The sequence below is a fragment of the Deltaproteobacteria bacterium genome (genome assembly GCA_019309545.1).
Lineage (GTDB): Bacteria > Desulfobacterota > Desulfobaccia > Desulfobaccales > Desulfobaccaceae > Desulfobacca_B.
In genome coordinates this window covers 1-57,671 of record JAFDGA010000013.1, presented here as the reverse complement: position 1 = coordinate 57,671, position 57,671 = coordinate 1, and the positions used below count along the sequence as shown (strand labels likewise).

Sequence of the window (57,671 nt, the reverse complement as noted above, 5' to 3'; positions counted from 1 at the left end):
GCAACTGCCGTCAGTTCGGTCGGTCAGACAAAGGTAAAATCACCCGGATAGAAGCACACCACTACCCATTTACCTCGATAATCTGAAAGCTTGATGTTTTTAAAGCCGCCATCCACATACGCCGGGGCTTCGAAGTCCGGTGCCGGTTTACCTACTCGGGCTATCATCCTGGTCACCTCCTCCTTGGGTTTAGTCTGGGTAATTGGGCATTCCTGAGCTTCCGGAACCCCGATCGGGCCGCGGGCTGGAGTCACACATTGATCTTGTGCTTCCGCCATCATCTCCTCCTTTGCGTCGGATTTTTGCTTTAGCGGGACTTAAACAGCCCGGATTTCAGCGCCCACGTTCTTAACTACCAAAATTTAATCTATCAGATTTTATTTAGTTGTAAATATCAAATAGTATTTTTTACCACTAAACCTTAAACTAAATAGGCGTTAGTCAGGGCTAGACGAAATTGTGCTCCCGGTGTTTGGCAGCGATAGTCGCGGCAAGCTTATCCAGCGCCTGATAATCTACCTCTTTAGGCAATCCTTTACAGATCACTGGCTCCAGGATATCGACCTTGAGATTGGGCATCAGACCGGTGAGAGTCTCCACCGCCTTACTGCCCCAGCCGAAGGAACCAATAATGGACGCGAACTTTACTTTGGGACGCAAGGCATTGGCCAGCACCGTGGCATAAACCGCCAGCGGGTGGGGACCCACTAACACGGTTGGGGTGCCGATGACCACGGTGGCGGCATCCACCAGGGCCATGGCCAATTCCCCCAGATCGGCGACTACCAAATTAAAAGGCTCTACTCGGACCCCTAGTTCAATCAGAGCACCGATTAGGTGCTCCACCATCCTGGCAGTACTACCGTGCATACTGACATGGGGCAGCACCACCAGGTTATGGGGATCAGAGGCAACCCAGTCCCGGTAGGCGTCGACGATAAACTCCGGTCGTTGATAAAGCGGCCCATGACTGGGAGCTATCAAGGCAATATCATAATTTTTCAGTTTTTCCAGGTTATTGTTGATCACCGTCCGGAAGGGCATCATGATTTCTGCAAAATATCGCTTGGCGGAGCGGTAAATGCGTCCCTCATCTGCATATAAGTCACTGGTAGCCAGATGCGAGCCAAAAAAGTCACAAGAAAACAGAATGTTATCCTCTTCCAGGTAGGTAACCAGAGTTTCCGGCCAGTGCACCCAGGGAGTATAGATAAACCTGAGGGTCTTATCTCCCAGGTTCAGGGTTTCGCCGTCCTGAATAGTGATAAACCGGTCTTCGGCGATCTGCAACAGATCTACAAGCATCCCTTTACACTTAGGATTGGTAACGACTTTGGCGTTCGGAAATATTTCTAGAACCAGGGGGATAGAACCAGAGTGGTCCTGTTCGGCATGATGGGCGATCACATAATCAATTTTGTCAATCCCGGCCAATTGCTCCCGCAACACTTCCGCCATGCTGGGATCAACAGTATCTAGCAACGCCGTCTTTTCGGTTCCTTGGATTAAAAAAGCATTATAACTGGTACCATCCGGCAAAGAAATGAGGGCGTCAAATAAACGTCGGTCCCAATCAATGGCTCCCATCCAGTAAACCCTATCATAAATTTTTCTGGGTTTCACAGAATAACCTCCTATGCAACGTTTTTCAGTTTGATGATTCCAAAAAATTAATTAATAATCAAATTTTTATCATTATAGTGGCCAGAGTCAATGGAAGATCTTTGCCAATCAGCAATTTTTTATCGCTATGCGAGCCCCTGGTGATAAGCATATTGCATAACTGTCTATAGCGGTTCTCCGAAGAGGCGCACTTCCTTCAGCATCCGCACCCCCACCAGGCGTCGGATACTTCCTGAAAGGCTTGCTGAATGGACTGTTTATAGGCGAGAATGAGAGGAGGGCCTTTCAGTTTATTATCTTCATCGGGGTCATCAGTCTCTTCAGCGACCTGACCTACGAAGGGGCGCGCAGCATCAGCGGTCCCTTTCTGGGCACCCTCCAGGCCGGTGCCATCGTGGTTGGAGTGGTGGCCGGGCTGGGGGAATTCATCGGCTACGCCCTGCGCCTGGCCTCGGGCTATCTGGCCGACCGCACCGGCAAATATTGGTCCCTGACTATTCTTGGCTATGGGGTGAACCTGTTGGCCGTGCCGCTCCTGGCCCTGGCCTGGCGTTGGGAAGCGGCGGCCGTACTTTTGCTTTTGGAACGCCTGGGCAAGGCTATCCGCACCCCGCCCCGAGATGCTATGCTGTCCCACGCCGCCACCCATGTAGGTCGAGGCTTCGGGTTCGGCTTTCACGAAGCCATGGACCAGATTGGCGCGGTCGCTGGCCCCCTTCTGGTAGCCGGGGTGTTTTACCTGTCCAGTGATTACCGTCCTGCCTTTGCCGCCCTCCTGGGGCCAGCGGTTCTGGCCCTGTTGGTGTTGGCCCTCGCGGCCCGGCGTTATCCCCAGCCCCGCCAACTGGAGATAAGCGCCCCGCAACTGGAAACCACGGGTTGGGGACGGCCTTTCTGGCTTTATGTTACCGCGGTGGCCTTGATCGGCGCCGGCTATGCTGATTTCCCGCTCATCGCCTACCATTTCCACCACACCAGCACCATCCCGGCCGCATGGATTCCCCTGTTTTACGCCATAGCCATGGGTGTGGATGCGGTGGCGGCCCTCCTCCTGGGAAGGCTTTTTGACCGCCTGGGAATGTTGGTATTAGTGGCCTCCCCGGTGGTGTCCGCCCTTTTTGCTCCCCTGGTGTTTCTCGGAGGTTTTTGGGTGGCCTTGGGGGGAATGGTTCTCTGGGGCATCGGCATGGGAGCACTGGAGTCCATCCTGAAAGCGGCCCTGGCTGATTTGGCCCCGGCCTCCCGCCGAGCCACCGCCTTCGGCATCTTCCATACCGGCTTCGGTCTTTTCTGGTTTTTGGGCAGCGCCTTGATGGGGGTTCTCTATGAAGTCTCCCTGACCATGCTTATCGCCTTTTCCATAATCACCCAACTACTGTCCATCCCCCTGTTTCTACTCATGGCCCGGGAAGTTTGTCTGTCTCCTCGTTAACCATGATTCTGCCGCGGCTTCTCCAGGCAAATGTCAACCAATGTCACGGAGGTCTATACGTTAAAGAAAATCCTGTTGGCTTATGACGGCTCCGAAGGGGCAAAACGGGCCTTGGCATTGGGGATTGATCTGGCCCGGTGACACCAGGCGAAACTTTGCGCCCCGGCGGTATGGGAGTGACTCCTCCGCTTCAGTGGCACCATCAAAGGTTAAGGAAAAGAAATTCGCCGTCCGCCAATATGGCGAGATTCTTAGTAACGCCCAGGTTCAGGCTCAGGAGGCGGGGCTGGAACTGGAGAGCATCCTTCGTCTTGGCCATCCTGCCCAAACGATCGTGCAGGTAGCTACCGAAGGTCAGTAAGACCTTATCCTGGGGGGGACACAGCGGGCTTTCCGGCGTCTGGGCCAAGTTCCTGGGCACTTCCCCCGAGAAAGTGAGCCGTCATGCCCCTTGCAGCGTGCTCATAGTGCGATAGCTCCTAAAATCAGCCTTGATAGCCTGGGTGGCGGCAGGGGGCGGGAATCCCATTCCCTTATTACCCGTCATATCAATTTTAGTCCACCTATTCCATCCAAATCAGCTCAATGCGTCCTGAAATGCATGACGCAGACGCAACCCTTTAACATCAGCGCTTGGGACTACATTGGGTTCCCAAAGTCTATTCCTTCCAGTTAAAGGCTCCAGCCATATAATGTTTTATAACGATTAGCTTTCAAATGAGTAATTTTATCCTTTATCCCCTCTCCCCCGCCGGCGGGGGAGAGGGCGAGGGTGACAGAAAACCTTCTTTTACTCCGCTTTGACCTTATCATTAGGCTTAAACGGGCCGCCGCTGACAATAGTGGCCGCGGCGGCATTATTGCCAATAATCTCCGCCACCCTCAATTCCCCCAGAGGGGTATCGGCAGTGAAACCCAGGCTGGCATGGGTAACCGGGTTGGTGATCTCCTTGCCAGGCTCGACTACCTTGAGGCGATCACCCACCTTGAGCCCGGTATTCAGGCCCAGATTCAGGTAGACCTTGTCATCCTGGATAAATTCCACCCGTCCGAACCAATCCTGGGTCCGCAGTTCCCCCGCCATCAGATAGGCATCCCGCTGGGCAAAGCGGGTAACGGTATCCATATTCAAACCCGCGTCGCCGGCCGGTTCGACGATGGATTTGACCTTGTTGCCCAAAAAGGTGTCATACAGTTCCAGCACCATAAACCCGGAGGTGCCTTTTTCGGGCGGAACAATCCGGGTGATGACAATCCCCTGGACCCCCAGGGCATCCCCCAGGGCCCGGATGTTTCGGCGAGTGGCTAACTTGCCCACCGGAGTGACTTTGCCTATGGCCTCTTTGACCTGGCTGTCCTCCACCACCAGCAGTTCTTGCTGTTTTTTTAGGGAGGTCGCCAGACTCACTGCCAGGGTGCGATTCAGCCCGGCGTAGCCGCTGGGAGTCTCAGAGAGAGCCGGGATCACCGCCACCGCCCGGCCCGGATAGGCGCTGGTGACGCCAGCCACCCGGGAGGCATAGACCATGCCCCCCAGACCCTGTTCACGTAATACCCGTTCGACTTCCTGGCGGACCAGCTCCTGGAGCTTATCGGGCGGCACCGCCGCCCCCGCCTTTTTCTTTTCCTTGGCCACCTCTTTGGCCAGGGCCTTGACCAGGTAATCCTGCATGCCATAGAATTCGGTGCCTTTTTCGGCATAGATATATTCAGGCTGATCCGGGTAGGTCAGATAATAGGGGTTGCGACTCTTGACATAGGTCTTGCCGTCGATTACCACCTCTTCCTCGATCGATTCCGGGGGGACGTCTTCTTCGGGAAAACCGGCCCATTTTTTCACCTTGGCACAACCAGCCAAACATAAGGTCAGCCCCAATATGATCAACAGGCTCAAAAGTCTGATATAGCCTTGATTCATATATAAACTCCCATTAACGTGATCCGGGCATAAAAAAGCCCACAGGCATATTATCCTGTGGGCTTAAGTAAGTCAACTGCTTTATGTTTTAGAAGAAGAAGAACCCGCCGAACATCAACCGGTGGTTGTCACCCCAGTCACTTCTCTCACTTTGCACCGTGGTAATTTGATAATAGTCGGTGCGCACATAGGTGTATTCCAGCCCGAACTTGAGGGCCTGAACCGGTCGATAGTACAGGGCCAGATAGTAATGCTGGTTTGTCTTGACCGGGTCAGCATTCCCCACCACCGTAGCGAACTTGTAACCGCCCGGAGCATTGGGATCCGTTTCGTTCGAGATGCCATAGGCCCGGTTGATGCCGTACACCGCATTGACAAACCACTGGTTGGTGAAATAGTAAGTCAACTGGGCGAAGCCACCCCAGCGGCGCTGCGCCTCACGGTCATAATCAAAAGTGCCGGTGGCTGGGTTGAATCCCTGGAAGACCATATAGGTGGAAGTACGGTTACTATCTTCCAGCCACATATCCATTCCAGCGCCCCACCACCACTGGGTCAGCAGGGAGAGGGTGCCAGCCAGGTTTTTGGTATAGGTCGGAATAATGGGGATGAACAGACTGCCTTCCACCAACCATTTATCCAGGTATTGCTGATCCCGCTGGCGGCCAGCCACAGCAGCATAATTGTTCTGACCCCAGGTTCGTCCAGCAAAGGCCCAGTTTCCATTATACCGGTTGCGCTGCCAGCTGAAGGCCACGCGGGCTGAGAAAGGCCGTGGCTTACCCCAGTACGCGGCTTTACCCCAGAGGTCCTTGGAGTATTTGATTTTGGCATTAACCTGCGGGGTTTCGGAAGATTCACCGGTATTACCATTCCTTGCGGGCTCATCACCATTCCAGCGGCCATCCACTGGTTCAGCGATGGCTACGGCTGCAGTCCAGTCACCCAGGAATTTCTGAGTTAAGCGGATCTGCGGGGTCCGCAAGAAGGGAGCGCCGGCGGAGGTGCAGGCTCCGAAGTTCAAGGTTTCGGGGATTTCCTCGGTGAGCATGGACCAGTATTTCCCCAGCATCAATTCGGTCTCCGGCCAGTTGAGGCGGAACATGGCATGCCGGATGCGCAGCATTTCGTTGTGGCGGTTATCACCGTTGGCCTCAAAGTCCCACTCGATGAAACCGGTAGTCTTGGCGCCGAATACTTCCGGCCCCTTCATCAGGAAATTCATCCGGGTATTTTGAGCGGTGAATTTCAGCCGACCATGGTGATTGACAAGGGTGTTATTGCGGTTAATATTTGGAAATCTTAACAGGTTCTTATCGACGTCGGTGGAGTCCCAGACCATCTCCATCTTGACGTAACCGCCGAGCTTAAATAATTCCACGGCCTGGGCCGCCAGGGGCACCAGCACCAGGGACAGCAAGGCTAAGGTGATAATCAGTTTTTTCTTCATCATTCCCCCCTTAAGTTAAATGAGATGTTTACCCTTTTCCCCTTGTAAGGATCTCCTTAAAGACAAAATGTCGGCAACTTCTTTTAAATACTAGCCTTTTTATACACCTCCTTTCCCCCTATGTCCCTAATTTGTCTTAGCAATTTACAGACTGTAATCCACTATAGGGCAAAGCCCAATTTTTGTCAACAAAAATTTATAAAAAGTTTTGGATTTTTAGCCTGGGGCCTAACCGGTTATCAATGTTACCTAATCGGCTCCTGAGCGAATAAACATGAACGCCGGATGGGCTTTTTCAGAAAGGTAATGGGTAATGGGCATCCGCCCCCTTCATTGCCAACCAAAAACCCGAAACCGGAAACTTAAAACGGCCCGTAATACGGATCCCACAAAAAGGCAATCAACCCGGCCAGGACCATATTGCCCTCCACCAGGCTTTCCAGAAGCAACGTATTCTCCCCATAGCCCTGGCGGTACAGGGTGAGATAGGCCAGAGCGTAAAACACACAGATGAGCAGGGCATAACCCAGGGAGGGGAGAAGCTTGGCGGCGGTGGCGAAATATAGCGTTAACAGCAGGCCCAGGGCCAGGATATAGAGCAACCCCAATGTCTTCTCCTTGCCCAGGGCAATGGCCAGGGTCTCCTTGCCCACCACCCGATCGCCTTCCAGGGCCAGGATTTCAAACAGGCCGGAGCGGATAAAGATCAGCCCGGCCACCAACAGAAAGGCAAAAACGGTGGCCAGAGTAAAGCCCCGCCCCGAGCTGACCACCGGAATCAGGGCGGCCAGGACCCCCCAGGCGACGGCGGTGAAGATGGTCTTGGAGCCGGGGATTTCCTTGAGCCGGGCCATGCGGAACACTGCAGCGCGGCCCACCGGGAAGATTTTCAGATTGTAGATTATCCCCAGGATGGTCATGAGGGAAATGAACAAAAAGGCCACCACTCCTAAAAGCAGACCGATAATCAGGGCAATGACCGCCGAGGCCGCGCCGGTGGTCAACAGAAACTGGCGGTGGCGGCCATAGAACATGGTCTGTACCGGGTCATTGAGTTTGCTGGCTTCGTCGGTGAAGTGATTCAGGATATGCATGGCGTAAATATAGAAGAAGGCCACAAAAAAATATTTAAACAGGGGCTCCACATCCTGAAGCAAGGAAGAGGTATAACTAAGTGATCCAGCCCCCAGGGCGACATAGAGGTTGGATTTGAGCAGAAACCGCCAGCCCCGGAACAGCAGTTGGCCCACCGATCCTTGTCGGAAGGCCCAGGCATGTTTCAGGGTGGTGACCACATTGCTGATCAGCCAGTGGGGGGTGGAGGCCCCCGCCGTCACTCCCACGGTCTGGTAGCGGCTCATCTCCTTCAGGTCCAATTCACTCTCGGTTTCGATGTGATAAGTAGGGACCCCGGTAGCCTGGGAAACTTCTACCAATCGTTGGGTATTGCCACTGGCCCGGCCACCCACCACCACGATGGCCTCCACTTCTTGAGCCAGCTTTTGCGCTTCGGCCTGACGGTTGGCGGTCGCGTCACAGATGGTATTATAGATCTGGGCCTGAGGGAAACGGGCCTTGATTTCCTCTACCCGTTGATCAAAAAGGGCATGACTCTGAGTGGTCTGGGCGACCACGATGACTTGGTCCAGCTCCGGTAGTTGGGCCACATCTGCGGCGGTAGAGACTATATAACCGCGGCCCTGGGTGTGGCCTTTGAGGCCCAAGACCTCGGGATGATCCTGATCTCCGACAATAATGGTGGCATAGCCCTTTTTGGCCCATCGCCGGATAATGGCCTGCACCCTGGCCACCCTTGGACAGGTGGCATCAATAATCTGACAGCCGGCCTTTTGCAGTTCTTCCCGCTCCTGGGGGGGGATACCGTGAGCCCGAATCACTACCAGCCCCTGAGATACGGTCTGGTGTGGTTTCAGGATAGAAATGCCCCGCTCCTCCAGCAGTTCCAATACCTGGGGATTATGGATCAGCGGCCCATAGGTGTAAATCTTGCATGGTTTGCGATCGATGGCATTGAGGACCATCTCCATGGCCCGCTTCACCCCCATGCAGAAGCCCGCGGTCTGGGCCAGAATAACTCTCAAGCCTTGCCTCCATTTACCTAGAGGTGTATTGCTTCTTAAGCTTGACAATTTTTATGCACCCTGTCAACAGGGGCATGATAGTGATTTTTTTGCCAAAGGGTAATCTGGCAGCCCAGCCCTCCATTGACGTTGGGGACTGATTCTGCTATGGGATTGATCTCAGGAGGTCATCGGTGATGGCGGGTTTTTGGGGACTGCTGTGGGGGACCCTGGCTTTACGGCCATATGTGTTTATTTTCCTGGCCGTCTACCTCCTGTTAGCCACCTGGCATCTGGGATTGGGACGGGCCTTGATCTATCTGCTAGTGGGCTATCTGCTGGCCTGGAGTTCAGAACTTTCTTCCATCCACACCGGCTTGCCTTATGGCCGTTATATCTATATTGAAGCCACCCGGGGGCAGGAACTCTGGGTGCTGGGAGTACCGTTCATGGACTCCCTGTCCTATGTGTTTCTGTCTTATGCCAGCTACACTCTGGCACTCCTGGCTCTGAACCCGGGGCGTTCCCGCCCTGGCGGCTTTTACCTGGGGGGAGATAAGGCGCGGAGCGGCTCCGGCCGGACTTTGGTTCTGGCCAGCGTGTTATTCATGACCCTGGATATAGTTATTGATCCGTTGGCACTGCGGGGGTATCGGTGGTTTTTGGGGCAAATCTACGGTTATCCTGAGCCTGGCCTCTATTTCGGCATTACTCTGAGCAATTTCCTCGGTTGGCTGGTCATGGGATTTGTCCTGATCGGAGTTTTGCAGCGGGTAACCCGCCTGCCGGATGGGATGCCCCTGATGAATTGGGGCAAAATCGACTTCCCTGGTCGGGAATGGCTGGGACCGGGCCTGTACTTTGCCATCTTAGCCTTTAATCTGGTTATCACCTTTTATATCGGGGAAACTTTATTGGGCCTGGTGGGCTGCTTTATTTACCTACCGTTTGTTACCTTATTGGCCGTAAATCTGCTTAACCGCCATTAATATCCTAAAACTGGCAATGATCCGACCGCGTTGGTTAAACCGCCGGACCCAGATCAGGCAGGAGCGTAGTCAGGGCCAGGGCCAGATGATGGCTGGCCCACCGGGAGCGATGCCACATCCTGGTCAGGTAAGGCCAATGCGTCGGTTTGCTCAAGACCAAGCGCCAGACCAGCCGCCAATATGGTACGCCCACTGTCAAAGTCCAGGCCATGATAAAATCGGGAATCTCCTCTCCCCCGGTATCGGTAATGGTTCGCAGCCCCAAAAACGGAATTTCGGAGGCCTGGGCCAGGGCCGCCACCGCGGCCGTCTCCAGGTCGAGGACGGGGTTAGACAGAAACAGCAGCGGCGCCCCTTCCCGGTGTTTGACAATGACCCGGGGAGTGGTAACCAGGACTGCGGCCGCGGCCGGGAGGCCAGCCGCCTGCAGATGGGTTACCAACTCCTGGATGGACGGACCGGCCCAGAGCGGGCACAACGGGGTCAGGGTCGGTCCGCCAGGATCATAATGCCGATATTCCTGCCCCAGTACTACGGTCCCCGGGGCCAAGTCAGGTTTCACCGCCCCCCCGTATCCCAGGGAAATTAACAGACGGGGGGAATAAATCTCGATCAGGCGACGAGCGGTGGCGCGGGCCTTGTCAGCCCCCATACCTGATACCGCCGCGATTCCAGACCATTCTCCCAATTGAAAGCGCCAGGCGGCCGGAAGTCCAGTTAGCCGCCGGACACTTGCCGCCCGCCGCAAAAAAGGCCGGACTTCACACTTCAGGGCGGCAACCAGACCAAAGCTAATGGGAGATGAGGCCGGAGGGCACATAATTGCATAAAAAAACCCCGTAGCGGGTGTGACAGACAAGGGACCGGGTAGTTCAGGGCTTGGGAACCGGGAGACGCTCGTCCGCCCCGCCTTGGGGCTGGACCAGGTTCAGGTCGGAGGGCAGTTTGCCGACCTGACGGGCTCGCCGCCATTTCCGACCCAGAATCAGCAGTTTGCCATCCTTGTGGATGACGGTGCGATCATCCAGGATAATCAATCCAAATTTATCCGAGATTTCGGAATAATACTGATATTCCATATGCTTTTTATTGAGTTTGTACTTGAAGATCATAAAGAAGATCATGTAGAGCGCCGCCAAACCTCCGAGGCCGGCCAGTACATAGGTCAGAAATATAAAGGTTTTTTCTCCCAGCGAGGCAATCCACACCATGATGTGATTCATATTGTAGAGGGCCAGGATGGTCACCAAAAGCAGGAACAACAGACCCAGGTAAGGTAAGCGGCGCATCTGCCCAATCAGGTTGGACAGACGGTCATCACCTTCGACTTCGGCTGACACTGCCGTGGTAGGTTCTGGTTCCGCGCCCATAAAATAATTGAATCCGGTGATAATGACCCCCATCAGAAAGGTGATAATCACCGGGAAGGCAAAGGCGACAAAGAGATACTCCCGCCAGGGGAAAGGGGTATAAACCCGGTGATACTTATCATCAGTGGCCCATAAGGCCACCACGATAAAGATCACGATCTCCAAAATCCCTAACAACTTAAGGTAGTCAAAAAATAACTTCTTGCGGTCGCTTTGAGTGAAATAATCTGCGATCTTAGCCATCACAGACTCCGGCTCCTTAATGTTTCAGGTTAATTTAACAGGAAAAGACTTTAGGGTCAACCTTTTTACGATCAAGGCCTGGATTGCCCCACCATCGAGGGACAAGCGAATTAAGGATGGCCTGATGCCGGAGAAGCCTGAGTAAGGCTTTGCCTGATCCGGTCTGGCAGCTCAATCGCCTGCCACTGCCGGTTGATGGCAACCAGATTAGCCGTTCCCCGGGCCAGCAGTTCCTCTCCGGAGGCCGGGAAGAACTCAAAACCGAAGATAATTGCCCGGGGTCGCAGTTCCTGGATACGAGTGGCGACAATGAGCAGATCGCCGTAACGGGCCGGACGCAGGAATCGACATTGGGCCTCGACAATGGGCAGGCCAAAGCCCTCCGGGACATTGCGGAAGGTCTCTTCCGGTTTAAGTCCCAGGGCCCTCAGGTATTCTTCGATGGCGCGGTGGCAGTAGCGAAAATAACTGACAAAGTAAACGATGCCGTAAGGATCGGTATCCCCGAAACGGACTCGCACCTCGGTGCGATGGACAAAATCCTGGTTTTCCATCTGGTCCCCCAACCTTTGATTGGCTTGCTCGGAAACCGGGCCCGGCTATTTAATCCAATAACCATTTGCCGGGCATTGTACCACTCCTTAGGACAGATTTTCAATCTAGACCTGGCGGCAGCTAAAATATTTCTTTCCAGAGATGATTTTCTGAGTTTAAATTAATTTGACAATCTAGTATAAAATCTGAATTAATTAAAATTCTTTGCGATTGGCTAAGAACAGGTGCGCAGCCTGGATTGTTAATAACCCGATCATAGCACTAAACAACTCTATCCAGCATTGGTTTAGAGTTGATCTAGATTAAGAGAAAGGCGCGGGGCCGATGGGGTGTTTCCTCTCTGCCTTAGACCGCCTAACCGGAAAGGAGTTTTAATTATGAAAGCCGTGGCTGAGCGGATCGCCGAACTCCAGGCTAAAGAGGCCGAGATCAAGGCCATGGGGGGGCCCAAGGCGGTAGAGAAGCAGCACCAGACCGGTAAGCTGACCGCCCGGGAACGCCTCGATCTATTCTTTGATCCCGGTACTTTTCGAGAGCTGGATATGATGGTGGAACACCGCTGTATCCATTTTGGAATGGATAAAATGAAAATCCCGGCCGATGGGGTGATCACCGGTTTCGGTCAGGTCAACGGCCGTCCGGTCTTTGTCTTTGCTCAGGATTTTACTTCTCGGGCCGGGACCCTGGGCGAGATGCATTCCCGCAAGATTTGCAAGGTCATGGACCTGGCCCTCAAAGCCGGGGTTCCCTTTGTCGGGTTCAACGACTCCGGCGGGGCGCGCATCCAGGAAGGGGTGGACTCCCTGGCCGCCTACGGGCAGATTTTCTATCGCAATGCTGTCGCCTCCGGAGTCATCCCGCAGATTTCCGGAATTATGGGCCCCTGCGCCGGAGGGGCGGTCTATTCGCCGGCCATGACCGATTTTGTCTTCATGGTCAAAAATACCAGCTACATGTTCATCACCGGGCCGGATGTCATCAAAAGTGTGACCGGGGAAGAGATCAGCTTCGAGGAGCTGGGCGGGGCGATGTCCCATAACGTTAAAAGTGGGGTGGCCCATTTTGCCGCCGATTCTGATGAGGACGCCATCAATCAGATCAAGCGACTACTCAGCTTCTTGCCCAACAACAATATGGAGGATCCTCCGGTCCAACCCTGCAGTGACCCGGTAAGCCGCCAGGACCCGGCCCTGGATTCGATTATCCCGGACAACCCTCGGGCCAGCTATGACATGAAAGACGTTATCCGCTCCATAGTGGATGATGGCGATTTTTTTGAGCCTCACGAGCTGTATGCGCAGAATATGGTAGTGGGTTTTGCCCGCCTTAATGGCCGGCCCATCGGCATCATCGCCAATCAACCGCTGGTGCTGGCCGGTTGCCTGGATGTCAACGCCTCCGACAAGGCGACCCGTTTCATCCGCTTCTGTGATGCCTTCAATATCCCGCTGCTGACCATCGCCGATGTGCCCGGCTATCTGCCCGGCAGCGACCAGGAATGGAGCGGCATCATCCGCCACGGGGCCAAGCTGCTCTGGTGTTATTCGGAAGCTACCGTCCCCAAGATTACTCTGATAACCCGGAAGGACTATGGCGGCTCCTATCTGGCCATGTGCTCCCGCGACCTGGGCGCGGACATGGCCATTGCCTGGCCCACCGCCGAAATCGCCGTCATGGGCGCCGAGGGTGCGGCCAATATTATTTTCCGCCGCGAAATTCAGGGGGCTGAAGATCCTGAAGCCAAACGCCAGGAAAAGATTGAGCTGTACCGGGAATTGCTCTACAATCCCTATATCGCTGCCTCGCGCGGCTATATTGATCAGGTTATCCTGCCTCGGGAAACCCGGCCCCGGCTGATCGAGACTCTGGAAATCCTGTGTACTAAAAAAGAGAATTTGCCGCCAAAAAAACACGGCAATATTCCCATGTAGCAAAAGAGGTTAACATGGCTCGCCAAGACAAGGTACTGGCCGCGATTACCGCTGCCGTTCAGGCCTATATTCAGGATGATGAAGTTGTCTTAATGGCCCAGGCCGCGGCTCCCCCGGAGCCCGAGGTAAGGGTCCCCGCCGTCATCCACAATCTCTGGGGCCTGGCCGGCCGTCAGATGGCCATGCAATTGCGGGTGCTGATCCAGCGTCGCAGTCTGAAATAGGCCATGAGCCCAGCAGGGCCCAAAATTTTTGACATAATTTTAGGAGACTAGACATGGCAGGTAAAAATCCCATAAAATTTACCGATACCACCTTTCGGGATGGTCATCAATCCTCCCTAGCCACCCGCATGCGGACCGAAGACATGCTGGACATGGCGGAACGCATGGATAACATGGGCTTCTGGTCCATGGAGGTCTGGGGAGGCGCCACCTTTGATGTCACCCACCGGTTCCTGGCAGAAGATCCCTGGGAACGTATCCGCACTCTAAAAAAATATATCAAGAAGACCCCCTTCATGATGCTGTTGCGGGGCCAGAATCTGGTGGGCTACCGGCATTACCCTGACGATGTCGTGGAGCCCTTTGTGAAATACGCCGCCGAGTGCGGCATCAACATCTTCCGGGTCTTCGACGCCTTGAACGACATGCGCAATTTTGAGACCTCCTTCAAGGCCATCCAGGATTGTAAAAAAGCCGGTATGGATGTCCATATTCAGGCCGCGGTCTGCTACTCGCTGACCCAGCGCCGCATGGGCGGGGAAGTCTACACCAAGGAATATTATGTTGATTTTGCCAAACGCGCCGTCGACATGGGGGCAGATTCCTTCTGTGTCAAGGATATGGCCGGGATGATTTCCCCTTATGATGCCTACGATCTGATCAAGACCCTGAAGGAAACTATCAACATTCCCATCGAACTGCATACCCACTATACCAGCGGCCAGGCCTCCATGGCTTATCTCAAGGCGATTGAAGCTGGAGTGGATATCATCGATACCTGTCTTTCGCCCTTTGGCCTGCGGACCTCCCAGCCAGCTATCGAGCCGATTCTGGTATCAGTTGAAAAAACTGACCGGGAATCGCCGCTGGATTTGGCCACTCTGATCGAGTTGGTCCAGGATTTGGAGAAGGTTGCCCCCAAATATCGGGATTTCCTGGACACCAGCAAGATGGCGGTGATTGACACCGGGGTGCTCTTGCACCAGATTCCGGGGGGCATGTATTCCAATTTAGTCTCGCAGCTCAAGCAGGCCGATGCCCTTGACCGGATTCTGGAGGTGATGCATGATTTGCCCCAGACCCGGAAGGAATTGGGGTATCCGCCCCTGGTCACCCCCACCAGCCAGATCGTTGGCATCCAGGCCGTGCAGAACGTGCTCTTCGGGCGCTACAAAATGATTTCCGGCCAGGTCAAGGATATGGCTTATGGTCTTTATGGCAAGACCCCGGCCCCCATGGACCCGGAAGTCCAAAGGCTGATCCTTAAGGGCTACGAGCGGGGCGAGGAGCCGATTACCTGCCGGGCTGCCGATGTCCTGGAACCAGAGTTGGAAAAGGCGCGGGAGGCCACCAAGGGTCTGGCCAAAAATATCGGTGACGTCCTGATTTATGCCCTCTACCCGACCACCGGATTACGATTCTTGAAGTGGAAGTATGGTCTGGAAGAAATCCCCGAGGACGTCAAGCCCATTACCATGGAACATATTAAACTGGAAGATGAAGTTATCAATAAAATCAAGCAGAAAAACCTCTTCCAGAAAGTTAAAGACTACCTCGAACGCCTGGACCGCCCGGCCCCGGAAAAAGGCGAGAGTCTGCGGACCTTCAATGTTTTTGTCGATGGCGAATATTTTGAGGTGGAGGTGGAGTGTACTTCGGGAGCGCCGGTGATTACTGCGGCTACCCCCATGGCCGCTGCACGCCCCGCCGCGGCTGCGCCCCAGCCGACGGCCGCGCCCCTGAAACCAGCCCCGGCCGCGGCTCCGGCTAAACCAGCCCCGGCAGCGGAAGTGGCTCCAGGGGAGGTGCCCCTGCGCTCCCCGATGCCCGGCATGGTGATCAGTTATAGTGTCAACGTCGGCGACCAGGTCAAGGTAGGCGACCCTATCTGTATCCTGGAAGCCATGAAAATGCAGAATAATCTGCCTTCCCCAGCCAGCGGCACGGTCAAGGCCATCAATTATGAACCCGGCGCTTCGGTTGGCAAGGACGCCATTTTATTGGTGATCGCCACTTAAAGATTAACCCCTGGCCGTCAGGCCTGGGATTTCCACCCAGACTCTTATGGCCGCCGGGAACAGCCTTGGGCTGCAGGCGGCCAAGCCCAACCCTGTATATCAGTGTCCTCCTGTTCAACCTGTTTATACCGATTAGCTTTCAAACCTTATCCCCTCTCCCCTGCCAGCGGGGGAGAGGGCGAGGGTGAGGGGGCATTTTAGCTCTTTGATCGCAACTTGGTATTAGACGCAGTTGTGTTCAAAAGTTAACTTATTAATATAACTATAATATACAGCATTCCACCCTTAGCCGGCTAGATTTTTTGACCCTACGCCGGACCAGGCTTGCCACCATGGTTAAGGGGTATTTGGACCTTTACCCCATTCCCCAAAACTTGTCTGCCTTTGGTTTCTCAAAATATATCCTGCAACCTCTGGCATTGAAGTCTCTTTATCAATCTGAGAAGATTTTCCCGGACCTGTGGATGGGGTGAAATATAACTATTTGAGATATTAGGAAAAGATAGCTATGATCGGTTTGGCATTCCGGTTGCTTGATTATCTTGATCATGTTAGCCAAAAAATAAAAAATTCATCAAGCAGCCGCCGGATTTCTTCCGGGAAGAAGTTAATAGAAGTAAAAGGTAACCGAAAATTCAATGGTGGTCTAGGGAGCTTTATTAATGGAGGTAAGCTAACCATGAGCTGGATAAAAAGAGTGGCCTTAGTTGTATTATTAGGTGTATTCCTGGCCGGCTGTGCCGGACAAAACCCCTATACTTATCAGGGGGCGGCAGTCGGGGGAGCACTGGGTGCAGGCACCGGGGCCCTGATTGACAGCAACAATCGCTGGCGCGGGGCTATGATCGGCGGTTTAGGCGGGGCGGCCCTGGGTGGAGCGGTCACCGAGATCAGCCGCCGGGCCGCGGAAGATTCAATGCTACGGCAGAGCGGGCAAGCTCACCAGCCCTACTATACTAACCAGTATCAGGGCCAGTGATAATGGTTAACAAGTTGAGAAATACCAGGGCTTCGAGTCCTTAGCATGGCTGACTTTCCCACCCTGGCGCCCGTGCCTCGGGTAGTGAAGCTGGCCGGTGTCGATCTCGCTGATCACACCTTTGTAGTCAGCTACGGGTTTGAGCTAAACCCCCTGGTGGACTCCATCCGCCAGGTGGGGGTTACTCTCCCCTCCACTACTGCGTCGGCGGGCCGATGGCCGCTGGCAGGTGGTCTGTGGTTACAAGCGCCTGCTGGCTCTAGATTGCCTGGGCTGTAAGCAGTTCTCGGCCTGGGTCTGGCCGGAGACCGCTTCTACCGCTGCGGTTTTGCTGGCAGCGCTGCACGACCACGCCTGGGGGCGGGGATTCAATATGGTGGAGCGGGCCGAAATGATCCGCCGATTGCTCCTTTACTGGGATCAGAACTCCGAAATCCGGGAATTCTTTCCACTGTTAAATGTGCCCCCTTCCCCCAAGTACCTGGAACGTTATCGGCAACTGGCCGCCCTGGGGGAGCCCTTCCGAGAATTGGCCGCCCAGGACCGGTTGGGGCTGGAGGTGGCCGCCAGCCTGAGTCAGTGGCCCGCCTCAGACCGCCTGGCCCTGTTACCTTTTCTGTCCCTCTCACCCTTAAGTTACAGCAAACAGGTGGAAATCGTTGAGAACCTCACCACCCTTAGCCGCCGGGAGGGGATCAGTCCCCAGACCATCCTCTCCCGGCCCCTGATCAGGGGCATCATGGCTGATCCCAGTCTCCGACCTCCTCAAAAGATCAGTTGCGTGCGGCAGCAGTTGCGGCAGTGGTGTTTCCCCCGATTCAGCATTACCCAGCAAAATTTTGATGCTTACCTCAAGTCCTTGGGGCTATACCAGCAATCCGACCTGCGGCTCCTGCCCCCCCGGCGTTTGAGGGCAACACCTTCAGGTTGGAATTGCAGTTTGACCATCCCCAGCAGCTGGCTTCCCGTCTGCGTCAAATACTGGCGCTCACCGATCGCGCCGAATTCCAGGCTTTGACCCGCCTTTAAGACCCAGAAATAAAAATATAAAGAATCCCAATGGATTACAATCTGCTCCCCAACTGATCTCATCGGGAGAGGAGTTATGGGGCGGCAACTCAGCAAGGCGTTGGTTTGACTATCTTCCCCTTACCCAGCGGTTGACTTTTTCTCCGCCATTACTATTTTTATGATATAAAAAATATTCATGCTGGTTTGGTTATAAAGACGGTGATTATAACGCCCTGGACGCTGGGTTTAAACGGCAGCAAGGTAGAAAGTGGCTAGGTGATTAACTCTGGGGCATTTTTGCGTGCCTTTTTGCTCTCAATGGGTTAATCTATTTGTACATGTGAGCTTCACCAGGATTTTTCAAGCTAAACTTGCCGCGGGGAAAACCACATGGATCAAGACAGGGCACCCAATCGGCTAATCCATGAAAGTAGTCCATATCTCAAGCAGCATGCCTATAACCCGGTAGATTGGTATCCCTGGGGACCCGAAGCGCTGGAACGGGCCCGGCAGGAGGACCGCCCCATTCTACTCAGTATCGGCTACTCCACCTGCCACTGGTGCCATGTCATGGCCCACGAGTGTTTCGAAAACCCCCAAATTGCCCAGATCATGAACGAGCACTTCGTGAACATTAAGGTAGATCGGGAAGAACGCCCAGACCTGGATGAAGTTTACATGAACGCCGTCCATCTCCTAACCGGGCGCGGCGGTTGGCCCCTAACGGTGTTTTTAACCCCAGATCTCAAACCTTTTTACGGCGGCACCTATTTCCCTCCCGAGGACCGAGCCGGCTTGCCCGGGTTTCCCTGGCTGCTCAAGGCCCTGAGCGAAGCCTATCACCGCAAAAAGCCAGATATTAATATTGCGGCTCAGAGTTTGAGTCAGAAGATCAATATCCTGGGAGAGATTCCCGAAGCCACCCAGGAACCGAAGATTGAAGTCTTGGATCTCGCCTATCAGAAAATGATCCAGGATTTTGACATGCAAAACGGCGGGTTCGGTTCGGCCCCCAAATTCCCTCCCTCTCTGGATTTGGACTTTATGGCGCGCTATTATTATCGCACCGCCGACCACGAGGTTCGGGATAAACTGACCCTCACCCTGACCCGGATGGCCCGCGGCGGCATTTATGATCAGCTCCGGGGAGGATTTCATCGTTACACCGTTGACGGGGTATGGCTGATCCCCCATTTTGAAAAAATGTTGTATGACAATGCCCTGCTGGCCCGGCGTTATCTCGAGGCCTTCCAGATCACCAGCGACCCCTGGTTCGCCCAGATTGCCCGGGAGACCCTGGATTATGTGCTGGCCGAAATGACTGCTCCCGAGGGTGGATTTTATGCCGCCCAAGATGCCGACAGCGAAGGCGTAGAGGGCAAGTTTTTTGTCTGGACTCCGGAGCAGATAAAGGAGGCGGTCGGCCCTGACTATGCCGAGTTGGTGACCGCAGCCTACGGGGTAACCACGGCCGGAAACTTTGAGCATGGCGCCAGCGTCTTGCACCAGCCCTTATCCAGCAGCGACCTCGCCCGGCGCTTCTCAATGTCAGAAGAAGAACTCATGGATGTTTTGGGGCAATGTCGGAAAAAACTGTTGGCCGTCCGGGAGAACCGGGTCCGACCCCACCGGGATGAGCAGATCATCACTGCCTGGAATGGGTTGATGATTGCGGCCCTGGCCTACGGCAGCCAGGTCCTGGGAGAGGACCGTTATTACCGGGCGGCAAGTAAAAGTGCCCGTTTCATCCTGGATAATCTCTTACAGGAAGGCCACTTGAAGCGTATCTGGGCCCAAGGGCAGGCCAGCCCTTTGGGCTTTTTGGATGACTATGCCTGCCTGGTGGCCGGACTGCTGGATCTATTTGAAACCGACTTCGAGCCGGGCTGGTTATTACCGGCAATCTTATTAACCGGTCTGATGGAAGAACGTTTTTATGATGCCCGGCAGAAATTATACCTGTATACCGCCCACGAGCATGAACAATTGATTGCCCGTCCCAAAAACTTTTTTGACCAGGCCTTGCCTTCTGGAAACTCGGTAGCGGTGCACAATCTCATTCGCCTGTTTTGGCTTACCGAAAATTGTCTCTATCAGGAACGGGCCCGAGAAACCCTTTCCCGGTTTCAGGGGCTGATCACTAACAATCCCCGGGCCCTGGCATACCTTCTGTCAGCCCAGGAGGCCTATTTGGCCCCGACTCTGGCTCTGACCTTGGTAGGCGACCCGGCAGATACCGCTCTGACCGAGATGCTGGCCGCGCTCTACCGCCGCTATCTTCCCTATCGCCGCCTGGTGGTCAAAAGTCCGCACAATTGTGAAGCCCTGGCCGGCCTGGTAGCCGCGGTGCGAGAATATGAAACCATTGACGATAAACCCACGGCCTTTGTCTGCCACGGGTTCAGCTGCCTGGAACCGGTGCATACGGCTACCGAACTCGAGGCCCACCTGGATAAATTGCCCCGACCATAAGATAAGGGAAATCCCCTGGATTCTCCTCTCCCAAACCCTTAAAAGGGGGGAGCTGGAGGTCAGGGCGGGGGGCGGCGGTCCCCCGGCCCGCCCCTCAAATCAACCTGTTAAATACTACGATTAATAAAAATACCAGATTTTTTATAAACTTACTGGAGCCTTATACCGATTGGCTTTCAAATGAGTAATTTTATCCTTTATCCCCTCTCCCCCGCTGGCGGGGGGAAGGGCGAGGGTGAGGGGCATTTTAGCTCTTTGATCGCAACTTGGTATTAGCCCCTTAGAGCGGTGACAATCGCCCGGCAAAAGGCAGGCAGATCCTCGGGTTTGCGGGAGGTGATGAGTTTGCCGTCCACGGCCACTTCGGCGTCAATGAAATTGGCCCCGGCATGCACCAGATCGTCTTTGATGGCAAAAAAGGCGGTTACGGTTTTCCCCTGGACGACTTCGGCGCTGGCCAACATCCACCCCCCATGGCAGATAGCCGCCACTACTTTACCCTGCTTAGCCATGTCCTTGACCAGCCCGACCATGGCCGGATAACGGCGCATAATATCCGGGGCATAGCCGCCCGGAATGATGATGGCGTCAAAATCAGCGGCCTTGACCTCATCGGCGATCTTATCAACGGTCACCGGATAGCCGAATTTGCTGGTATGTTCTTTGGCGCTGCCGGAACCGACCACCACTACCGCGGCCCCTTCCTCCTTAAAGCGCAGCAAAGGATACCAGACCTCTAATTCCTGATAGAGATTTTCCACCAAGATGGCGATTTTCTTACCTGACAAACTCATAGCTCCTCCTGCTGAGGGGTTCGAGTTTCGAAAATAAAACCATCAACTCTTAAAAATTAAACACCTTGCGAATGGCCCGGCTGATCCGAAAGGCATCCGGGAGGTAATGTTCTTCCAATTTTAAGAGCGGAAATACCGTGTCAAAGCCAGTAACCCGCTCAATCGGGGCCGCCATTGACAGGAAGGCCTTCTCCATGAGGCGAGCTATGATCTCGGCCCCCAGGCCGCCGGTACGGCAGGCTTCATGGACCACCACCCCGCGGCCGGTTTTTTGGATGGATTCCACCAGGGTGGCATCGTCCAAGGGGGAAATGGTCATGAGGTCAATAACTTCCACGCTGATCCCTTCTTCCCCTACCTCTTCCGCGGCCCGCAGGGTCTCCCGAACCATCGCGCCCCAGGCGATGGCGGTAACCTGGTCCCCGGCCCGGACAATTTTGGCCTGCCCCAGGGGCACGGTGAATTCTCCCTCCGGCACTTCTTCCCGGATGGCCCGATAGATGCGCTTCGGTTCCAGAAAGATCACCGGATCGGGATCCCGCAAGGCCGAAATCAACAGGCCCTTGGCATCATAAGGACTGGCCGGGATTACCACCTTGATCCCCGGGATATGGGCTAAAATTGCCTCGGTACTTTCCGAGTGGTGTTCCGGAGCGTGGATGCCGCCGCCATAGGGCATGCGGATCACCAGAGGTAAGGAGTAACGTCCTCGGGTGCGGTTGCGGTAGCGGGAGATATGGGAAATGATCTGGTCCAGGGCGGGGTACAGGAAGCCCATGAATTGAAGCTCGGCCACCGGCTTAAAGCCTCCCACCGCCAACCCCAAAGAGGTGCCGACAATCCCCGATTCTGCCAGGGGCGTATCGATTACCCGGTCGGGCCCAAAACGGGCCTGCAGGCCGTCGGTAACCCGAAAAACGCCGCCCAGTTGCCCGACGTCCTCTCCCAGCAAAATAATCTGGTTATCCCGGGCCATTTCCTCCGCTAAGGCTAGGTTCAGCGCCTCCACCATATTAAGCTTAGGCATGGCCTGACTCTCTCTTGGCAGCCACGATCCGCTGGCAGTAGGCTTTCTGCTCGACCAGGTAAGGAGGCAGATGGGCAAAATGGTAATCAAAAATCTCATCCGGATTATATGAGATTGCCGCCTCGGCTTCCCGGGCCTGCTCTTGGGCCCATTGCTGATGTTGAGCCTGTCGCGCCGCCTCGGTCTCGGCGGTCACCAACCCCCGGTTTTCCAGATAAATCCTGACTCTCCGCAGGGGATCAAATCGCTTTTGCTCTTCGAGTTCCTCCGCCGAGCGGTACCGGGTGGGATCATCGGCGGTGGTGTGCGGCCCCAGGCGATAGGTTACCGCTTCGATCAGACTGGGACCCTGGCCGGAACGGGCCCGAGTGACGGCGGCACCAGTGGCCAGATAGACCGCCAGCAGGTCATTGCCATCGATCTGCATGCCGGGAAAGCCATAGGCGATGGCCTTCTGGGCCAGAGTCGGGGCCGCGGTTTGCCGGGTCCGAGGCACAGAAATGGCATACTGATTATTCTGAATGAAAAAAATCGCCGGGGTTTTAAAGGTCCCGGCAAAATTCATGGCTTCGTGGAAATCGCCTTTGGAAGTGCCGCCATCCCCCAGATAGATCAGGGTCACGGAATTCTCGGCTTTAAGCTTGGCGGCCCAGCTGAGCCCGATGCCATGCAGAGTCTGAGAACTGACCGGCGCACAGACCGGCAGCACCCGCACCTCCAGGGGGAAGTGACTGCCCCATTCACAGCCCATCCAATAGAGATAGATCAGCTTCAGCGGCACGCCCTTGAGCAGCATGGCCCCGGTTTCCCGGAAAGAGGGCACCAGCCAATCCTGGGGTTCCAGGACCGCAGCGCTGCCGATATTTGCTGCTTCCTGCCCCAAGGTGGGGGGGTAGGTGCCCATGCGACCGGCCCGCTGTAAGATAAGGGCCTGTTGATCAGCCTGGCGCAAAGCCACCAGGCGATCGTAAAGTTCAAGCAAAGCCACATCATCCAGTTCCGGGGGGCGCAACTCCTCATCAATCTCGCCTTCCGGGGAGAGGATGGATAACCGCCGACCAGCTAGGGGATCATAGTCCTCAAAGAGCATTTTAACTCCTATCGGGTAATCCTAACCCTGGGCCCATTTTTTCAACGCCTCATAGGATACATTGCCACAGAGCCACTCATTGGTGCGGGTATTATAGAAAAAAGGGACGCCGCCACAGCGTCCCTGATCATACTGCCGGTAGAGGGTGGCATTGGCCTGATTATGCCAGATCTCCAGGTCTTCGATATTGACCCCCAGCTCATCCTGCAGACGAGCCAGCAAAGGTTCCATCTGCCGGCAATGGACACATTCCCGGCCATAAAAGTGCAGCAGATGCGACCTTTTCGTAGCCATGGGTGGATATCCCCCTTGGTCATAAATGTCAGTTATAGTAAGGTCTGGTATGGCTTTTGTCAAGCCAGATGGCAAAGATAGGGGTTTTGCTAAAGCTTGCCCAAAATCACAATTTATTTTACAAGGTCTGGGGCTTTTCGACGCTGGGAGTGAACCGGCCAGCAGCCTGGTTCGTTGGATAGGGCTAATGGCTTGCCCCTGGCAAGGGGTAATCCCGCAAAATCTGTAACAATTGATCCTCGCAGCCGCCAAAGAAGTGATCAGTGCCAGAGATCACGACCACCTCCGGCGCGTTGCGGTGGCCAGCCAGCAGTGCCTGTAAGTCGCTCACTGGACAGAGCTCATCCCGATCGCCCACCACAATCAGCGCCAGACCCGGCACCTGGGGCAAGATGGCCAAGTCCAGGAAGGCAATGGGGGGCGAGACCAGCAAGGCCCCGTTCGCCTCCAGCCCTTGGGCCAGCGCTAGAGCTGTCACATAAGCCCCAAAAGAGTATCCTACCAGGTAACAGGGCTTCAGGTTCTGGGCAATTAGCCATCCCAGGGCGGCGGCCAGATCATCCACCTCCCCCGGGCCGCCGCTATAGGTGCCGGAACTGCGGCCAACGCCGCGAAAATTAAACCGCAGGGTTGCCCAGCGCCGGGCCTGGAAAGCCTGTCTGGCGGTCCAGACCACATTATTGTCCATGCTCCCCCCAAATAACGGATGTGGGTGAGCGATGACTACGCCGCCGTCAGGTCCCGGCGTGAAACGCCCTTCCAGGCTGACCTCTGGCCCCGGAATTATGACTTTTTCTTCCATATTTCTCTCTAATTATGCTATCTTTGATTAAACTCCAATAATTATAGCATAGCTTGGGTTAATCAGGCTATGGGCAAGACTAAGGAGCGTTACTCCAGCGCCCCAGAGGTAGCAGTATCTAAAATGGCGGTAAAAAATAAGGTTGGCTTTAAACTCATCGGCGTCAATTTATTATCCCTGCTGCTCGCCCTGGTGGGACTGTTGTTGGTGATGCGGTTTTTAGCCACTCGACAGATCCTGGAGTGGCACCAGCAGCGGGTAGGCCTGGTGGCCCGACTGGTATTGGCGGATTACCTGGAGAAGAACCAAAAGGTGGTCCAGGCGGCGGATTTGTTGTCCAATACTCCCAGTTATGCAGAACTGTTGTTCCTCAATGATTTTGAATCTCTCAGGTTTCTGGCCACTCCCCAGATGAAAGAGGCCGGTCTGCATATCCTGACCATCACCGACCGCCGGGGAGTGATCGTGGTTCGGGTTCATGCCCCCGGGGCCATCGGGGTAGATATTTCCGGGAACCCCCTGGTGCGGGCCGCCTTAAAAGGTAAGCGGGCCAGCCGTATCACCCAGTGGCAAGATAGCATTGCTCTGAGCGCCACTGCCCCCATTTTTTATGGAAAAGAGGTGGTGGGCGTAGTCCTTACCGGTTTATTGATCGACCGGGGCTTTGTTGAATCCATCTCCCGCGGCCCCGGAGCAGAGGTGGCGATTTTTTATGCCGACCGGGTGATTGTCAATTCGTTTAAGGATATCCCCGAGTCTGCTCTCCAGGAACTCAAATTGGGTAAAAACCGAGCCGCCACCTCCGGCCAAGAATCGGCGCGGGTACAAAGCATTGTTTTGGGTGACCAGACTTATACCATTACCTATTTACCTCTGGAACAGGAAGAGAAACCTTGGGAAAACCTGATTGTGGTGGGGATCAGCCATAAAGAGGTGGCTAATGCTAGGCTGGCCCTTAACTTAGTGATCTTTGGGGTCGGCGGCGGCAGTGCCCTTCTGGGAATTTTTCTGAGTTTCCTGCTATCCCAGGGCATGCGGCGACAGATCGCTCACCTGGCCGAAGGTACCCGCCAGGCCGCCCGCGAGGAATTGCCCGGCGATATTCCGGTTACCAGCCGCGATGAGTTGGGAGAACTGGCCAGGTCTTTTAATACCATGACTCGCGCCCTCAGGGAAAAAACCCAGCTTCTCCAGGAGGAGCGCGACCGTATTGCCGCCAACGCCGATTTTCTCTCCATGATTGTCCATGACATCAAGGCCCCGCTGACCGGAGTGCGCCTGACCATCGAGGCCTTGCAGGATGAGACTCTCCCTCCGGAAGTGAAGCGCAAATTGCAAGGCATCATGAAGAGCAGCGAAAATTTGCTCTTGCACGTCCACAATGTCTTAGATGTTTCTCGTTTTGAGTCCGGCCATTTGGAGCTGCAGCCCGAGAGCTTGGTGCCTGGAATGGTTATCAATCGGATAATTCAACATTATGCTGAAATAGCGCAGCACCAGGGGGTCAATCTCCAGGCCGAGCTGGCTTCCGGACTACCCCAGATCTGGGCCGACGAACGTTACCTGGAACGGGTCTTGTTTAATCTGATCGACAACGCCCTGGAGGCTACTCCGCCCGGGGGTCAGATCTCGGTCGTGGCCCAAACCCAGACTCTGGATGGCGGCAGACCTGCGGTTGAAATTATTGTCGCGGACACCGGCAGTGGGATGGTCCCTGAAACTTTGGAGAGCCTGTTTCAAAAGTACCCGGACCGGACTAATCATTCCTCCCGGCACCGGGCGGCCGGCTCCGGCCTTGGTCTATACATCTGTAAAACTATTGTGGAGGCCCATCAGGGAAAGGTTTGGGCGGAGTCTCAACCCGGTCAGGGGACTTGCATCCATGTGTGCTTGCCTACCAGTGGACCAGCGATGCCGGAGTCGGATGCAAATGATGAACTTTCTCCGCCTTAGAAAGATTTAGTCGGATAGAAATCTAATCGGCTTGGACCTCCGGTATTGGCGGGCGGATCATGGAGGGAATTACTTTATTCTATAACATGTTGATCATCAAGACTTTTCCTGTTATTATTAATTCCGAGGGACATCCGTGAGCGTCAAGATTTTAGTGGTAGATGATGATCAGCGGACCCGAGAAGCGTTGACTGCGATCTTGCTTCGGGCCGGGTATGAGGTCACGCCTCTAGCCTCTGGAGACCGGCTGGAAGAAAACCTGCGCACCGAGCAATACACCGGAGCCGTGATCGACTACCATCTGCCCACCCGCAACGGCCTGGAACTGGCCCATTCCCTCAAAGAGATTCTGCCCAGTTGCCAGGTTGTTTTGATCTCCTCGGAAACCCGCACCATGAAAGCCGCCAAAGCCGTACCCCAGGTGATCAACCGTTTCCTTCCCAAACCGTTTTCGAAGCACACCCTCTTGCGGGTGATTTCGGAACTGTGCCCCCTCAAGCCGGATTGATACTGTTTGGAATTTTGGTTTTTTTTGTTAAAATAATTATGATATCAGTATGTTAATCTTGTTGTTATCGGGGTATTTCGAACCGTAAATTTTAGTCCGATTATCATTATCTTAGAGCAATCTGCCTATGGGTCCTAAGCAACCAGGATCAGCATTGCCTTCTCAGGTACTGGCTTTTATCCAGGAACACCAAATGTTTCAGCCCGGTGACCGGGTCCTGCTGGGGGTATCCGGCGGGCCGGATTCCATGGCCCTTTTGTATCTCCTGAATCGATTAAAACAGACCTGGCGTTTATCTCTGGGAGTAGCTCATTTTGAGCATGGGTTAAGAGATGGGGAATCGCAGCAAGAAGCGGCCTGGGTAGCGGAGCAGGCTGCTATCCTGGGGCTGCCTTGCTACCAGGAGCGGGGAGAAGTGCGCCATTATGCCCAGCGCCATAAACTTTCTCTGCAGGTGGCAGCTCGGCAACTCCGCCTGGCCTTCTTTGCGCGGCTGCGCCAGGAGCTAGATTATCCTAAACTGGCTCTGGGACACACCGCCGATGACCAGGTGGAACTGTTTTTTCTGCGCCTGTTGCGAGGGGCTGGGCCGGAAGGTCTGAAAGGCATGTGGCCTTACAGTCCTACCGGAGTGGTGCGCCCCTTGTTGGGAATTGCCAAGGCCGAAATACTGGCCTGGCTGGACCACGAAGGCCTGCCTTATTGCCAGGATTCCAGTAACTTGAGTCGCAAATACCGCCGCAATCAATTGCGGTTGGATCTGCTGCCGGAGCTACTACGACATTACAACCCGCGTCTTAAAGAGGCGGTCTGGCGGACCCAGGCTCTTCTCCAGGAGCAGGAGGACTATCTGGCTCAGGAAAGCGCCCGGCAACTGGCGCTGTTGCGTCAGGAAATTCCCGGCGACAAACTGCAACTGGACCTGGAGCGCTTCCTGATCCTTCATCCTTATATACAGAAGAGAGTGCTGCGGCTGGCCCTGGGTGGGGCGAGCCGCAAGCTGACGGACCTTACCTGGCGTCACCTGCATGCCGCCCTGGCCCTTTGCCAGAACAAGACCGGGGGGAGAGAGATTTCTCTTCCCGGGGGCTGGCGCCTGGCTCGGGAAGGAGGCCATCTGGTGCTTCACTGCGGTTCTTCTCAACCGCCGCCTACTGGCGAATTTGTCCTGCCCTGCCAGGATCAGGGGACCTTTTCCGGGCTGGGCTGGACCTTGAAGTGGAGTACCTACCCGGCAAAGCCGGTGGCTGTTCAGGCCGCCACCCCCCAGATGGTCTTGATGGACAGAAAAAAGGTAGAATTTCCGCTGGTTTTACGCCCGGTGCGGCCCGGTGACCGATTTCAACCGCTGGGGATGGCAGGCACCAAAAAACTCCAGGATTTTCTGGTTGACGCCAAAATCCCCCGCCGCCAACGCCCATTTTTTCCATTGCTTTTGAGCCAGGGACAGATTATCTGGGTCGTCGGCCAGCGTCTGGCCGACCCGGTCAAGGTAACCCCGCACACCACCACAATCCTGCAGATTAACGCTGCTCGGGACTGATACCGGTTTCTGGTTCCGGGTTTCGGTTGTCTGTAACAAATTGTTCGGGATATTCATAAATTAATATCGTTACCGGTTGCCTCTGAAACCAGAAAGGGTATAAGAGCCACAGTCCATTGTTTGGTTCTTGCTAAAAGACTTGGTCCCTAATTTAAAAATTACCGGCCACCCTGGCCCTCATACCGATTAGCTTTCAAATGAGTAATTTTATCCTTTATCCCCTCTCCACCGCTGGCGGGGGAGAGAGCGATGGTGAGGGGGCATTCTAGCTCTTTGATCGCAACTTGGTATCAATATCCTGAATCTGGCAAAAACTTGACATTTCCTGATGATGAGATAATCTTATAAATTTAAATCAGGGCCGGAGGCGGTTAATGGCAATCGATTATAAAGCCACCTTGAATCTACCCAAGACTAAATTTCCCATGAAGGCCAACCTGGCCCGTCTGGAGCCAGAGATCTTGAGCCGTTGGACAGAAATGGACATTTACTCGCAACTGCGAGCTCAGAATCAGGGACGTCCGCGCTTTATTCTGCACGACGGCCCTCCCTATGCCAATGGGCATATCCATGTCGGCCACGCGCTGAACAAAATATTGAAGGATATCATTATTAAATCCCGGCAGATGAGCGGTTTGGACTGCCCCTATGTGCCGGGCTGGGATTGCCATGGGCTCCCCATCGAACATGAAGTGGACAAACAACTCAAGCGGCAAGGACTAAAGCTGTCACGCTCCGAGATCCGCCAGCGATGCCGGGAGTATGCCCTCAGGTTCATCGATATTCAGCGGCAGGAGTTTATCCGCCTGGGAGTGTTGGGCGACTGGCAGCATCCCTACCTGACCATGTCTAATGACTATGTCGCGGGGATCATCCGGGAATATGGGCGCATTGCTCTGTCCGGCGCGGTTTATCGCAGCAAGAAACCCATCTACTGGTGCAGCACCTGCCACACTGCCCTGGCCGAAGCCGAAGTCGAATATCATGACCACGAGACTCCTTCGATTTTCGTGAAGTTTCCCTTATTATCGGATCTGGCCGGCGATTATCCCGAGTTGGCCGGCTTTCCGATCTCGCTGGTCATCTGGACCACCACCCCCTGGACCCTGCCCGCCAATCTGGCCGTTGCCCTCAATCCCCGGTTTGACTATGCGGCTGTCCAGGTCGGGGAGGAAATCCTGATTTTGGCTGTCGACCTGGCCGAACCAGTACTCCACACCCTGGGATTACGAGGTGTGGAAAAGGCCTTGATTCCTGCCTCTCGATTGGAAGGGCTGGTCTGTCAACACCCCTGGATTGATCGCCGGTCGCAGGTAATTCTGGCCGATTATGTCACCCTGGAAGCCGGCACCGGGTTGGTCCATATTGCCCCCGGCCATGGCCAGGAGGACTTTGAGAGCGGCCGGCGCTATGGCCTGGAGACCTACTCCCCGGTGGATGATGATGGACGGTTTCTTCCGGAAGTGGAGGAATTTGCCGGTCAGCAGGTGTGGGCGGCCAACGCCGGCATCATCGATCTGCTGCAAAAACGCGGGGCTTTGTTGGGGTCTGAAAAGATCAGCCACAGCTACCCCCATTGCTGGCGTTGTAAACAGCCGGTGATCTTTCGGGCTACCGAGCAATGGTTTATCTCCATGGAACATAATGATCTGCGGACCAAGGCCCTTAAGGCTATCGATCAGGTGGCCTGGATGCCGCGCTGGGGTCGGGAGCGCATCCATGGCATGATCGAAAATCGTCCGGACTGGTGCATTTCCCGGCAGCGGGCCTGGGGGGTGCCGATCATCGCCTTTCATTGCCAGGCTTGCGGCCGGATCCTGCTTAACCAGCAAGTTATCGATAACATTATTGAACTGGTGCAACAGGAAGGGGCCGAGGCCTGGTGCAATCGCCAAGCCGAACAATTGCTGCCCGCCGGTACCCGTTGCCCTAATTGTGGCGGTAGGGAATTTCGAAAAGAGAATGACATCCTGGATGTCTGGTTCGATTCCGGGGTCAGTTTTGCCCCGGTGCTGGAGACCAATCCTCATCTGGGTTTTCCGGCTGACCTCTATCTGGAAGGCTCCGATCAGCATCGCGGTTGGTTCCACAGCGCGTTGTTGACCGCGGTGGCAACCCGCGGTCAGGCCCCTTATCGGGGGGTCTTAACCCATGGCTTTGCGGTGGACGGCGAAGGCAAGAAGATGGCCAAATCCCTGGGTAACGTCATTGCCCCTCAAGATATCATCAAACGTTTTGGGGCGGAAATTTTGCGGCTGTGGGTGGCGGCCGAGGATTATCGGGATGACGTGCGCCTTTCTGACCAGATTCTTAAACAACTCACCGAGGCCTATCGTCGCATCCGCAATACTGCCCGGTTTTTGTTGGGGAACCTCTATGATTTTGATCCGAGCCAGGATCTGATCCCTGTCTCAGAACGAGAAGAATTGGACCGGCTGGCCCTGTCGTGGCTGGCACAGCTTATCGCTCGGGTGCGGGAAGCCTACGATCGCTTTGAATTCCACCGGGCTTACCACCGCCTACGTCAATTCTGCGCTGTAGAACTCTCTGCCCTGTATCTGGATGTTCTTAAAGATCGACTCTATGTGTCACGGGCCGATTCCCCGGCCCGACGCAGCGCCCAGAGTACTCTATATGACCTGTTGACCAGCCTTACCCTGCTGATGGCGCCGATTCTGTCCTTTACGGCCGAGGAGATCTGGGGGTATTTGCCAGGCCAAGACCGGCCGGCCAGCGTGCATCTGGCAGCCTTCCCGGAGCTACCCCTTGGACATCCGGATGAGCTTTTGTTGAGCAAGTGGGAAACTTTGCTAAAGGTGCGGACAGAGATCTATCGCGCCCTGGAAGAGGCCCGGCGGGTCAAGCTGATCGGCAATTCCCTGGAAGCCCGATTGATTTTGGGGGCTACCGGCGCCCTCTATGATCAGCTTCAGGCCCACACTCCGGAATTATTGACCCTGACCATGGTTTCGGAATTAGAGGTTCAGTCTAAAGCTCTTCCTGGCCTTGTGAGCCAAGAAATTCCCGAGCTAAGCATCAAGGTAGAAAAGGCTCCGGGACAGAAGTGCGAACGCTGTTGGTATTATTCCCGGACCACCGGTGAGGACCCCCGCCATCCCACTCTCTGCGCCCGTTGTCGCCAGGTGCTGGAGAACTATTGATGACCATTTCCAGGCGGTTCCTGTCCCCGAAATATCGGCTCTTGATGCTAATAGTTGGTGCGGGGGTGGGGCTGGATCAGCTCAGCAAGGCAGTCATCTGTCTGGCTTTGTCCCGCTTTGCCATAGTCCCGGTTATTCCAGGGTTTTTTAACCTGGTTCATGTCCACAATCGGGGTGCCGCCTTCGGACTGCTGGCCAACTGGCCCGAGGCCTATGCCAGCATTTTTTTTAGTTTTGCCACCCTGATCGTTTTGGCGGTATTGGCCTATCTGTTCTTTCGGCTGCCAGGAAACGACTACTGGGCCGCGACCGGCTACAGTCTGATCATTGCCGGAGCCTTGGGAAACCTGATCGACCGGGTGCGTTTGGGGGAGGTAATTGATTTTCTAGACTTTTATGTGGGCCGCTACCACTGGCCGGCCTTTAACGTGGCGGACAGCCTCATCTGCCTGGGGGCTGGTCTTTTGTGCCTGGTTATCTGGCGTGCGGAGGGACATGACAATGTATCCCATCCTGTTTAAATTGGGTCCGGTGTCGATCTTCACCTATGGTTTTTTTCTGGCCCTGGCCTTTTTATGTGGCATTGGTATGGCCGGTCGGGAGGCCAAACGGCTAGGCGTCCGGGTGGAGCAAATTTATGATCTGTGTTTCTGGATCGTCCTGGCCGCCCTGATCGGCTCCCGATTATTGCATATCTTAATGGCTCCGTCTTATTTTCTGGCCCATCCCCTGGAAATCTTCAAGCTCTGGAAAGGCGGCCTTGCCTTCCAGGGCGGGGTCTTCCTGGCGGTGATCGTATCTATCGTTTATATGCGCCAGCATCAGATGCCTATCCTGGGAACCTTTGATATCCTGGCGGTCGGCGCACCGTTAGGGCAGTCTATCGGCCGCATCGGCTGCTTTATGGCCGGTTGCTGTTATGGCCGGCCCGGCGATCTGCCCTGGTGCGTCACCTTTACCCATCCGGCCACCCTGGCTCCCCAGGGAATCCCTATTCATCCCACCCAACTTTACGAATCGCTGCTGGCCCTGGGTAATTTTGGCATCATCTTGTGGCTGCGCCAACGCAAAAGTTTTGATGGCCAGTTGACCGGCGCCTATCTGGCCTTAGCCGGGTTGATCCGGTTCGGGGTAGAATTTTTCCGGGGCGATTATCGCGGCCCGGTGCTGATGGCGAAAATGCCCCTGACTCAGGTTATTGCCCTGGTTCTGGCCGTTGGGGTCGGAGGCTGGCTGTTGTGGCGCTCTTGGCAGGTCCACTCTGAAAAACGCGATTCCCTGCATACCCCGAAACCTTAACTCCGGGGCTGAACCTTAGGAGGTTACGTTGCAGCTCCAACGTTGGCTCACCGCCCTGATCGGTATCCCCCTCCTGTTGCTCATTCTCCTCAAGGGCTCCCGGCTCAGCTTTGCTCTCCTCATTCTGATGGTAAGCGGCCTGGCTCACTGGGAATATTTGGCACTGGCCCTGCCTGACATCGAATGGCCCCCAAAAGTGCTGGGAATCGGCCTGGGCTTGCTGCTGACCTGGAGTTTTTGCGCCTTCCACCAGAGTTGGCCGATATTTCTGCTGGTACTCAGCCTTTTCGTCTATTTTCTGTTTTATCTGCTCAATTTTGAGCATTCTCCAGGGTTGTTGCCGGAGGTGGGATTGAGTTGCCTGGGTCTGGTGTATGTCCCCTTCCTGCTCGGGCATTTTATCTGGCTGCGGGTTCTGCCCGATGGCCAGTATTGGGTGCTGTGGCTGTTAGCGGTGACTTTTGCTAACGATACCGGCGCCTTCTATGCCGGGCGCTGGTTCGGTCAACGCAAACTCTACCCGGCGGTCAGCCCCGGCAAAACCGTGAATGGCTCCCTGGGAGGGCTTATCGCCAGCCTAGCGGTGGGAGTGGCGGTGGGCCGCTGGCTCCTCGGCGGGATCAATGTCCCGACCCTGGTCGGGGTGACGCTGGTCCTGGCCCTGATCGGACAGTTGGGAGACCTGTTTGTCTCCATGCTCAAACGGCGGGCCCAGATCAAGGACAGCGGGCATTTGCTGCCGGGCCATGGCGGACTGCTGGACCGCCTGGATAGTTTGTTGTTCGCCGCGGCCGGAGTTTATTATATCAAGCTGTTTTTCCTGATGAAACAAACCATATGTTATTTTTAATCACATTGATCAACCAAAGCTCTTTATCTGCTTCTGAAGGGTTGGGGATTTTTATAACTTCCTACCCCTTACCCGAATCAAGGGCATGATCATTTTTTGCAAACTTTAATTGTTTGAGTTAGAATTTTAAATGAGGTAAGAATAGTTTGAAAAATCTGGCAATTCTGGGGTCTACCGGGTCGATCGGCCAGAATGTCCTGGCAGTGGCGGCCCAGTACCCGGCGGAATTTACGGTGGTAGGTTTGGGCGCGGGGAAAAATGCCCGGCTATTGGCCGAACAGATCCGCCGCTTCCGGCCGTCCCGGGTCTCGGTCCAGGATGCCGATACCGCCCAGACCCTGGCAGAACTCTTGCCCTACACCCCTGGCCCAGAAATCATGGTCGGCACCGAGGGGGCCGTGGCCCTGGCCACGGACCCGCACAACCAGCTTCTGGTCTCGGCCATGGTGGGAGCCGTGGGTCTGCAACCCACCCTGGCAGCCCTGGAGCACGGCATCTCAGTGGCCCTGGCCAACAAAGAGACATTAGTGATGGCCGGCCCTTTGGTAATGGCCACGGCCCGGCAGCAGGGTGCAACGATCATCCCCATTGACAGCGAACATAGCGCTATTTTTCAGTCGCTTCAAGGACATCGGGCCCAAGACATCCGGCGTCTCTGGCTGACCGCCTCGGGCGGGCCGTTCTTACGTCACTCCCTGGAGCAGTTGGCGACCGTTACTTCGGCGGAGGCCCTCGACCATCCCAACTGGAGCATGGGACCCAAGATCACCATTGATTCCGCCACCATGATGAATAAGGGGTTGGAGGTGATCGAGGCCAGTGTTTTGTTCCAGTTGCCGCCCGAGTGCATTGAGGTCCATATCCACCCGCAAAGCATCATCCATTCCCTGGTGGAGTACATCGACGGCTCGGTGATTGCCCAGTTAGGCATCCCCGATATGCGGGTCCCGATTGCTTATGCACTGTCCTATCCGCGGCGGCTACCGCTGGATTTGCCGCCTTTAGATTTATTTCAAATCGGGCAACTCACTTTTGAACCCCCGGACCTGGAACGGTTTCCCAGCCTGGGGTTGGCCTATGAGGCGGCCCGGGCCGGGGGTACCGCGCCAGCCGTGCTCAACGCCGCTAATGAAGTAGCGGTGGCCGCGTTTCTGGCCGAAAAATTGCCATTTTTGGGCATTTTCCGGATTATCGCTCAGACCATGGAGGCACATCAGGTTGAGCCACTCACTTCCCTGGCGCAAGTCTTGGAAGCGGATGATTGGGCCCGAAAATTCGCCCAAACCCTGATAGGTCAATCATAAAGGGAAGTGTTTCGTCAAGGGCGTGTTCCGCATCGCCCGGCCCGAAGGAGGGAGTAAATCAGTAATGACAACAGTCCTGGCAACCATTGTGGTTATCGGCATCCTGATCTTCGTCCATGAATTAGGCCATTTCCTGGTGGCCAAATGGTACGGAGTGGGAGTGGAGGTCTTTTCTTTGGGATTCCCCCCCAAATTATTGCACAAACAGATCGGCGAAACCGACTATCGACTTTCGGTGATCCCGTTGGGCGGTTATGTCAGGATGGTGGGGGAAAATCCCCGCGAGGAGATTCCGGAGTATCTGATCCCCAAATCCTTCAGTAATCGTCCCCTGAGACAACGTACCGCCATTGTCGCTGCCGGCCCCTTGTTTAATCTGTTTTTTTCCATAGTGGCGCTCACCCTGACCTTCAGCTTCACGGGAATTCCTTATTTCACCACTGAAATCGGCGGGGTGCAGCCTGACTCGCCGGCCGCCGAAGCCGGTCTGCAGCCGGGCGACCGGATACTGCGTATCGACCAGCAACCGGTGGAACGCTGGGAGGAAATGGCCCGTATGATCCGGCAATCGGGTGAGAAACCCCTGGATCTGACCATTCAGCGGGGAGAGGAAAAGTTTCGTCTCACCTTAACTCCACGGCGCCTGGAAACCTCCAACATCTTTGGCGAAAAGGTTTCCGAGGTCTTGATCGGGGTGGCGGTGTCAAATAACCCCCAGTTCGAACAGGTGAACCCCTTGTTTGCTTTTTGGAGGGGGGTCACCTATACCGCGGGGATTCTGGAGGTCACCACCGTCAGCGTGGTCAAACTCATCACCCAGAAGATTCCCCTCAAATCCCTGGGCGGTCCGATCATGATCGCTCAGGTGGCCGGGCAGCAGGCCGAAATGGGGGTGTCCAATCTGATTCATTTCATGGCAGTACTGAGCGTCAACCTGGCCCTGTTGAATATCCTGCCTATCCCCATGCTGGATGGCGGTCATCTATTCTTTTTCCTGCTGGAGGCCATCCGGGGCAAGCCGATCAAACTCAAGCATCGGGAAATGGCCCAATCCATCGGCCTGATGATCATCCTGGTATTGATGTTTGTGGTATTCTACAACGATATCATGAGACTTTTGGGCCCCTCACAGCCCTGAGGTTCGCATAGGAAAAAGGGGGCAATGCTCGCATCCTTCTATACTGTTGTTATCGAACATTTATTTATCTTGTCTCAATCAATTAATTCGCTTCGCTGGCGTCCCGTTCCAGGCCGGGGTCCAGGCCGTAGGCCTTCAGCTTTTTGTAGAGGTGGGAACGTTCCAGGCCGATGGCCTCGGCCGTGAGGCTGACGTTGCCTTGATGTTCGGCCAGTTTGCGGCGGATAAATTCCTTCTCAAACCGGGCCCGGGCCTCTTTCAGGGAGTTGATCTGAAACAGCGGCCAGCTTTCTGGGGATTTTTGACCTTCCTGCCGAAGTTCAACCGGTAGGTGTTCGACATCGATGACCCGCCCGGGGCTAAGGATGGCCAGGCGTTGGACAAAATTTTTGAGTTCCCGGACATTGCCCGGCCAAGGCTGATTCTGCAGAATCTCCACCGCCTCAGGAGTAAGGATCTTTTGCTGACCATCCGGTTCGGCGGCCAGTTCTTTCAAAAAATATTCGATAAGCAGCGGAATATCCTGGCGCCGCTCCCGCAGCGGCGGCACCTGGATGGGGATGACATTGATGCGGTAGTAGAGGTCTGGCCGGAAAGTCCCGCGTTCGATCTCGGCTTCGAGATTTTTGTTAGTGGCAGCGATCACCCGCACATCCACCTGAATGGGCCGACTGCCCCCCACCCGCTCAAAACGTTGTTCCTGGAGAATGCGCAACACCTTGGCCTGGGTTTTGAGGCTCATGTCGCCGATTTCATCCAGGAACAGGGTGCCCTCATGGGCCTGGTCGAACTTCCCCCGGCGTTTGCTGTCCGCGCCGGTAAAAGCCCCCTTTTCGTGGCCAAAGAGTTCGCTTTCGATCAATTCTTCGGGGATGGCGGCGCAATTGACTTCGACAAAGGCCGTATGACTCCGCTTGCTGTGGCGATGAATGGACCGGGCCACCAGTTCCTTGCCGGTGCCGTTCTCGCCGGTGATCAGCACCCAGGCATTGGTGGGAGCGACAATCCGGACCTGTTCCCGCAGGGTCTGGATGGCCGGACTTTTGCCGATGATTTCTTGAGAAGGCACCGCCTTCTGCCGTAGTTGAAGATTTTCTTCAGTGAGCCGGGCCATCTTCAGGGCATTGCGCACCGTCAGGATGATTTTGTCAGCATGAGGGGGTTTTTCGATAAAGTCATAGGCTCCCAAGCGGGTGGCCTGAACGGCGTTTTCCACGCTGCCGTAGGCAGAGAGCATGACCACCGGCAATAGGGGGTAGTGTTCTTTGAGCTGCTTTAAAATCTCCAGGCCGTCCTGACCGGGCAAGGCAATATCCAGGAGCACCAAGTCGGGTGATTCTTCGGCGACCAGATTGAGGGCCGATTCCCCCTCCGGGGCGGTCAGCACGTCGAACCCCTCATCCTCCATGATCCCGGAAACCGTGCTCAGGATGTTGGGTTCGTCGTCCACTACCAGGATAGTTTTGGCCATCAACTTCTACCGGCTAAGAGGGAGTTCAATGACAAAACGGCTCCCCTGGGGGTAGTTATCCTCCACCCGGATACTTCCCTGATGTTCAGTGATAATAGATTGCACTATAGCCAGACCCAGGCCGGTGCCGCTGCGTTTGGTGGAAAAATAGGGTTCAAAGACCCGGGGTTTATCCCGGTCCGGAATGCCGGCGCCGTTATCGGCAATCACCAACTCCGCCCGGTTGAGGTGCTGATCCAGCCGACTGCTGATGTTAATGGCCACCGTTTCCGGCCGGGAAGCTATGGCGTTATCCAATAGATTGAATAATACCCGTTTGATCTGCTCCCGATCCAGAGGGATGGCCCCTAAAGAGTTATCCGGATGAAATTCCAAGGTGACCTGGGGTTGGATTTCCTGGTAAAGAATCAGGGTCTCGTTAATCAGGGCGTTGATATCGCAAGGAGCCAGACTAAGCTGGGGAAAGCGGGCAAATTGATAAAATTCATTCACCAGATTCTTCAGTTCTTCCACCTGCTTGATGATCATCTGGGTGCATTCCCGGAAGACCTGGCCATCATCGCCGAACTGGTCGGCATAGCGGCGCCACAGCCGTTGGGCCGACAATTGGATCGGAGTAAGCGGATTTTTGACTTCATGGGCGATGCGCCGGGCCACCTCCCGCCAGGCGGCCAGCCGTTGGGCTCGCTCCAGCTCGGTTAGATCTTCGAACACCACTACTACCCCCAGGTAGCGCCCCTGTTCATCTTTCAGCACTGTGGGTTTAATCAGCAGAGACAGGGTGTGGTCGGGCAGATTGATTTGCAAAGGTTTTTCCATACTGGAGCGGCCGGAGTACTGCGCCTCGGCAATCACCTCTGCCACCTTGTCAAACTGGTCAGCCGGCAAGAGCTGCCGAGCATCCTGGCCTAAAATTTCCTCGGCCCTGAGTCCCAGCATCACCTGGGCCGAATCGTTGATCGTGGTAATGCGGCTGTCGGCATCTAACGAGATGACCCCGGCCGCGACGTTTTGGAGGACAACTTCCATGTACCGCCGGCGGGTCTCCAATTCCTCATTACTCCGGGACAACTGTTGATTGGCCGCCGCCAACTGGGCCCGGCTATGCTGCAAATCTTGGGTCATTTTGTTAAAGGACTGGACCAAAAAGCCGATTTCATCCCGCCCTTCAAGATCAATATGGATATTATAATCCCCGTCTGCCACCTTGAGTGTACCTTCCGCCAGTTGCTGGATGGGGGTGGTGATTTCTTTGGCCATATAAAAGGCCAGCCAGATGGCCGACATGATTACCAGCAGGGTGACAATCAGCAAGGCAATATAATGACCGACCCGAACCGGACGCAACAGCAGTTGTAAATCTCTGAGGTCCGACACTCCCCGGGCGATCCCGGCGATCTGGGTGGAGATCGGCCGGGGGATCAATTGACTAACTACCAAATAAGCCTCAGGGATTTCTGTTCCTGGGATAAACCCTAAAGGAGTCAGACCTTGGAGGAGTTCACCCTGATCAGTTACCTGCCGATAGACTCTTCCGGCCTCCCTGACCTGAGCAGATTGTAAAAGATTGGCCTCGGTGTCGGGCAACCCAACGTTTTGAGGCAATTGTGATTGGCTTAATTTGTTCCCTTGTTGATCAAAGATCTCGATCCCGGTGAGGTGATACTCTTGTTGGGTCTGGTCCAAAAAAGCGGCCAGGGCTGCGACCTTTTCCGGGGCTAGCAACCCCTGGTCGTTAATCTCTCGAGCCAGAACGCGGCTGCAGGCATGCACCTTGTGTTCCATGCCCTGATAATATTCCTGGCTCAGGGCTAAAGCATTTTTGAGGGATTGCTCAACTCGGGTATCCAGTTGATATTCCACCCGGTTCGAAATAAACTGGAAAGCCACAAAAGACATCAGCAAGGTAGGCAACAGCGACAAAGTGACAAAGGTCAGTACCAGACGGACCCGCAACCGGGAGCCGAAGATCTTCTGGCGGCGTTCCAAAAACAGCTTGGAAAGATTGCGGAAGATTAAAAAGATGAGCACCAATAACAGGATAGTATTGAGGTTGACCAGGCCAAAAGCCAGCATGCTGCCTGTTACCGGCTCCCCCCCGCGGCTTACCAGTCGGACCTCCAGATAGGTAATGGTCACAATCAACAGGAAGATTATAAAGATAATTATCCGTTCGCGACGCCGACGCTGGTATTCCTTGGCCTGGGAGGGGGAAAAGGCTGTGGCACGGGCAGGGCTGGGCATACTTAGCCTCTCATGGGTTACACGGCAAAATGACCGTGAAGGTACTTCCCTTGCCGAGGGTGCTCTCCACCGTGATGGTGCCCTGGTGGTCTTCGACAATTTTGTTGATTACTGACAACCCCAAGCCCGTCCCCGCCTCTTTGGTGGTAAAAAACGGGTTAAAGATATCCCTTAAAATTTCTGGCCGGATGCCTTTGCCGTCATCCTTTACCGACAGGTGGAGGTGATCCTCCTGGAACCTGGTGGAAATCACCACATGGCCTTTTCCTTCGGTGGCTTCGATGGCATTTTTAATCAGGTTAATCAATACCTGTTTAATCTGATTAGGGTCCAATAAGGCCGGAGGCAGATCCGGGTTCAGAGAGGTCACTAGTTGCACCCCGCATTCATCGGCGGCCTCGCGCATCATTTCTTCAATTTCGTGGACAATGGCGTTTAAATCGGTCATTTGTTTGGCAGGCGGCGCCGGGCGGGTAAAATCTCTCAGGTCGCCTAAAAAGGTCTCCAGCCGGGCCACTTCGTCACCGATTATTTTTACTTTTTCCCGATCCCGCTCCTTGAGCTGGGGATTACGCTCCAGTTGGCGGGCAAAGCCTCCGATCACCATGAGGGGATTTTTGATCTCATGGCTGACATAAGCGGCGGCCTCCCCTACCGCGGCGAAGCGCTCGGAACGCAGCAGGCGTTCATGACTCTGTTTTAAGGCTTCAGTTTTTAGCTCTACTTCCTTAGTCAGGGTTTTGTTCCAGGTTATGATTGTCCCGATGAACACCCCGCTGATTGCCAGGATCAACAGGAAGAAAAACCCACCCAGGAGAGTCTCCTGGGTCTGAAAGCTTCTGATCAGACCATAGACCTCCTCAACCGGGGCGACCACCGCCACTCCCCAGAGATTGTGCTGCCGATTTTCGACGGTTAGCACCCCTTTGATCAGTCCCCGATCAAATCGAACCGGGACAAAGGCAACCAGCTTCTTAATGCGCCCCAGCCGCTCGCGGTGCCAGCCGGATTCGTACCAATCCATACCTTCTTTTCCCTGGAGGATTTTTTTCTGGATTTTCTTCAGCCTCTCAAAGGATAATTGTGGAGCCCGCGACTGTCTCACCCGGATGGCATCTTTTCCCAAAAATTCCGTTTCATAATGAGCTAGCACAGTCTCATCGGCATCAATAATCCAGGTGTAGCCGGTCTGGCCGGACCGCACATCCTTGGTAGCCTCCCGGCAGATATAATAAGGATCAAAGATCAGCTCGAGGCAGCCGGCAAAGCGCTCCTTTTGGCTCTCGTGAGCTTCCGGAGAAGCGGTCCGGCCCTGATATAAATATAGGGGGCTTAACATGGCCATCACTTTGCGACCTTTCCAGGGCGGCTCAGGCCAGAGAAAGGTGGTGGTCAGGTAAAGCATGCCGTGATGCTTGGGATTCTGGAGCCAATTGTGGTACCTAGGATTCAACTTGCGGGTCTCCACCGACTGGCAAGGCAGTGATTGGCCGAAACAGTACTCCAACTGGCCGTTGGCGTCGTATTTTCGCACCTCGAGGATGCCAAAAGTCTGCAGATGACTGAAATGCTGCTTGAGATACTCCCGAAGCAGATCCAAGGAGTGCCTTTCCGTCGTAGAAAAGTGAGAATAACTGAGCATTTCGGCTTCCAGATAGTCAAAATAGAATTCGATGCTATCAGCGATTTTCCGGGCCAGCGTCAGTTGCTGTTGATTGAATTGCTCGGTAACCAGGGTTTCTACCCGTTGCCGGATCCGCTGTCCGAGAAAGAAAAAAGCCGAAGATATCACCAGGGCGGTAATGATAATGCCCAAGATCAGAGTCCGCATGCGGATCTGGGTTAAGCGGAAAAATGGCGTCATCTTATCTTGCCTGCCCGGTCTAAAAAGTATTTTTAAAGATATCTTACCATTACCCTTATATTAGTGCAAGCGGATCGGTGATTTGGGTCAGCCAGACAAATTTTAAGTTGTCTCTGAGGTAAGGTTTATAAGATTTTTTAGAAAGAAGCGGCGCTGCCCTTGTTCCCTTAACACATGAAAAGTTTAGCCCAATAATAGGTTGACGCTTTTTTAATTCATGATAAATTTCCATAAACTTAGGAAATTTTTGCAAAGGATACAAACGCATGGTAGAAATGGCCCCGCTGCGTGGGCTCCATTATAACTTAACTAAGGTTCCTGATCTTAAGCAAGTTGTCACTCCCCCTTACGACGTTATCTCTCCTACCCAACAGTCGTTATTTTATGAGCAGCACCCCTATAATATGGTACGGCTTATTTTGCCCCGCCAGCAGCCCGGGGACAGCACCGAGGAAAATCGCTATATACGGGCGGCGCGCGATTTCACTTCCTGGCAACAGAACGGCATTTTGAGTCGCGATCCTCAGCCGGCCTTTTATTACTGGGAGACTACCTTTGAATATCAAGGCCGCCGCCTGACCCGGGGCGGAGTGGTGGGCTTGGTGCGTCTGGAGCCGTTTGAAAGCGGCATGGTGCGACCCCATGAAAAGACCTTTTCGGCTACCAAAAATGATCGTTTCCAGCTCATGCAGCATTGCCGGGCGCATTTTTCCCCGATCTTTGCTCTCTATTCTGATGCCACCGACCGGGTTCTGACCACGCTGAGGGCTGGACTGCCCGCCACTCCGCTCTTCGACTTTGAGGATCTGGACGGTTTTCGCCAGCGTTTTTATCGAGTAACAGAGCCACAGCTGTTGCGGGACACGGCTAAATTAATGGCCGATTTAACCCTATATATCGCCGACGGCCACCATCGTTATGAAACTGCCCTGGCCTATCAGGCCTGGCTGCGACCGCAATTCCCCCAGGCCTCGCCCCGGGCTTCTTTCAACTACGTCCTCATGTATCTGAGCAACCTGTTGGACGATAATCTGGTCATTCTGCCGGCCCATCGCCTGGTGGACACCCTGCGGCTGACCAGATTCGAGGAGTCGGAGTTGTTGACCCGGCTGCCGGAATATTTTGATTTGCAGCCCTTCACTGCCGCAATCGGAGAGCCATCCAGCGATGGGCCCAAATTTACCGCGGCTCTGGCTGAGGCTGAACAGACCGGCGCAGTTTTAGGGCTGGCAGCACCGGGATCAAGGTTGTGGCTCCTCCGACTGAAGCCAGGAATCATGAACGGTCCCCTGGCGGCCCAGGTTCCTCCAGCCCTGGCCAAACTGGATGTTATGGCCTTAAATTACCTGATTTTTGAGAAAATCATGGGCCTTAGCCGTCAGGAGCAGGATGACGAAGAGACTTTCAAGTATGCCAGTACCGCCGCCGAAGCCTTGGGGGCGGTAGCCTGCGGCCGGGCTGGCCTGGCTTTTCTGTTAAATCCAACGCGCATCGAGCAGGTCCAGGAAGTAGCCGCCGCCGGGTTGATCATGCCCCGCAAATCCACCTATTTCTATCCCAAAATCCTGGCCGGGCTGGTGATGCATCCTATAAATCCTCAGGAGGAAGTTGGACTCTGAGGGCGCCACCGGATTGGACTCCAGGACTGGATGAAACCCTGGAACCCTTTGCTCAGGGACGACTGTGGCTATTACAGCCAAAGCAGGGCTATCGCTTTTCCTTGGACGCGGTGCTGTTAGGGGCTTTGTCTGCCATCCGGGCCGGGGAACGAGTCATCGATCTGGGAACCGGCTGCGGCATTATCCTGTTATTGCTGGCCAATCGATACCCTGACTGTTCCCTGACCGGGGTGGAATTCCAAGCCACCTTGGCCCGGTTGGCAAAGAACAACGTGCGTCTCAATGGACTGGCCGATCGGGTGCAGATAATCCCGGCCGATATGAAAGACTTGCCCCAGCATTTCCCGCCTGGGGCCTTTGATGTGGTGGTAAGTAACCCGCCTTACCGCCCGCTGGAGGCCGGCCGCTTGAATCCGGCCACCGAAAAGGCCATTGCCCGACATGAACTGTTCGGGTCCCTGCGCACCGTGGCCCAGACCGCCTATTACCTGCTGCCGCATGGCGGACGACTTTATTTGATCTACCCGGCCTGGCGTCTGGTATCATTATGCGAAACTCTCAGAACTCACGGCCTGGAACCCAAAACCTGGCGTCTGGTACACTCCCGGGCCCAGGAACCCGCCTGCTTGGCGTGGGTCGAAGCCCGCAAACATGGGGGCGAGGAATTGCAGGTCTTGCCGCCTTTGATCATTTACGACGAGGGCGGACAGTATACTACCGAAGTCCAGACCTTTTTCCAACTATAAACCAGGCAGCCCGGGATAACTAAATAGTTGCCTTTCAAGGGCAAACTAGATTAATATAATAAAAGTGTTTAGGATTACTTCCCCTACTCAAATCGGTCCAGGAGAAATATCAAGATGTTTGGCGGTCAGGTTAAAAGTAAACGAGAACGCATCCTGGTGGTCGATCAGGATGGCACGACCCGAGAGTTTTTAGCCAATATCATTAAACTGCTGGGATGTGATTTCGAACTGGTCGAAAGCGTTGAAGAGGCTTTGAAAGCCTTGGAAAACCATGTCTTTGACCTGCTCATCACCGACCTCCATCTGCCCGAAAGCAGGAAATTGTTTGAAAACACTGTCCAGCAGTCCCCTCATCTGCGAACCATCTGTATGGTCCGGCATCGACAACTGATGATTGACACCTATCACCTGACAGATACGGTTTTCGTTCTCAAACCTTTCAACTTCGACGACATGATCAACACCATCCGACGGGCAATTCATGATAAAAATCTCCTGGAAGTGGAGGCGGAATTTCGCCGCCTGCGCCGGCAGGCTTTTAGAATATTGAGTTAAAGATATCAGCATCATAACCGAAGGTCTAACCTTTATTCTGGTCAATAACTGGATAATTTTGAGCAGGCGACTGGGACTAAAAGCCCTGTTCCAGCGTCCCGGTCTGCCGGCAGTGGTGGGTACGGACTGGAAGCCGGATTCGTTTATTTCCTTACACATCTGGCGATTTTTTGAAAAAATCAAGCTGTTTTGTGCTCGGGTCATAACTACCGATAATCATGACCGACTCCCGCCGGTTTAGTTTTGTTCACTGCGCCGATTTACACCTGGACAGCCCCTTTGAGGGCATTCATGCCCTGGAACCGGCTCTGGCGGCCACCCTCCGGGATGCCACTTTTAAAGCCTTTGATAAAGTAATCGACTTGGCGATTGGCGAAGGCGTCGACTTCATTATCATCGCCGGTGATGTTTATGACAGTGCCGACCGCAGCCTCTGGGCCCAGTTACGCTTTCGGGACGCCCTGCGCCGCGCTACCGAGGCGGGTGTAGAGTGCTTTGTGGCCCACGGCAATCACGACCCGCTGGCCGGCTGGGAAGCCGGGCTGAAGATGCCGTCCGGGGTTCATCGGTTCGGCGGTGAGGGGGTAGAGCAGATCACCGTCAGACGGAAGAACGAGCCGCTGGCCTGTGTCTGTGGCATCAGCTACCCGATCCGGGAAGTGCGGCAAAATTTGGTTCCGCAGTTTCAGCGCCAGGATGACGACCTCTTCCATATCGGCGTCTTGCATTGCAATGTCGGAGGCGATCCCAGCCACGATAATTATGCCCCTTGCAGTCTGGAAGATCTGATTAACGCCCGGATGGATTACTGGGCCTTGGGACATATTCATAATCAGAAAATATTAAGAGACTCCGGCCCCTGTATCATCTATCCCGGCAACACCCAGGGGCGCAGTGTCCGGGAATTGGGCCGCCGCGGCTGCTACCTGGTGCGGGTGGATGCTTATCAGCGCCCGCATCCGGAATTTGTCGCCACCGATATAGTGCGGTGGTTCAGCCAGGAAGTCGATATTGCCGACCTCTATACCTTCGATGATCTGCAGGACCGCCTGGCCGTCATATTAGAAAATATCCGTACCCAAGCTGAGGGCCGCGGCGCTATCCTGCGCCTGCAATTGGTTGGCAGAAGCGGTCTGCATGGCCAGCTCCGACAGATAAACCCGGAGCGGGATCTGGCCCTGCCCCTACGGGAAGGAGAGACCGAGCGTCCCGATTTCGTCTGGGTAGAATCGGTGCAGACCCGGACGCGGCCGCCACTGGATATCGACCTTAGGCGTCAGGTGCAGGATTTTGTTGGGGATTTTTTGCGGGCCGCGGAAGCCATCCGCCAAGAGCCACAGCCGGCGGCCCTCATCCATGATTTGCTTACTCAAAAAACGGAGCACTACCCTATTGCCCGGTATCTCAAGAAACTCACGAAGGCAGAACTGCTGGCCATGCTAAGCGATGCTGAAACCCTGGGATTGGACCTGTTGCTGAAAGATGAAGAGTAGCTGATGCAGATTAGCGGCTTTTATATTGATGGTTTTGGCATTTACCACAATCAAGGCATTCGCCCTTTCCCCCCTGGTCTGGTCCTGTTTTTGGGAGATAATGAGTGCGGCAAAACCACCCTGATGGAGTTCATCCGCACCATGCTGTTCGACTTCCCGCCGCCTCGAGCCAAACGCAACGATTATAAACCACAGCGAGGGGGCAATCATGGTGGCCGATTACAACTAGTTACGCAGGACTGCCGACGGCTGGTGATTGAGCGAATTGGCCGCCAGGCGACCATCAGCATGGATGGCGGAACCATTGAAAAGGCGGACCTGGCTGAGCGTTTCCTGGGTGGTTTAGACCGGCAAACCTTTGAGCACGTCTTTGCCATCGGATTGACCGAATTGCAGCGTCTGGAAGTTCTTTCCGAAGACGGGGTGCGCCGTCGTCTGTTTGCCGCCGGCGCCGGGCTGGGGGCGGAGTCATTGCCTTCTGCGGTCCAGACCCTTGACAAGGAGCTCAAAGCCCTGCTGAGGAAAACCGGTCGCAAACCGCTGATCAATCAGTTAGTCCACCAGATTAATCAGACCAGGACTCAAATTGCTGGTCTCCAGGAATTATCCACGGCATATGCCCGTGCCCAGGAGAGAAAGGCCCAATTGCAGCAGCAGATCCGGGAAAACCGGCAGCAGCTGCAGAATCTCCACCAAGACTTAAAGCGCCTGGAGCAACTGGAACAGGCCCGACCCTCCTGGGTGCGTCTGGGTCTGGCCCGCGAAAAGGCCGCAAGCCTGAAATTTGCCGAAAATTTCCCTCCGGATGGATTGAAGCGCTTTGATGATCTAAAGACGGAAATCGACCATGTTAAACAAAATCAAAAAGCCAGCGAAGATCAAGCCGCGCTGCTGCAGGAAGAAAAGCTGCGACTTTCCCTGGACCTGGGGGTCCTGAGCCACCAACCAGACATCGAAGCCTTGCTGGGCGAACGGGAAAAGCTGGCCGCGGCTCTCAAAGACTATCCTTTAGTTAAGAGTGCGACCGAACAGGCTGAGGCGGAATTGCACCGGCGTTTACAGGATTTGGGACCCGACTGGGACTCGGCCCGGATAGCCCGGTTGGACACCTCCGTCCAGGTCCGCCAGCAGGCGCAAGAGTTGGGCCGCTCCTTGGCCGCCGTAGAGCGACGCTATGAACAGCAACAGGCCCACTATCAGGGCCGCGCCGAAGCTGAGGCCGAGGCCCGGAGACTGACGGAGGAGGCCCAGGCATGGCTTAACGAGCTTCCCCTGCCGCGCCTGGACGAGGCGCAATGGCAGCAACAACAACAGGCGGTGCGGCTGCTGCGGCCCCTTTTACAGCAGCGAGAGTTGGCTACCAATCAGTTTAAGGACCGGCTCGCCTCCCGGCAAGATCATTACGGTCGCCGGGAAGCGTTGCAAAGGCAGATAGAGGCCGGCGGGGTCATTTTGCCCTGGTGGCTGCTGATACTGGTCTGCTTGGCCGGGCTGGGGCTGGCTGGCTGGCTAATTTTTCAACATGATTATCTCCCGGCGATCATTGCCTCTCTGGCCGGGATAGGCTTGAGTGCGCTGCTTTTTGTCCTCCGCTATCGCCAGCTAAAGGCGGAGCGCCACCGGGTCGCCATGCTGCAAGCCGATCTGGAGCAGGTGGAGCAAACCCTGAGGTCCCTGGAAGCGGAAAGCCAGGAACTCGACGCCCAACTGGAAAGCCTTGATGCTGATCTACAGGAGTGGGCCAAAGCGGCTGGATTCGAGCAGCCCCCTGATTCAACTCAACTGGAACTTCGGGCCAGCCAGCTGGAAGAGGCTGCCGCCGATTGGCGGGAGTGGCAGGACCGGCATCGGCACTACCAAGAAGCCCAGCGGCATTGGCAGGAGAAGGTGGAAAAACTACGGGAAGCCGAGCAACAGACCCAAAAGGCCTCCCAGGAGATGCAGCGGCGGCAATCGGAGTGGCAAAACTGGCTGGCCCAGCGCCGGCTTGCGGTCACGGTGCGTCCCGAAGGCTTTGACGCGGTGTTGCAGGCAGTAGAAAGCGCCCGGGTTGCCGAGCGCGCGGTGCAGGAGTATCGCCAACGCCTGACCCAGATAAAAAATTATATCTCTGACGCCCGCCAGCGGATTGGCACCGTAATCGCGGCTTGTGGCCGGACGCCGCTGGCCGCCGAAATCGGGGTGGAGGACCTGGAGGCTCTGCGCCGGGCTTTGGAAGCGGCCCTGAAAAACGAACAACAACGGCAGGCACTTGATCATCAGCTGGCCGCGGTCCGAATGGAGGGAACCCGGTTGGCCAATCAGTTACAAGAAAAAGAAGATCAACTAAAGACCTTGCTAAAGCAGGCCCACGCCGCCGATGAAGATGAGTTTCGGCGCTTGGCCACTGATTATGATAAATGGCGCGCGGCCAGCCGGGAGATCGAGGACAGCGAGATTGCCTTACGTACCATCGCCGGTAGCCCCCAAGCTCAGTGCAGTCTGGAAAAAGAACTGGCCCGCACCGATTCTTTACAGCTAGAAGCGGAAAAAGAGCAACTGGAGAACCAGATAGAAGAATTGGAAGAATCATTGGCCAAGGCCCAGCAGGAGGTTGGGGGACTTGATAAATCTCTCTTAGACATGGCCCGGAATGAGGAACTGGGTAAATTGCTCTGGGAGCAACGCTGCCGCCAAGAACAGTTGGCCGACGCCACCCGCCGGTGGGGGACGCTGGTGATCTGTAACTATCTACTGGAGCAGGCGCGGTGCATTTACGAGCGGGAGCGGCAACCGCAGGTGATTCAGGAAGCCGGTCGGTTTCTGGGTACCATGACTGGGAAGCGCTATCGGCTGGTGTCCTCGGCTGATCAAGGCAGCCTCAGACTGGAAGATGAAAATCTGGGTCGCAAGGAACCGCTCAACTGGAGCAGTGGGCTGGCCGACCAGGTTTATCTGGCCCTCCGCCTGGGGCTGGCCCGGGAGTTTGGCCGCCACAGCGAACCCTTGCCGGTTATTCTGGACGACGTGCTGGTGAAGTTCGACCCCCACCGTCAGCAGGGGGCGGCTCGAGTTATGCTGGAATTCTCAAAGGAGCACCAGGTATTGTTTTTTTCCTGCCACCCACAATTTAAAGAGCTTATTCAAAAAGCGCATCAGGACTACTTCCAGGGTGAGACCCAAGTGTCTTATTATACTATTAGGGATGGCATAATTGTGGAATCAAATTGCTAATCCTGGCAATAAGATATATAATTTATACTTATCAACTAATAATCTGACGGAGAGAACTGCCAGGCCGGAAAAATCAACCGGTCTATCATGGGAGAGAAAAATGGCGGAAATTGAATGTCAACTCCCGGAATTCAATCCGATGGATGAAGAAGTCAAGGCGATTCTGAAAGATAATCAAACCATCGCCGTGGTCGGGCTTTCAACCGACCCTGACAAGGATAGTCACCGGGTAGCCAAGTACCTACTGGAACGGGGTTATGGGATAGTACCGGTCAATCCCAAGTGCGACCAGATATTGGGCCAGAAGTGTTATGCCAGTCTCCGGGACATCCCGTTTCCGGTGGATATCGTCGACATTTTTCGGAAAATCGACGCCATCCCGGCCATCGTTGATGAGGCTATCGCCATCGGTGCCAAGGTAGTGTGGATGCAACTGGGCCTTGCCGAGAACACCTCGGCACGGAAGGCCCAGGAGGCGGGGTTGCAGGTGGTGATGAATAAATGTATCAAGATTGAGCATAGCCGATACTTTCCGACCTAATCTTCATTAAATTAATGGCTGGGAGGCTCTGCCAGGCGGTATTCTGCTTGGGTGGTTCAATCGGTAGCGGCGTATCAAAGGTGTGTTAAGCTGCAGTAAGAAGTTCAAATATAGCGAAACCGGAGGTAGTAAATGCAACGCATGATGGTTAGAAGTCTGATGGTCCTAAGCGCCATTCTGGTTTTCGGGGTAGTTTCGGGTCGGAGTCAAGCCCCAGCCCCCAAAGAACCGGTAAATTTTAAACAATTATTGCCCTTTGTGAAAATCGATCTACCTGGCTGGGAAATGGTGGGAGAGCCGGAAGGGAGGACGGTGAAAAGTGCCCCTATGATGATGAGCCAGGCCAAGGCAGAATATAAATCGGGGGATAAATCCTTAATAGTTACGGTGATTGATAGCAGTTTTGGGCCCATGGCCGCGATGGGAATGGGTTTTATGCATAAAATAGAAATCGAATCCACTGAGGAATCTACCAAAACTATCGAAGTCCAGGGGTTTCAAGCGGTGGAGAACTACAAATACAAAGATAAAGAGGGTCAACTGACCATTATGGTGGACAACCGCTTTATTGTCACCCTGGAAGGCCAGGGCATTGACGATACCCAGGTTCTCAAAGACACCGCGGAAAAAATGGAATTGAAAAAATTGGCTGGTTTGGGCCAATAATAAACTCCCATATGGAGTTAATCTTTTATTAATTTAAAATACCACGCGACTTGCGGGGCCAAATAACTTAGCCATGTTAGCCCGGGTCAAAAGCGGTGCCTTACGGGGCGTGGATGCCTACATTGTCGAGGTGGAGGTGGATATTGCGCCGGGCCTGCCGGCCTTTACTACCGTGGGGTTGCCGGAAGCGGCAGTCAAAGAGAGCAAAGATCGGGTCAAAGCCGCACTCAAAAACTCTGGGTATCAGTTTCCCATGAACCGGGTGACCATCAATCTGGCCCCGGCTGATGTCCGCAAGGAAGGCACCGGCTTTGATCTGCCGGTAGCCGTCGGCCTGCTGGCCGCGCAGGGGATAGTCCCGCCTGAAAATCTGGATAATTATTTGATTATTGGGGAGCTTTCTCTGGATGGGCGACTGAAGCCGACCCGGGGGGTGCTGTCCATGGCCCTGGCCTCCCGTCAGGACGGCCGGGCCGGGTTGATCGTCCCCCGGGAGAATGCCGCTGAAGCCGCGGTGGTCCAGGATACCGCGGTCTATCCCACCGAAACCCTGTCGGAGGTGGTCGAATTTTTGCAGGGCCGTAAGGAGTTAACTCCAGCTCCCGCCCCCGCCCTGCAATCTCTGGAACCGGGGGATGATGTGGACTTCCGCGAGGTCAAAGGCCAGGAGCAGGCCAAGCGGGCCCTGGTCATTGCCGCGGCCGGGGGCCACAATGTTATCATGGTGGGGCCGCCCGGAGCCGGCAAGACCATGCTGGCCCGGCGTCTGCCCACCATCCTGCCGCCGTTAAGCTTTGAAGAGGCCCTGGAGACCTCAAAAATTTACAGCATTGTGGGACAGTTGCCTCCGAATCAACCATTGATGACTAACCGACCTTTTCGCCCCCCGCACCATACCATCTCGGACGCCGGGCTGATTGGCGGCGGCCGGATTCCCAGACCCGGGGAAGTCAGCCTAGCCCATAACGGCGTCCTGTTCCTGGATGAATTGCCGGAATTTAAGCGTCAGGTATTAGAAGTATTGCGGCAGCCTTTGGAAGAGGGTCAGGTCACACTGTCTCGGGCTACCGCTTCCCTGAGCTATCCGGCCCGATTCATGCTGGTAGCCGCCATGAACCCTTGCCCTTGTGGCTTTCTGGGCGATCCGAAGCGGGCCTGCACCTGTACACCGCGCCAGATTCAGGCCTACCAGGCCCGGATCTCGGGGCCGCTTTTGGATCGCATTGATATTCAGTTGGCCGTGCCCGCGGTCCGCTATCAGGAATTAGCCGCCCCCGCCGATGGGGAGAGTTCCAAGTATCTCCGGGACCAGGTGATGGCGGCCAGGAGGATTCAGGGTCACCGTTTGGCCCGCAGCCGGTATTACTGCAACGCCCAGATGCCGCCCCGCTATCTGAAACAATTCTGTGTCCTCAGTAGCGAGGCCCAACGCCTGTTGGAAACGGCTATGGAACGTTTAGGGTTGTCGGCCCGGGCCTACAATCGCATTCTGAAGATCTCTCGCACCATTGCCGACTTGGAGGGTGAAGAGCACTTGAAACTTCCACATATTGCCGAAGCGATCCAGTATCGCAGCCTGGATCGCCAATTGGTGTAATTATGAGTATATTTTCTAAGCGCAAATACGATACTAAGACTACCAGGCTGAGGGCCTATGAGCGCCGCCGCCGTCGGGGCCGCATCCTGGGCTGGATTTTCTTAAGCTTTTTTCTGGTGGTAGTGCTAGGCGCGGCAGGATTGGCGGGCTATGTCTATTACCACTTTTCCAAAGATTTACCGGATTATACTGCCATTCGGGATTTCCGCCCCCATCTGATCACCCGGGTTTATGCCCGAGATGGCCGGGTAATCGGGGAATTTTATGCGGAAAGACGGATCGAGGTTCCTTACTCCAGGCTTCCCTGGCACCTGGTGGCCGCCTTTGTGGCCGCGGAAGACGCCCGCTTCTTTGAGCATCCAGGGGTCGATTTTTTTGGTATTGTGCGGGCCTTTATCCGCAATCTGCAGGCCGGTGAGATTGTCCAAGGGGGCAGCACGATAACCCAACAGATTGTCAAAAGTATCCTGCTGACCCCGGAAAAAAGCTATTCCCGGAAGATCCGGGAAGCGATTCTGGCCTACCGCATCGACAATTACTTGACTAAAGAGCAGATCTTAACCCTTTATCTCAATCACATCTATCTGGGACATGGGGCTTATGGAGTAGAGGCCGCGGCCCAGGAGTATTTCGGCAAACATGTGGAAGATTTGAACTTGGCGGAATGCGCTATGCTGGCCGGACTTCCCAAGGCCCCCAGCCGCTATTCCCCCTATCTTAATCCATTCCGCGCCAAGGAACGCCAGATATATGTGTTGAACCGCATGGTGGAAGCCGGGTTTATCCGACCCGATGAGAGCCGGCAGGCCTTGAATCAAGCGCTTATCTTGAAATCCTTGCGCCACAACCGTTGTGAGGAAACCGGTTATTATGCCGAGTATGTCCGCCAGTACCTGGAAAACAAGTATGGTCGGGATCCCCTCTATCAGGCCGGTTTTCAGGTCTACACGCCTGCCGATGTTGATCTGCACCGCGCCGCCAAAGCAGCCATCGATCAAGGTCTGGATGCCCTCTTTAAACGCCATGGCTACCGCGGTCCCTTGAAGCATTTAACCACCCAAGAATGTGAATCGTTCTGGGCCCGTCAGGACCAAAAGTTTCATAAGCACCCTCCCCGGCAAGGCCGATTGCAGACAGCAGTGGTTGTTCAGACCGGTCATGGGGATCGTGGTCTCATGGTCCGGTTCGGGAATAAATACGGCCTAGTGGTAACCGGTAATACCCTTGAAGCCAAGCTGTGTCCGGTCAAGAAGACCAGTAAGTATCTGGATCGCTTACGGATTGGGGATGTCATCCAGGTGCGCTTGATTACTAGAGAACCTGGCAGTGCCAACTGGCTGGTATGTCTGGACCCGGACCCCATGGCGCAGGCTGCCCTCGTTTACCTGGAAAATCAGACCGGCAAGGTCCGGGTCCTGATGGGCGGCAAGGATTTCAGCGACAGTCCCTTTAACCGGGCCATCCAGGCCCGGCGGCAGCCTGGTTCGGCCTTTAAGCCGATTATTTATGCCGCCGCCATTGAAAAGGGATATGGTCCCCATTCTATGCTTCTTGACGCGCCGATTGCTTTACCAGGCGGAAAGCCAGGAAAACTCTGGACGCCCAAGAACTACGATGGCAAATTTTTTGGTCCCACCCCCCTGGCCACTGCTTTGGCCCGGTCGCGCAATATCCCTACCGTTCGGTTGCTGATCAGTATTGGCCTGCCGCAGCTCATGAAAATTTCCCAGCAGCTGGGGATTACCTCGGAAATCTATCCCAATTATTCTTCCGCTCTGGGCTCTTCCGAAGTTACTTTAATGGAACTGACCCGGGCCTATACAGTGTTCCCCAACCAGGGTCAACTGGTCAGGCCAATTTTCATTGAACGCGTGGAGGACCGGGACGGCCGGATATTGGAGGAACACCGGCCTTTTAAGCAACCGGCCATCAGTCCCCGAACCGCCCAGATCATGACCGAATTGTTGGTCGGGGTGGTGCAACGCGGCACTGGCCAACGGGTAAAGGTCTTGAAGCGGCCTATTGGCGGCAAAACCGGGACTACAAATCGTTGCCGGGATGCCTGGTTTATCGGATTTACTCCCTTGTCTACTGCCGGGGTCTGGGTGGGAATGGATAACGAACAACCACTGGGAAGCCGAGAGACCGGCTCCCAGGCCGCGGCCCCGATATTTATTGCTTTTATGCGAGAAGCCTTAAAAAATCAGCCCGTAGAGGATTTCCCTGATCTCCCAGTAGGCAGATATGCCCAAGAAAGCCGGAGCCCCGAATACGATGACGAGATATCGGTTGCCGAGGGGACCCAGATTGACCAGGAATACTGGCTCGAGGAACGCCGCGATTCACTAAGCCAGGCTCCGATCCAAAGTTTTTTCAAACGGGATCTGGAAGAGTAAGGTCTTAAGCGCTGCCTCGTGCTCCTGATAGGCTGCCCGCCTGCCGCGGATGGTCCGGGCCCCCACTCTTAAAATCTGCGCCGCTGCAATCCAGTGGATCTCCCTGGCGATGGCTTTTCAAATTTTGCCATCCCCCCTCCACTTAAAAAGCCATTTTAACTGCTCCGGTTTTGCCGGTCGAATCATCTTGCCAGCCGCCATCGAGGTTTTCGGAAAAAGTCGGATACCGGCAAAAATTTTCTTGACAATGGATATATAGTAGGTTAATATCTCCTAAAATACAATATATAGTATTTTAAAGAGGTTAGAAAAGGCGCACAGTTTTGACCTAAAACGGAGGAGGCGGCAATGATCAGCACGGCAATCGATAGGGAAATCGGTGGGGACCTACCTTTAAGCTCCAATGCTCTGGTGGTACTCAAGAAACGCTATCTCAAAAAAGACAACCAGGGCGAAGTCTGCGAGGCCGCGACCGATATGTTCGAGCGGGTGGCCGGGACCATCGCCCAGGTAGACCGCCTCTATGACCCGGAGGCCGATGTGGCCGCCACTAGCCGTAAGTTCTACGACTTGATGGCCTCCCTGGCCTTTATGCCCAATTCCCCCACCCTGATGAACGCCGGGCGGGAATTGGGGCAGTTGTCGGCCTGTTTCGTGCTGCCGGTCGAGGATTCCATCGACAGCATCTTCGAGGCCATTAAACATACCGCTCTGATCCACAAGAGCGGCGGCGGCACCGGCTTCTCCTTTTCCCGCATCCGCCCCGAAAACGACCCGGTGCTGTCCACCAAGGGGGTGGCCTCGGGGCCGATTTCTTTCATGAATATCTTTGATGTGGCCACCGAAACCATCAAGCAGGGCGGCACCCGGCGGGGGGCCAATATGGGCATCCTGCGGGTCGATCATCCTGACATCGAAAAATTTATCACCTGCAAGAACAAGCTGGACCGGTTGAATAATTTCAATATTTCGGTGGCCCTGACCGACGCCTTTATGACTGCCGTGGCGCACGGTACGGAATTTCCCCTGGTCAACCCCCGTACCGGTGTCGTGGTCAAAAAGGTCAACGCCGCGGTCCTGTTCGACATGATCGTCCAGAGTGCCTGGGCCACCGGTGAGCCCGGGGTGATTTTCCTGGATGCCATCAACCGGGGCAACACCATCCCCCACGTCGGCGACATCGAGGCCACCAATCCTTGCGGCGAACAGCCGCTGCTGCCTTATGAGTCCTGCAACCTGGGGTCCCTTAATCTTGCCCATGTGGCCGCGGCCGGCAGCATTGATTATGCCCGCCTGAAGGAACTGGTGTGGACCGCGGTGCACTTCCTGGATAACGTCATTGATGCCAATAACTTCCCGCTGCCGGTCATCGGCGAGCGCACCCTGCAAAACCGCAAGATCGGCCTGGGGGTGATGGGCTTTGCCGATCTGTTGGTCAGGCTGGGCATTCCCTATAACTCCGAAGAGGCGGTGCAGACCGCTGAAGAGGTTATGGGCTTTATTCAGGCCGAATCCAGGGCCGCGTCGGCCGAGTTGGCCGCCCGCCGGGGCAATTTCCCGAATTTCCCGGGCTCAATTTATGACGGCAATGGTCACGGCCAGATGCGCCATGCCACCACCACCACCGTGGCCCCCACCGGCACCATCAGCATCATTGCCGGCTGTTCCAGCGGCGTTGAGCCCTTGTTTGCCATTTCCTTTGTGCGGCGGGTGCTGGACGGCGCTGAACTGGTGGAAGTACACCCCTATTTTGAGGAAGTGGCCCGGCGCCGGGGCTTTTACAGCCCGGAACTGATGAAGCAGATCGCCCAGCAGGGCACCATCCGCGACATCAAAGAGATACCCAAGGACATCCGGCGGCTGTTTGTCACCGCCCACGACGTCTCGCCGCAATGGCATATCCGCATCCAGGCCGCCTTCCAGAAATATACCGACAACGCGGTGTCGAAGACGGTCAATTTCCCCCAGAGCGCCGCGGCCGAAGATGTGCGCCAGGTCTATGTCATGGCCCATGAACTGGGGCTCAAGGGGGTGACCATCTACCGGGACGGCAGCCGTCCAGAGCAGGTGCTGAGCTTCGGCGCCCAGAAGGCCCCGGAAGAGCGCTACATCGCGCCGCGACCACGGCCCACCCGCACCATGGGGGTCACCCAACTGATCAATACCGGCTGCGGCAAACTCTACGTCACCGTCAACCGGGATGAGGTGGGTTTTTGCGAGGTCTTCGCCCAGATGGGCAAGACCGGCGGCTGTGCCTCCTCGCAGATCGAATCCACCGGCCGGTTGATTTCGCTGGCCCTGCGTTCCGGAGTCAAGGTGGAGTCGATCATCAAGCAGATCTCGGGCATCCGCTGCCCCAACCCCATCTGGCAGAACGGCCGCCAGGTGCTGTCCTGCCCGGACGCCATCGCCCAGGTGTTGGCCGCCGAGGCCCAGGTGGAGATCACCGAAACCGAGGTTACTATGGGCTCCTGCCCGGACTGCGGCGGCGCGGTGGAACGCGAAGGCGGCTGCATCGTCTGCCGGGCGTGCGGGTTTTCGCGGTGCAGTTGATGAAGGTTGGCGGCCCTTACCCCTCGTTCCCAAGTTGTACTTGGGAACGCCATAATACTATTACATTACTTCCATAGTGGGCTGGTTGCCTTTCTTCACCCGCGTCCGAGATCAGGACCTGATCACCGCCCTCCTAACCGGCGGGCGCGGCGGAGGTAGGGTAAAGGACCTGCTGCCACAAGGCACTGCGCCGCTTTTCCGGATCGCCGGCCCAGGATTCCTCCACGGCCCTTGGCCGATCCTCCAGCAGGTCAAAATCATGGTCCCAGGTGGTCTTCTGCCTCCTTTGGGATATGAACCAAAGATGATCTCCGATGGCAATTATTTAAGGTAATATCATCGACTTACTAAACACCAATTCAGGAGCTGGGCAAGGGAAATACATTTTTGTAATATTATTATAGGGTTAATCATATTTCAGGGGTTTCCCCAAGCTACCCAGGGTCTGAAATATGCGGAATCCATAATTGTTTTGGAATAAACTTGACAAACCCAAAGCCACAAATGATAATTAAAATTCGTGTTAGGGAGGCGGATAATCAAGCTCTGCCTGATAACGCGACATTTCTTCTCAATCATCCAAAACCGGTATAAATGGACGACGTGGTAAATAAATCCTCTTCTGGTGATGAGGAAGTTCACCTCCTGGACTAT

Annotated in this window: 46 protein-coding genes (1 of these 46 running past the window's edge); 29 read left to right on the top strand and 17 right to left on the bottom strand. The window is 55.1% G+C overall.

Annotated features, from left to right (window positions below; all coding sequences use genetic code 11):
• The 3 genes from JRG72_06105 to JRG72_06095 all read right to left on the bottom strand — a co-directional run.
• Positions 1-14 carry the 5' end (the start) of a redoxin domain-containing protein gene (locus JRG72_06105; GenBank protein MBW2134794.1) on the bottom strand. It extends 436 nt beyond the left edge of the window, so 14 of the gene's 450 nt are visible here — the first part of the coding sequence; its start codon is at positions 12-14; its stop codon lies off the left edge, out of view.
• A 9-nt stretch (positions 15-23) separates the two neighbouring features.
• On the bottom strand, positions 24-278 hold the full coding sequence (locus tag JRG72_06100) for a redoxin domain-containing protein (protein ID MBW2134793.1): 255 nt from the start codon (positions 276-278) through the stop codon (positions 24-26).
• 169 nt (positions 279-447) lie between these two features.
• Positions 448-1,623 (bottom strand): FprA family A-type flavoprotein, encoded by a 1,176-nt coding sequence (locus tag JRG72_06095; protein ID MBW2134792.1) that lies wholly within the window; start codon positions 1,621-1,623, stop codon positions 448-450.
• A 253-nt stretch (positions 1,624-1,876) separates the two neighbouring features.
• Here JRG72_06095 and JRG72_06090 point away from each other — a divergent pair, with 253 nt between their 5' ends.
• Positions 1,877-3,055, top strand: a complete 1,179-nt coding sequence (locus JRG72_06090) for an MFS transporter (GenBank protein ID MBW2134791.1) — start codon at positions 1,877-1,879, stop codon at positions 3,053-3,055.
• Between the two features lie 193 nt (positions 3,056-3,248).
• A complete protein-coding gene (locus JRG72_06085) occupies positions 3,249-3,416 on the top strand; it encodes a hypothetical protein (GenBank protein MBW2134790.1) in 168 nt (55 codons plus the stop codon).
• Positions 3,417-3,845: 429 nt separating this feature from the next.
• Here JRG72_06085 and JRG72_06080 read toward each other — a convergent pair whose 3' ends face one another.
• From JRG72_06080 to ispH, 3 genes are all read right to left on the bottom strand, one after another.
• Complete coding sequence (locus tag JRG72_06080) at positions 3,846-4,973, bottom strand: hypothetical protein (protein ID MBW2134789.1); 1,128 nt, start codon at positions 4,971-4,973, stop codon at positions 3,846-3,848.
• Between the two features lie 88 nt (positions 4,974-5,061).
• Complete coding sequence (locus JRG72_06075; GenBank protein MBW2134788.1) at positions 5,062-6,423, bottom strand: hypothetical protein; 1,362 nt, start codon at positions 6,421-6,423, stop codon at positions 5,062-5,064.
• Between the two features lie 362 nt (positions 6,424-6,785).
• On the bottom strand, positions 6,786-8,525 hold the full coding sequence (gene ispH / locus JRG72_06070) for a 4-hydroxy-3-methylbut-2-enyl diphosphate reductase (protein MBW2134787.1): 1,740 nt from the start codon (positions 8,523-8,525) through the stop codon (positions 6,786-6,788).
• Between the two features lie 176 nt (positions 8,526-8,701).
• Here ispH and JRG72_06065 point away from each other — a divergent pair, with 176 nt between their 5' ends.
• The gene (locus tag JRG72_06065; GenBank protein ID MBW2134786.1) at positions 8,702-9,493 is read left to right on the top strand and encodes a carotenoid biosynthesis protein; all 792 of its coding nucleotides are present in this window, start codon (positions 8,702-8,704) and stop codon (positions 9,491-9,493) included.
• 34 nt (positions 9,494-9,527) lie between these two features.
• Here the strand turns inward: JRG72_06065 and JRG72_06060 are convergent, their stop codons facing one another.
• The 3 genes from JRG72_06060 to JRG72_06050 all read right to left on the bottom strand — a co-directional run bounded on the left by JRG72_06060 (position 9,528) and on the right by JRG72_06050 (position 11,660).
• Positions 9,528-10,313, bottom strand: coding sequence for a hypothetical protein (locus JRG72_06060; GenBank protein MBW2134785.1), 786 nt, complete (start codon positions 10,311-10,313; stop codon positions 9,528-9,530).
• Positions 10,314-10,365: 52 nt separating this feature from the next.
• On the bottom strand, positions 10,366-11,106 hold the full coding sequence (locus JRG72_06055) for a hypothetical protein (protein MBW2134784.1): 741 nt from the start codon (positions 11,104-11,106) through the stop codon (positions 10,366-10,368).
• 110 nt (positions 11,107-11,216) lie between these two features.
• Complete coding sequence (locus tag JRG72_06050) at positions 11,217-11,660, bottom strand: acyl-CoA thioesterase (GenBank protein MBW2134783.1); 444 nt, start codon at positions 11,658-11,660, stop codon at positions 11,217-11,219.
• Between the two features lie 378 nt (positions 11,661-12,038).
• Here JRG72_06050 and JRG72_06045 point away from each other — a divergent pair, with 378 nt between their 5' ends.
• From JRG72_06045 to JRG72_06015, 7 genes are all read left to right on the top strand, one after another.
• The gene (locus tag JRG72_06045; GenBank protein ID MBW2134782.1) at positions 12,039-13,592 is read left to right on the top strand and encodes a methylmalonyl-CoA carboxyltransferase; all 1,554 of its coding nucleotides are present in this window, start codon (positions 12,039-12,041) and stop codon (positions 13,590-13,592) included.
• 14 nt (positions 13,593-13,606) lie between these two features.
• Positions 13,607-13,816, top strand: a complete 210-nt coding sequence (locus JRG72_06040) for a hypothetical protein (GenBank protein ID MBW2134781.1) — start codon at positions 13,607-13,609, stop codon at positions 13,814-13,816.
• A gap of 53 nt (positions 13,817-13,869) precedes the next feature.
• The gene (locus tag JRG72_06035; GenBank protein ID MBW2134780.1) at positions 13,870-15,834 is read left to right on the top strand and encodes a pyruvate carboxylase subunit B; all 1,965 of its coding nucleotides are present in this window, start codon (positions 13,870-13,872) and stop codon (positions 15,832-15,834) included.
• A gap of 688 nt (positions 15,835-16,522) precedes the next feature.
• Positions 16,523-16,813 carry a glycine zipper 2TM domain-containing protein gene (locus JRG72_06030; protein MBW2134779.1) on the top strand — a complete coding sequence of 97 codons (291 nt, stop codon included), beginning with the start codon at positions 16,523-16,525 and terminating at the stop codon, positions 16,811-16,813.
• 45 nt (positions 16,814-16,858) lie between these two features.
• Positions 16,859-17,092, top strand: a complete 234-nt coding sequence (locus tag JRG72_06025) for a hypothetical protein (protein MBW2134778.1) — start codon at positions 16,859-16,861, stop codon at positions 17,090-17,092.
• The gene (locus JRG72_06020) at positions 17,043-17,831 is read left to right on the top strand and encodes a hypothetical protein (protein ID MBW2134777.1); all 789 of its coding nucleotides are present in this window, start codon (positions 17,043-17,045) and stop codon (positions 17,829-17,831) included. The genes JRG72_06025 and JRG72_06020 overlap by 50 nt, the downstream gene beginning before the upstream one ends.
• Positions 17,832-18,214: 383 nt before the next feature.
• On the top strand, positions 18,215-20,296 hold the full coding sequence (locus tag JRG72_06015; GenBank protein ID MBW2134776.1) for a thioredoxin domain-containing protein: 2,082 nt from the start codon (positions 18,215-18,217) through the stop codon (positions 20,294-20,296).
• Positions 20,297-20,568: 272 nt separating this feature from the next.
• Here the strand turns inward: JRG72_06015 and JRG72_06010 are convergent, their stop codons facing one another.
• The 5 genes from JRG72_06010 to JRG72_05990 form a co-directional block, all read right to left on the bottom strand.
• Positions 20,569-21,090 (bottom strand): type 1 glutamine amidotransferase, encoded by a 522-nt coding sequence (locus JRG72_06010; protein ID MBW2134775.1) that lies wholly within the window; start codon positions 21,088-21,090, stop codon positions 20,569-20,571.
• Positions 21,091-21,139: 49 nt separating this feature from the next.
• The gene (locus JRG72_06005) at positions 21,140-22,117 is read right to left on the bottom strand and encodes an alpha-ketoacid dehydrogenase subunit beta (GenBank protein MBW2134774.1); all 978 of its coding nucleotides are present in this window, start codon (positions 22,115-22,117) and stop codon (positions 21,140-21,142) included.
• Complete coding sequence (gene pdhA, locus JRG72_06000) at positions 22,110-23,207, bottom strand: pyruvate dehydrogenase (acetyl-transferring) E1 component subunit alpha (GenBank protein MBW2134773.1); 1,098 nt, start codon at positions 23,205-23,207, stop codon at positions 22,110-22,112. The genes JRG72_06005 and pdhA overlap by 8 nt, the downstream gene beginning before the upstream one ends.
• Before the next feature lie 21 nt (positions 23,208-23,228).
• A complete protein-coding gene (locus tag JRG72_05995) occupies positions 23,229-23,501 on the bottom strand; it encodes a hypothetical protein (GenBank protein MBW2134772.1) in 273 nt (90 codons plus the stop codon).
• 184 nt (positions 23,502-23,685) lie between these two features.
• Positions 23,686-24,303 (bottom strand): alpha/beta fold hydrolase, encoded by a 618-nt coding sequence (locus JRG72_05990; protein MBW2134771.1) that lies wholly within the window; start codon positions 24,301-24,303, stop codon positions 23,686-23,688.
• 69 nt (positions 24,304-24,372) lie between these two features.
• Between JRG72_05990 and JRG72_05985 the strand changes: the two genes are divergently transcribed.
• The 9 genes from JRG72_05985 (at position 24,373) to rseP (ending at position 36,059) form a co-directional block, all read left to right on the top strand.
• A complete protein-coding gene (locus JRG72_05985) occupies positions 24,373-26,256 on the top strand; it encodes a HAMP domain-containing protein (protein ID MBW2134770.1) in 1,884 nt (627 codons plus the stop codon).
• A 136-nt stretch (positions 26,257-26,392) separates the two neighbouring features.
• Positions 26,393-26,764: a response regulator gene (locus JRG72_05980; protein MBW2134769.1), complete on the top strand. Its 372-nt coding sequence runs from the start codon at positions 26,393-26,395 to the stop codon at positions 26,762-26,764.
• Between the two features lie 154 nt (positions 26,765-26,918).
• Positions 26,919-28,307, top strand: coding sequence for a tRNA lysidine(34) synthetase TilS (gene tilS / locus JRG72_05975; GenBank protein ID MBW2134768.1), 1,389 nt, complete (start codon positions 26,919-26,921; stop codon positions 28,305-28,307).
• Positions 28,308-28,687: 380 nt separating this feature from the next.
• Positions 28,688-31,468, top strand: a complete 2,781-nt coding sequence (gene ileS / locus JRG72_05970; GenBank protein MBW2134767.1) for an isoleucine--tRNA ligase — start codon at positions 28,688-28,690, stop codon at positions 31,466-31,468.
• Positions 31,468-31,989 (top strand): signal peptidase II, encoded by a 522-nt coding sequence (lspA, locus tag JRG72_05965; protein MBW2134766.1) that lies wholly within the window; start codon positions 31,468-31,470, stop codon positions 31,987-31,989. Before ileS ends, lspA begins: the two co-directional genes overlap by 1 nt.
• Positions 31,964-32,767, top strand: a complete 804-nt coding sequence (gene lgt / locus JRG72_05960; GenBank protein MBW2134765.1) for a prolipoprotein diacylglyceryl transferase — start codon at positions 31,964-31,966, stop codon at positions 32,765-32,767. The genes lspA and lgt overlap by 26 nt, the downstream gene beginning before the upstream one ends.
• Positions 32,768-32,795: 28 nt before the next feature.
• The gene (locus tag JRG72_05955) at positions 32,796-33,617 is read left to right on the top strand and encodes a phosphatidate cytidylyltransferase (protein MBW2134764.1); all 822 of its coding nucleotides are present in this window, start codon (positions 32,796-32,798) and stop codon (positions 33,615-33,617) included.
• A gap of 146 nt (positions 33,618-33,763) precedes the next feature.
• On the top strand, positions 33,764-34,921 hold the full coding sequence (locus JRG72_05950) for a 1-deoxy-D-xylulose-5-phosphate reductoisomerase (GenBank protein ID MBW2134763.1): 1,158 nt from the start codon (positions 33,764-33,766) through the stop codon (positions 34,919-34,921).
• Between the two features lie 64 nt (positions 34,922-34,985).
• On the top strand, positions 34,986-36,059 hold the full coding sequence (gene rseP, locus JRG72_05945) for an RIP metalloprotease RseP (GenBank protein MBW2134762.1): 1,074 nt from the start codon (positions 34,986-34,988) through the stop codon (positions 36,057-36,059).
• An 82-nt stretch (positions 36,060-36,141) separates the two neighbouring features.
• Here rseP and JRG72_05940 read toward each other — a convergent pair whose 3' ends face one another.
• From JRG72_05940 to JRG72_05930, 3 genes are read right to left on the bottom strand one after another with little or no spacing between them, the layout of a single operon-like run.
• Positions 36,142-37,530 (bottom strand): sigma-54-dependent Fis family transcriptional regulator, encoded by a 1,389-nt coding sequence (locus JRG72_05940; GenBank protein ID MBW2134761.1) that lies wholly within the window; start codon positions 37,528-37,530, stop codon positions 36,142-36,144.
• 6 nt (positions 37,531-37,536) lie between these two features.
• Positions 37,537-39,774, bottom strand: a complete 2,238-nt coding sequence (locus JRG72_05935; protein MBW2134760.1) for a HAMP domain-containing protein — start codon at positions 39,772-39,774, stop codon at positions 37,537-37,539.
• Between the two features lie 10 nt (positions 39,775-39,784).
• Positions 39,785-41,638, bottom strand: coding sequence for an ATP-binding protein (locus tag JRG72_05930; GenBank protein ID MBW2134759.1), 1,854 nt, complete (start codon positions 41,636-41,638; stop codon positions 39,785-39,787).
• Positions 41,639-41,904: 266 nt separating this feature from the next.
• Here JRG72_05930 and JRG72_05925 point away from each other — a divergent pair, with 266 nt between their 5' ends.
• From JRG72_05925 to JRG72_05880, 10 genes are all read left to right on the top strand, one after another.
• Positions 41,905-43,257, top strand: a complete 1,353-nt coding sequence (locus JRG72_05925) for a DUF1015 domain-containing protein (protein MBW2134758.1) — start codon at positions 41,905-41,907, stop codon at positions 43,255-43,257.
• Positions 43,258-43,358: 101 nt separating this feature from the next.
• The gene (locus tag JRG72_05920) at positions 43,359-44,003 is read left to right on the top strand and encodes a methyltransferase (GenBank protein MBW2134757.1); all 645 of its coding nucleotides are present in this window, start codon (positions 43,359-43,361) and stop codon (positions 44,001-44,003) included.
• A gap of 114 nt (positions 44,004-44,117) precedes the next feature.
• A complete protein-coding gene (locus JRG72_05915) occupies positions 44,118-44,558 on the top strand; it encodes a response regulator (GenBank protein ID MBW2134756.1) in 441 nt (146 codons plus the stop codon).
• 218 nt (positions 44,559-44,776) lie between these two features.
• Positions 44,777-46,051, top strand: coding sequence for a DNA repair exonuclease (locus JRG72_05910; GenBank protein MBW2134755.1), 1,275 nt, complete (start codon positions 44,777-44,779; stop codon positions 46,049-46,051).
• A 3-nt stretch (positions 46,052-46,054) separates the two neighbouring features.
• Positions 46,055-49,264, top strand: a complete 3,210-nt coding sequence (locus JRG72_05905; GenBank protein MBW2134754.1) for an AAA family ATPase — start codon at positions 46,055-46,057, stop codon at positions 49,262-49,264.
• Positions 49,265-49,373: 109 nt separating this feature from the next.
• The gene (locus tag JRG72_05900; GenBank protein ID MBW2134753.1) at positions 49,374-49,805 is read left to right on the top strand and encodes a CoA-binding protein; all 432 of its coding nucleotides are present in this window, start codon (positions 49,374-49,376) and stop codon (positions 49,803-49,805) included.
• A gap of 132 nt (positions 49,806-49,937) precedes the next feature.
• On the top strand, positions 49,938-50,471 hold the full coding sequence (locus tag JRG72_05895) for a hypothetical protein (GenBank protein ID MBW2134752.1): 534 nt from the start codon (positions 49,938-49,940) through the stop codon (positions 50,469-50,471).
• Between the two features lie 73 nt (positions 50,472-50,544).
• Entirely contained in the window at positions 50,545-52,068 is a 1,524-nt protein-coding gene (locus JRG72_05890) for a YifB family Mg chelatase-like AAA ATPase (GenBank protein MBW2134751.1), read from the top strand.
• Between the two features lie 2 nt (positions 52,069-52,070).
• Complete coding sequence (locus JRG72_05885) at positions 52,071-54,464, top strand: PBP1A family penicillin-binding protein (GenBank protein MBW2134750.1); 2,394 nt, start codon at positions 52,071-52,073, stop codon at positions 54,462-54,464.
• A 348-nt stretch (positions 54,465-54,812) separates the two neighbouring features.
• A complete protein-coding gene (locus tag JRG72_05880) occupies positions 54,813-57,017 on the top strand; it encodes a vitamin B12-dependent ribonucleotide reductase (GenBank protein ID MBW2134749.1) in 2,205 nt (734 codons plus the stop codon).
• Positions 57,018-57,671: the final 654 nt, after the last annotated feature.

Bases quoted from the DNA above. Each gene is read 5' to 3' on its own strand.
- JRG72_06100 (MBW2134793.1), bottom strand. From the start codon at position 278: ATGGCGGAAGCACAAGATCAATGTGTGACTCCAGCCCGCGGCCCGATC.
- JRG72_06080 (MBW2134789.1), bottom strand. From the start codon at position 4,973: ATGAATCAAGGCTATATCAGACTTTTGAGCCTGTTGATCATATTGGGG.
- JRG72_06075 (MBW2134788.1), bottom strand. From the start codon at position 6,423: ATGAAGAAAAAACTGATTATCACCTTAGCCTTGCTGTCCCTGGTGCTG.
- JRG72_06065 (MBW2134786.1), top strand. From the start codon at position 8,702: ATGGCGGGTTTTTGGGGACTGCTGTGGGGGACCCTGGCTTTACGGCCA.
- JRG72_06060 (MBW2134785.1), bottom strand. From the start codon at position 10,313: ATGTGCCCTCCGGCCTCATCTCCCATTAGCTTTGGTCTGGTTGCCGCC.
- JRG72_06055 (MBW2134784.1), bottom strand. From the start codon at position 11,106: ATGGCTAAGATCGCAGATTATTTCACTCAAAGCGACCGCAAGAAGTTA.
- JRG72_06050 (MBW2134783.1), bottom strand. From the start codon at position 11,660: ATGGAAAACCAGGATTTTGTCCATCGCACCGAGGTGCGAGTCCGTTTC.
- JRG72_06045 (MBW2134782.1), top strand. From the start codon at position 12,039: ATGAAAGCCGTGGCTGAGCGGATCGCCGAACTCCAGGCTAAAGAGGCC.
- JRG72_06040 (MBW2134781.1), top strand. From the start codon at position 13,607: ATGGCTCGCCAAGACAAGGTACTGGCCGCGATTACCGCTGCCGTTCAG.
- JRG72_06035 (MBW2134780.1), top strand. From the start codon at position 13,870: ATGGCAGGTAAAAATCCCATAAAATTTACCGATACCACCTTTCGGGAT.
- JRG72_06025 (MBW2134778.1), top strand. From the start codon at position 16,859: ATGGCTGACTTTCCCACCCTGGCGCCCGTGCCTCGGGTAGTGAAGCTG.
- JRG72_06015 (MBW2134776.1), top strand. From the start codon at position 18,215: ATGGATCAAGACAGGGCACCCAATCGGCTAATCCATGAAAGTAGTCCA.
- JRG72_06010 (MBW2134775.1), bottom strand. From the start codon at position 21,090: ATGAGTTTGTCAGGTAAGAAAATCGCCATCTTGGTGGAAAATCTCTAT.
- JRG72_06005 (MBW2134774.1), bottom strand. From the start codon at position 22,117: ATGCCTAAGCTTAATATGGTGGAGGCGCTGAACCTAGCCTTAGCGGAG.
- pdhA (MBW2134773.1), bottom strand. From the start codon at position 23,207: ATGCTCTTTGAGGACTATGATCCCCTAGCTGGTCGGCGGTTATCCATC.
- JRG72_05995 (MBW2134772.1), bottom strand. From the start codon at position 23,501: ATGGCTACGAAAAGGTCGCATCTGCTGCACTTTTATGGCCGGGAATGT.
- JRG72_05990 (MBW2134771.1), bottom strand. From the start codon at position 24,303: ATGGAAGAAAAAGTCATAATTCCGGGGCCAGAGGTCAGCCTGGAAGGG.
- JRG72_05985 (MBW2134770.1), top strand. From the start codon at position 24,373: ATGGGCAAGACTAAGGAGCGTTACTCCAGCGCCCCAGAGGTAGCAGTA.
- lspA (MBW2134766.1), top strand. From the start codon at position 31,468: ATGACCATTTCCAGGCGGTTCCTGTCCCCGAAATATCGGCTCTTGATG.
- lgt (MBW2134765.1), top strand. From the start codon at position 31,964: ATGACAATGTATCCCATCCTGTTTAAATTGGGTCCGGTGTCGATCTTC.
- rseP (MBW2134762.1), top strand. From the start codon at position 34,986: ATGACAACAGTCCTGGCAACCATTGTGGTTATCGGCATCCTGATCTTC.
- JRG72_05940 (MBW2134761.1), bottom strand. From the start codon at position 37,530: ATGGCCAAAACTATCCTGGTAGTGGACGACGAACCCAACATCCTGAGC.
- JRG72_05935 (MBW2134760.1), bottom strand. From the start codon at position 39,774: ATGCCCAGCCCTGCCCGTGCCACAGCCTTTTCCCCCTCCCAGGCCAAG.
- JRG72_05930 (MBW2134759.1), bottom strand. From the start codon at position 41,638: ATGACGCCATTTTTCCGCTTAACCCAGATCCGCATGCGGACTCTGATC.
- JRG72_05925 (MBW2134758.1), top strand. From the start codon at position 41,905: ATGGTAGAAATGGCCCCGCTGCGTGGGCTCCATTATAACTTAACTAAG.
- JRG72_05915 (MBW2134756.1), top strand. From the start codon at position 44,118: ATGTTTGGCGGTCAGGTTAAAAGTAAACGAGAACGCATCCTGGTGGTC.
- JRG72_05910 (MBW2134755.1), top strand. From the start codon at position 44,777: ATGACCGACTCCCGCCGGTTTAGTTTTGTTCACTGCGCCGATTTACAC.
- JRG72_05905 (MBW2134754.1), top strand. From the start codon at position 46,055: ATGCAGATTAGCGGCTTTTATATTGATGGTTTTGGCATTTACCACAAT.
- JRG72_05895 (MBW2134752.1), top strand. From the start codon at position 49,938: ATGCAACGCATGATGGTTAGAAGTCTGATGGTCCTAAGCGCCATTCTG.
- JRG72_05890 (MBW2134751.1), top strand. From the start codon at position 50,545: ATGTTAGCCCGGGTCAAAAGCGGTGCCTTACGGGGCGTGGATGCCTAC.
- JRG72_05885 (MBW2134750.1), top strand. From the start codon at position 52,071: ATGAGTATATTTTCTAAGCGCAAATACGATACTAAGACTACCAGGCTG.
- JRG72_05880 (MBW2134749.1), top strand. From the start codon at position 54,813: ATGATCAGCACGGCAATCGATAGGGAAATCGGTGGGGACCTACCTTTA.